Annotated in this window: 48 protein-coding genes, 1 tRNA gene and 2 pseudogenes (2 of these 51 running past the window's edge); 20 read left to right on the forward strand and 31 right to left on the reverse strand. The window is 70.3% G+C overall.

What is annotated here, in order from left to right; translation table 11 throughout:
* Positions 1–323, forward strand: the 3' portion of a protein-coding gene (locus tag IPK81_04585) for an MFS transporter (protein QQS13523.1). The gene continues 958 nt to the left of window position 1, outside the view; only the last 323 of its 1,281 coding nucleotides appear in the window; the start codon falls outside the window, past its left edge; its stop codon occupies positions 321–323.
* Between the two features lie 6 nt (positions 324–329).
* On the opposite strand, the pseudogene IPK81_04590 reads toward IPK81_04585, so the two are convergent.
* Together IPK81_04590 and IPK81_04595 are read right to left on the reverse strand one after the other, a co-directional pair.
* Positions 330–1,202, reverse strand: a pseudogene (locus IPK81_04590) (DMT family transporter).
* A gap of 38 nt (positions 1,203–1,240) precedes the next feature.
* Positions 1,241–2,478, reverse strand: a pseudogene (locus IPK81_04595) (NAD(P)-binding domain-containing protein).
* A 243-nt stretch (positions 2,479–2,721) separates the two neighbouring features.
* Here IPK81_04595 and IPK81_04600 point away from each other — a divergent pair.
* The 4 genes from IPK81_04600 to IPK81_04615 all read left to right on the forward strand — a co-directional run bounded on the left by IPK81_04600 (position 2,722) and on the right by IPK81_04615 (position 7,415).
* On the forward strand, positions 2,722–4,143 hold the full coding sequence (locus IPK81_04600) for a carotenoid oxygenase family protein (protein ID QQS13524.1): 1,422 nt from the start codon (positions 2,722–2,724) through the stop codon (positions 4,141–4,143).
* Between the two features lie 556 nt (positions 4,144–4,699).
* The gene (locus IPK81_04605) at positions 4,700–5,701 is read left to right on the forward strand and encodes a nitronate monooxygenase (GenBank protein QQS13525.1); all 1,002 of its coding nucleotides are present in this window, start codon (positions 4,700–4,702) and stop codon (positions 5,699–5,701) included.
* Between the two features lie 178 nt (positions 5,702–5,879).
* Positions 5,880–6,443 (forward strand): HNH endonuclease, encoded by a 564-nt coding sequence (locus IPK81_04610; protein QQS13526.1) that lies wholly within the window; start codon positions 5,880–5,882, stop codon positions 6,441–6,443.
* A 195-nt stretch (positions 6,444–6,638) separates the two neighbouring features.
* A complete protein-coding gene (locus tag IPK81_04615; protein QQS13527.1) occupies positions 6,639–7,415 on the forward strand; it encodes a glucose 1-dehydrogenase in 777 nt (258 codons plus the stop codon).
* 9 nt (positions 7,416–7,424) lie between these two features.
* Here the strand turns inward: IPK81_04615 and IPK81_04620 are convergent, their stop codons facing one another.
* From IPK81_04620 to IPK81_04630, 3 genes are read right to left on the reverse strand one after another with little or no spacing between them, the layout of a single operon-like run.
* A complete protein-coding gene (locus tag IPK81_04620; protein ID QQS13528.1) occupies positions 7,425–8,021 on the reverse strand; it encodes a demethoxyubiquinone hydroxylase family protein in 597 nt (198 codons plus the stop codon).
* Positions 8,022–8,031: 10 nt separating this feature from the next.
* Entirely contained in the window at positions 8,032–8,535 is a 504-nt protein-coding gene (locus IPK81_04625) for a disulfide bond formation protein B (GenBank protein ID QQS13529.1), read from the reverse strand.
* Between the two features lie 57 nt (positions 8,536–8,592).
* Positions 8,593–9,174 (reverse strand): DedA family protein, encoded by a 582-nt coding sequence (locus tag IPK81_04630; GenBank protein ID QQS13530.1) that lies wholly within the window; start codon positions 9,172–9,174, stop codon positions 8,593–8,595.
* A 260-nt stretch (positions 9,175–9,434) separates the two neighbouring features.
* Between IPK81_04630 and IPK81_04635 the strand changes: the two genes are divergently transcribed.
* From IPK81_04635 to IPK81_04650, 4 genes are all read left to right on the forward strand, one after another.
* Complete coding sequence (locus IPK81_04635; protein ID QQS13531.1) at positions 9,435–10,667, forward strand: efflux RND transporter periplasmic adaptor subunit; 1,233 nt, start codon at positions 9,435–9,437, stop codon at positions 10,665–10,667.
* An 18-nt stretch (positions 10,668–10,685) separates the two neighbouring features.
* A complete protein-coding gene (locus IPK81_04640) occupies positions 10,686–13,796 on the forward strand; it encodes an efflux RND transporter permease subunit (protein ID QQS13532.1) in 3,111 nt (1,036 codons plus the stop codon).
* A gap of 10 nt (positions 13,797–13,806) precedes the next feature.
* Positions 13,807–14,409 carry a 2-hydroxychromene-2-carboxylate isomerase gene (locus IPK81_04645; GenBank protein ID QQS13533.1) on the forward strand — a complete coding sequence of 201 codons (603 nt, stop codon included), beginning with the start codon at positions 13,807–13,809 and terminating at the stop codon, positions 14,407–14,409.
* Between the two features lie 63 nt (positions 14,410–14,472).
* Positions 14,473–15,600 carry a beta-lactamase family protein gene (locus tag IPK81_04650; GenBank protein ID QQS13534.1) on the forward strand — a complete coding sequence of 376 codons (1,128 nt, stop codon included), beginning with the start codon at positions 14,473–14,475 and terminating at the stop codon, positions 15,598–15,600.
* Here the strand turns inward: IPK81_04650 and IPK81_04655 are convergent.
* Entirely contained in the window at positions 15,597–16,823 is a 1,227-nt protein-coding gene (locus tag IPK81_04655) for an MFS transporter (GenBank protein ID QQS13535.1), read from the reverse strand. The two genes, IPK81_04650 and IPK81_04655, sit on opposite strands and share 4 nt — an antisense overlap.
* A 116-nt stretch (positions 16,824–16,939) precedes the next feature.
* Here IPK81_04655 and IPK81_04660 point away from each other — a divergent pair, with 116 nt between their 5' ends.
* Together IPK81_04660 and IPK81_04665 are read left to right on the forward strand one after the other, a co-directional pair.
* Positions 16,940–17,665, forward strand: a complete 726-nt coding sequence (locus tag IPK81_04660) for a hypothetical protein (GenBank protein QQS13536.1) — start codon at positions 16,940–16,942, stop codon at positions 17,663–17,665.
* Between the two features lie 95 nt (positions 17,666–17,760).
* Positions 17,761–18,387 carry an NYN domain-containing protein gene (locus IPK81_04665; protein ID QQS13537.1) on the forward strand — a complete coding sequence of 209 codons (627 nt, stop codon included), beginning with the start codon at positions 17,761–17,763 and terminating at the stop codon, positions 18,385–18,387.
* 5 nt (positions 18,388–18,392) lie between these two features.
* Here the strand turns inward: IPK81_04665 and IPK81_04670 are convergent, their stop codons facing one another.
* The 10 genes from IPK81_04670 to IPK81_04715 form a co-directional block, all read right to left on the reverse strand.
* Positions 18,393–19,628, reverse strand: coding sequence for an ABC transporter permease (locus IPK81_04670; protein ID QQS13538.1), 1,236 nt, complete (start codon positions 19,626–19,628; stop codon positions 18,393–18,395).
* A complete protein-coding gene (locus tag IPK81_04675) occupies positions 19,625–20,380 on the reverse strand; it encodes an ABC transporter ATP-binding protein (protein QQS13539.1) in 756 nt (251 codons plus the stop codon). Before IPK81_04675 ends, IPK81_04670 begins: the two co-directional genes overlap by 4 nt.
* A complete protein-coding gene (locus IPK81_04680) occupies positions 20,359–22,005 on the reverse strand; it encodes an HlyD family secretion protein (GenBank protein QQS13540.1) in 1,647 nt (548 codons plus the stop codon). Before IPK81_04680 ends, IPK81_04675 begins: the two co-directional genes overlap by 22 nt.
* Positions 22,006–22,098: 93 nt before the next feature.
* Positions 22,099–23,319 carry an ABC transporter substrate-binding protein gene (locus tag IPK81_04685; protein QQS13541.1) on the reverse strand — a complete coding sequence of 407 codons (1,221 nt, stop codon included), beginning with the start codon at positions 23,317–23,319 and terminating at the stop codon, positions 22,099–22,101.
* Positions 23,320–23,486: 167 nt separating this feature from the next.
* Entirely contained in the window at positions 23,487–24,707 is a 1,221-nt protein-coding gene (locus tag IPK81_04690; GenBank protein ID QQS13542.1) for an ABC transporter substrate-binding protein, read from the reverse strand.
* A 180-nt stretch (positions 24,708–24,887) separates the two neighbouring features.
* Positions 24,888–26,105: an ABC transporter substrate-binding protein gene (locus IPK81_04695; protein QQS13543.1), complete on the reverse strand. Its 1,218-nt coding sequence runs from the start codon at positions 26,103–26,105 to the stop codon at positions 24,888–24,890.
* A gap of 84 nt (positions 26,106–26,189) precedes the next feature.
* Positions 26,190–27,248, reverse strand: coding sequence for a branched-chain amino acid ABC transporter permease (locus IPK81_04700; GenBank protein QQS13544.1), 1,059 nt, complete (start codon positions 27,246–27,248; stop codon positions 26,190–26,192).
* 2 nt (positions 27,249–27,250) lie between these two features.
* Positions 27,251–28,156, reverse strand: a complete 906-nt coding sequence (locus IPK81_04705; protein ID QQS13545.1) for a branched-chain amino acid ABC transporter permease — start codon at positions 28,154–28,156, stop codon at positions 27,251–27,253.
* Positions 28,157–28,166: 10 nt separating this feature from the next.
* The gene (locus IPK81_04710) at positions 28,167–28,880 is read right to left on the reverse strand and encodes an ABC transporter ATP-binding protein (GenBank protein QQS13546.1); all 714 of its coding nucleotides are present in this window, start codon (positions 28,878–28,880) and stop codon (positions 28,167–28,169) included.
* Position 28,881: 1 nt separating this feature from the next.
* Positions 28,882–29,664: an ABC transporter ATP-binding protein gene (locus IPK81_04715; GenBank protein QQS13547.1), complete on the reverse strand. Its 783-nt coding sequence runs from the start codon at positions 29,662–29,664 to the stop codon at positions 28,882–28,884.
* A 387-nt stretch (positions 29,665–30,051) separates the two neighbouring features.
* On the opposite strand from IPK81_04715, the gene IPK81_04720 reads away from it, so the two are divergent.
* Together IPK81_04720 and IPK81_04725 are read left to right on the forward strand one after the other, a co-directional pair.
* Positions 30,052–31,149, forward strand: coding sequence for a hypothetical protein (locus tag IPK81_04720; protein QQS13548.1), 1,098 nt, complete (start codon positions 30,052–30,054; stop codon positions 31,147–31,149).
* Positions 31,150–31,222: 73 nt separating this feature from the next.
* Positions 31,223–32,254, forward strand: a complete 1,032-nt coding sequence (locus IPK81_04725; GenBank protein QQS13549.1) for an EF-hand domain-containing protein — start codon at positions 31,223–31,225, stop codon at positions 32,252–32,254.
* Between the two features lie 10 nt (positions 32,255–32,264).
* Here the strand turns inward: IPK81_04725 and glmS are convergent, their stop codons facing one another.
* Together glmS and glmU are read right to left on the reverse strand one after the other, a co-directional pair.
* Positions 32,265–34,085, reverse strand: a complete 1,821-nt coding sequence (gene glmS, locus IPK81_04730; GenBank protein ID QQS13550.1) for a glutamine--fructose-6-phosphate transaminase (isomerizing) — start codon at positions 34,083–34,085, stop codon at positions 32,265–32,267.
* Positions 34,086–34,105: 20 nt separating this feature from the next.
* Positions 34,106–35,491 carry a bifunctional UDP-N-acetylglucosamine diphosphorylase/glucosamine-1-phosphate N-acetyltransferase GlmU gene (gene glmU / locus IPK81_04735; protein ID QQS13551.1) on the reverse strand — a complete coding sequence of 462 codons (1,386 nt, stop codon included), beginning with the start codon at positions 35,489–35,491 and terminating at the stop codon, positions 34,106–34,108.
* A 135-nt stretch (positions 35,492–35,626) separates the two neighbouring features.
* On the opposite strand from glmU, the gene IPK81_04740 reads away from it, so the two are divergent.
* A complete protein-coding gene (locus IPK81_04740) occupies positions 35,627–36,331 on the forward strand; it encodes an HAD-IIIA family hydrolase (GenBank protein ID QQS13552.1) in 705 nt (234 codons plus the stop codon).
* 71 nt (positions 36,332–36,402) lie between these two features.
* A tRNA-Val gene (locus tag IPK81_04745) sits at positions 36,403–36,477 on the forward strand.
* 60 nt (positions 36,478–36,537) lie between these two features.
* On the opposite strand, the gene IPK81_04750 is transcribed toward IPK81_04745, so the two are convergent.
* From IPK81_04750 to IPK81_04795, 10 genes are all read right to left on the reverse strand, one after another.
* Positions 36,538–37,158: a 2-hydroxychromene-2-carboxylate isomerase gene (locus IPK81_04750; GenBank protein QQS13553.1), complete on the reverse strand. Its 621-nt coding sequence runs from the start codon at positions 37,156–37,158 to the stop codon at positions 36,538–36,540.
* 16 nt (positions 37,159–37,174) lie between these two features.
* Complete coding sequence (locus IPK81_04755; protein QQS13554.1) at positions 37,175–38,674, reverse strand: M81 family metallopeptidase; 1,500 nt, start codon at positions 38,672–38,674, stop codon at positions 37,175–37,177.
* A gap of 29 nt (positions 38,675–38,703) precedes the next feature.
* On the reverse strand, positions 38,704–39,243 hold the full coding sequence (locus IPK81_04760; GenBank protein ID QQS13555.1) for a carboxymuconolactone decarboxylase family protein: 540 nt from the start codon (positions 39,241–39,243) through the stop codon (positions 38,704–38,706).
* Positions 39,244–39,357: 114 nt separating this feature from the next.
* Entirely contained in the window at positions 39,358–40,764 is a 1,407-nt protein-coding gene (locus IPK81_04765; protein ID QQS13556.1) for a M20 family metallopeptidase, read from the reverse strand.
* Between the two features lie 61 nt (positions 40,765–40,825).
* Positions 40,826–42,007 (reverse strand): FAD-binding oxidoreductase, encoded by a 1,182-nt coding sequence (locus IPK81_04770; protein ID QQS13557.1) that lies wholly within the window; start codon positions 42,005–42,007, stop codon positions 40,826–40,828.
* Positions 42,008–42,017: 10 nt separating this feature from the next.
* Positions 42,018–43,334, reverse strand: coding sequence for a TRAP transporter large permease subunit (locus IPK81_04775; GenBank protein QQS13558.1), 1,317 nt, complete (start codon positions 43,332–43,334; stop codon positions 42,018–42,020).
* 4 nt (positions 43,335–43,338) lie between these two features.
* Positions 43,339–43,914 (reverse strand): TRAP transporter small permease, encoded by a 576-nt coding sequence (locus IPK81_04780; GenBank protein ID QQS13559.1) that lies wholly within the window; start codon positions 43,912–43,914, stop codon positions 43,339–43,341.
* Positions 43,915–43,995: 81 nt separating this feature from the next.
* Positions 43,996–44,985: a TRAP transporter substrate-binding protein gene (locus tag IPK81_04785; GenBank protein ID QQS14955.1), complete on the reverse strand. Its 990-nt coding sequence runs from the start codon at positions 44,983–44,985 to the stop codon at positions 43,996–43,998.
* A gap of 81 nt (positions 44,986–45,066) precedes the next feature.
* Positions 45,067–46,737, reverse strand: coding sequence for a hydantoinase B/oxoprolinase family protein (locus tag IPK81_04790; protein QQS13560.1), 1,671 nt, complete (start codon positions 46,735–46,737; stop codon positions 45,067–45,069).
* A gap of 71 nt (positions 46,738–46,808) precedes the next feature.
* Positions 46,809–48,923: a hydantoinase/oxoprolinase family protein gene (locus IPK81_04795; protein ID QQS13561.1), complete on the reverse strand. Its 2,115-nt coding sequence runs from the start codon at positions 48,921–48,923 to the stop codon at positions 46,809–46,811.
* 184 nt (positions 48,924–49,107) lie between these two features.
* Between IPK81_04795 and IPK81_04800 the strand changes: the two genes are divergently transcribed.
* Positions 49,108–49,473, forward strand: a complete 366-nt coding sequence (locus IPK81_04800; GenBank protein ID QQS13562.1) for a hypothetical protein — start codon at positions 49,108–49,110, stop codon at positions 49,471–49,473.
* A gap of 25 nt (positions 49,474–49,498) precedes the next feature.
* Here the strand turns inward: IPK81_04800 and IPK81_04805 are convergent, their stop codons facing one another.
* Entirely contained in the window at positions 49,499–50,659 is a 1,161-nt protein-coding gene (locus IPK81_04805; protein QQS13563.1) for a hypothetical protein, read from the reverse strand.
* Positions 50,660–50,925: 266 nt separating this feature from the next.
* Between IPK81_04805 and IPK81_04810 the strand changes: the two genes are divergently transcribed.
* Positions 50,926–51,627 (forward strand): FecR domain-containing protein, encoded by a 702-nt coding sequence (locus tag IPK81_04810; GenBank protein QQS13564.1) that lies wholly within the window; start codon positions 50,926–50,928, stop codon positions 51,625–51,627.
* Positions 51,628–51,647: 20 nt separating this feature from the next.
* Here IPK81_04810 and IPK81_04815 read toward each other — a convergent pair whose 3' ends face one another.
* Both IPK81_04815 and IPK81_04820 read right to left on the reverse strand, forming a co-directional pair.
* Positions 51,648–52,553 carry a hypothetical protein gene (locus tag IPK81_04815; protein ID QQS13565.1) on the reverse strand — a complete coding sequence of 302 codons (906 nt, stop codon included), beginning with the start codon at positions 52,551–52,553 and terminating at the stop codon, positions 51,648–51,650.
* A 63-nt stretch (positions 52,554–52,616) separates the two neighbouring features.
* A complete protein-coding gene (locus IPK81_04820; protein ID QQS13566.1) occupies positions 52,617–53,087 on the reverse strand; it encodes a hypothetical protein in 471 nt (156 codons plus the stop codon).
* 214 nt (positions 53,088–53,301) lie between these two features.
* On the opposite strand from IPK81_04820, the gene IPK81_04825 reads away from it, so the two are divergent.
* The 3 genes in view from IPK81_04825 to IPK81_04835 are tightly spaced (at most 39 nt apart) and all read left to right on the forward strand, a layout consistent with a single transcriptional unit that may run on beyond the window.
* Positions 53,302–55,650, forward strand: coding sequence for a xanthine dehydrogenase family protein molybdopterin-binding subunit (locus IPK81_04825; protein QQS13567.1), 2,349 nt, complete (start codon positions 53,302–53,304; stop codon positions 55,648–55,650).
* Positions 55,651–55,682: 32 nt separating this feature from the next.
* Positions 55,683–56,474: an alpha/beta fold hydrolase gene (locus IPK81_04830; protein ID QQS13568.1), complete on the forward strand. Its 792-nt coding sequence runs from the start codon at positions 55,683–55,685 to the stop codon at positions 56,472–56,474.
* A gap of 39 nt (positions 56,475–56,513) precedes the next feature.
* Positions 56,514–57,252 carry the 5' portion of a hydroxyacid dehydrogenase gene (locus tag IPK81_04835; protein QQS13569.1) on the forward strand. 242 nt of this gene lie beyond the right edge of the window, so 739 of the gene's 981 nt are visible here — the first part of the coding sequence; the start codon lies at positions 56,514–56,516; its stop codon lies beyond the right edge, outside the window.

Here is a 57,252-nt window from a genome sequence, read left to right on the forward strand (position 1 = left end):
TGCCGCCGGCGGCGATGCTGCCGGCGATGATGCTTGCGGCCGCCATCGCCGGCTTCGGCGGGCCGTTCTTCTTCATCCCCATGGTCACGCGCATGCAGACCGCCTACCGCGGCGCCGAGATCGCCCGGGTGTTCCGGCTGCGGCTGGTGGTGATGGCCGGCTCGATGCTGTTCTTCAATCTGTCGGCGACGTGGTTCTTCGAGTGGTTCGGCGCCACGACGACCGAGCTGATGTGCGGCCTGCTGATCCTCGCGGTCGGCATCGGCGGCTATTTCTACTGCCGCCGCCTCGACGCCGCGCCGTCGGAGCAGACTTCGGCCTAAACGCCGTCAGCGCGCGGCGCGCTGTCCCAGGACGAGCGCGATGCCGGCGAGCATCGCGGCCGACGCGACCAGCAGCCTGAGGGTGAGCGGCTCCGACAGGAACACGAGGCCGCCCGCGGCGACCAGCACGGGCATCGAGAGCTGCACGGTCGCCGCGCGCGCGGCCGACAAGCCGCGCAGCGCGCGGTACCACGCGACGTAGCCGAAGCCGGTGGCCACGGCGCCCGACGCCGCGGCGAGCCAGAGACCGGTCGGCGTGACCTTGAAAACCGGCGCGCCGAGCAGGTTCACCGCGGCGGCGGGCAGCAGGCATCACAGGAAGATGCCGGCGTTCGCCTCGACGGGATGGTCGACACCGCGCGCGAGCAGCGAGAACCACCCGAACGCCGCGCCCGATGCCGCCATCAGGACGGCGCCGACCGGGTCCGGCGCGCTGGCGCCGGGCAACACCATGTACACGAAGCCCGACACCGCCATGACCAGCCCGATCCACTGCGCCGGCTTGAACCGTTCGCCTTCGTGGAACGCGACGCTGAGCATGGTGAACTGCGTGGCGGCGATGACGATGAGGGCGCCCGGGCCCGCCTCCAACCGGACGTAGGCGAAGGAGAAGCACACCAGATAGATCAGCAGCGCGACCACCGACAGCGGCTTGACGCACGCCAGTCGCGGCAGGCGGCGGTGTTCGATCCACACCACCAGGCCGAGCGTCAACGCGGCCGCGACGACCCGCAGCGTGGTGAAGGTCGCCGCGTCGATCCGGTCCTGCGCCAAAGCCAGCCGGCACAGCAGCGAGTTGGCTGCGAAGCACGTCATCGCCGTCGCCGTCCAGACGATCGTCCGCACCGTCGTCCGGCCCGTCTCTGGCGTCCGCGGCATGGTCGACGTTCAACTTTTCGCCGCGGCGGGCGCCGTCGTCACGACGGTCGGCCGGCGGCGCGGATGTGGTCGGCGAGCCGCGCGGCGTCGTCGCCGACGCCCGACAGGAACGAAGAGCTCATCGTCGACAGCCACGGCAGGCCGAGGAAGTAGAGGCCGGGCACGGCCGCGACGCCATCGACATGCGCGGGCTCGCCGCCTGGGCGCCGAACGCCGGCAGGTCGATCCAGCTGAAATCGACGGTGTAGCCCGTCGCCCAGACCACGGCGCCGAGCCCGGCCGCGCGGACGTCGAGACGGTCGATCGGCTCGATGACGCAGGACGGATCGGCCGGTCAGTCGCGGGCCTCGGGTTCCGCAGGGAGGTCCATCCCCGCGCGCTCGATGAATTCGTCCACCCGCAGCAGAAAGGCGTCGTACGCCGCGTCGCCATAGGCGAGGCTGTCGCGGAGATCGCTGGCGAAGCGCAGGACGCCATCCTCCACGCCGCGCAAGCGGCCGAGCAGCGTGATCCCGCGCGCCGCGAACTCCCGCAGATCGATGGTGTGGCCGCCATAGGCGCCGGTGATCAGCGGCAGGGTCGCGTCCGGCCCGCGCTGCGCCACCGGCGTCCGGTCGATCCCCATATCGCCGAGCCAGCGGAACAGGTCGCGGCCGCGATAGCGCCGCGGCATGCGCTTGTGCCGCCCGGCCGATAGATAGACGCGGCGGCCGGCACGGAGCAACTCGTCGGCGATCTGCGCGCCGGAAGCACCGGAGCCGACCACGAGGGCCGCGCCGGCCGGGAGCTGGTCGGGACCCCTGTAGGCGTTAGCGTGGACCTCGAAGAGGTCGATTGCCTTCGCCACCGGCCCGGGAACGACCGGCCGCTGATACGGGCCGGTCGCGACCACGACGTTCGTGGCGGTGACGCCGCCGGCGGAGGTCTCGGCGACGAAACGCCCGCCGGCGCCATCGCGTCGCAGACGGTTCACGGCGACGCCGCACTGGATCGGCGGCTTCACGGCGGCGGCGTAGGCGTCGAGATACGCGACGATCGCCGCGCTCGTCGCGAAACCGTCGGGATCGAGGTAGGGGAACGGGAACTCCGGAAGCCTCACCGCCCAGTTGGGAAACTGGAACATGAGCCCGTTCCAGCGTTCGCTGCGCCAACGTTCGAACATCCGGCGGCGTTCGAGCACGAGATGCGGAAGGCCGCGCCGCGTCAGCATGTGGCTCATCGCGACGCCCGCCTGGCCGCCGCCGATGATCAACGTCTCCACGCGCTCCGGGAGCATCGCGGTGAATCTCCGTCCGGTCCGTCCTGGCCGACCGATCAAGCCAGATTCCCAATGGCGCAGCTAAGCGCGCTTTCAGCGGTGGTGCCAGCGGCCGGCCCGGCGCGTTCCGGCACGCGGTGGACGGCACCGTCGACCGATCTGTGGAAATCCGCCGCACGGGCGCTTGATTTTATAAATTCACACTGTTACCGTTAACGATATCGGCGCACTGGCGCCACGTTCCCATGACGGGAGGACGACATGGCCAAGGCGTTCCCGACCGACGATCCGTTCCTGCGCGGCTACTACGCGCCGCTGCACATGGAATGCGACGCCGCCGACCTGCCGGTGACGGGCGAGATTCCGAAGGACCTCCTCGGCACGCTCTACCGCAACGGCCCCAACCCGCAATTCGCGCCGCGCGGCTTCCACCATTGGTTCGCCGGCGACGGCATGCTGCACGCCTTCCACGTCGAGGACGGCCGCGTTTCCTACAAGAACCGCTGGGTCCGGACGCCGAAATGGGAACTGGAGCACGCCGCCGGAGAGGCGCTGATCGGCGCCTTCGGCAATCCCCGCTGGACCGACCAGAAGCACTGGGGCTTCGACTCGACCATCGCCAACACCAACGTCGTCTGGCACGGCGACCGGCTGCTGGCGCTGGAGGAGGCGCACGCGCCGTTCGAGGTCGATCCGGCGACGCTGATGGCGAAGGGCTACCGCGACTGGGACGGCGGCGTCGGCCGCTTCACCGCGCATCCCAAGATGGATCCGGCCAACGGCGAGATGGTGGCTTTCGCCTATTCGGCGGCGGGACGCTTCACGCCGGAGATCGACTACATCGTGGTCGGCGCCGACGGCGCGCTGAAACGCCGCGAGCGCTTCGCCGGCCCCTACCCGTCGATGATCCACGATTTCGTCGTCACCGCGAACCACGTGATCTTCCCGGTGTTCCCGCTGACGGGGTCGATCGAGCGGGCGATGAAAGGCGCGCCGGCCTTCGCGTGGGAGCCCGACAAGGGCGCGCATATCGGCATCATGCGCCGCGACGGATCGGTCGCCGACATCCGCTGGTTCACCGGCGAGGCCTGCTACGTGTTCCACCCGATGAACGCGTTCGAGACGGCCGACGGGCGGATCGTCTGCGACATGATGAAATATCCCGTGGCGCCGTTGTTCCCGCGGCCGGACGGCACGCCGTCCTCCGCGACCCAGCCGGTGGCGACGCTGGTGCGCTGGACATTCGACCTCGCCGGCAACACCGATACCTACCGCGAGGAGGCGCTCGATGACCGTCCGGGTGAGTTCCCCAGGCTGGACGAGCGCTTCGCGATGAACGACTACCGCCACGGTTACATGGCGCTGGGCCGCGTCACCGAGGCGGGCCGCGACCGGGGCGCCGGCGAGGGCCTCGGCCATGTCGATCTGCGCACCGGTCGCACGGCGCAGTGGCTGCCAGCGCTGGGCGACGCGGCCGGCGAGCCGGTCTTCGTGCCGCGCTCGGAGTCGGCGGCCGAGGGCGACGGCTGGGTGCTGAGCGTCGTCTACCGCGCGGCCGAGAACCGCAGCGACCTCGCGGTGTTCGACGCGACCGACGTCGGCGCCGGCCCGGTGGCGCTGGCCCATCTCTCGCACCGCGTCCCCGCCGGCTTCCACGGCAACTGGCGCCCCGGGCCGCTGTGACGGGCGGCTCTGGCGATCCAAATCCCTCGCCGCCACGAAGTGGGGGAGAGGGTCGAGCCCATGCGAAGCATGGGAGGGCGAGGTGGTCGCGGTACAGTAGAACATGTCGCAGGAGCGACGCCGAGCGCCGATGTCACGCGTCGTCGATTCCACCGCCACCGCCGCACCCTTCCCGCGCTGCGCGCGGGCCCCTTCCCTCTCCCCCGCTGGCGCGGCGGAGAGGGCCGAAGGCAAAACGCGGACCATCGAAGTGCGCCGCGCGCGAAAATCAGCTGCGGTTTTCGCGACGAAGACGGGGATGGCTTCCCATAGGACGCCGGCGCGGTCCGGGCGGGACCGTGTACGCCGCTTATCCGGACCGACCCGCCGTCCAGCTATTCGTGGTCGCGCCGCCGTCCCGCAAGACGCTCTACCACGCTTGCAAGGGTGGCACGCCGGCGGCGACGTGATCCGCACGGCGGAAACTGCCGTCGCCCGCCCCTCGCCGCCGCCGCCGTGAAGCGCTAGGACTCGGCGGCACCGTTCCAGAACCATCCAAGACACCGGAGTTCCCACCATGGCCCTGCCCGCCGCCCTGCAAGGCAAACTGCGCATCCCCGCCGTCGGCGCCCCGCTGTTCATCCAGTCGAACCCCGACCTGGTGATCGCCCAGTGCAAGGCCGGCATCATCGGCTCGTTCCCAGCGCTCAACGCGCGGCCGAAGGAGATGCTCGAGGAGTGGCTGAAGCGGATCACCGGCGAACTCGGCGAGTACCAGGCCAAGCACCCCGAGAAGAAGGTCGCGCCGTTCGCCGTCAACCAGATCGTGCACGGGTCCAACGACCGGCTGCAGCACGACGTCGAGATGTGCGCCAAGTACAAGGTGCCGGTGCAGATCACCTCGCTGCGCGCGCCGGACGACGTCGTGCCGATCGCCCACAGCTACGGCGGGCTGGTGTTCCACGACGTCATCAACGTCAAGCACGCCAAGCGCGCGCTGCAGGCCGGGGTCGACGGGCTGATCCTCGTCTGCGCCGGCGCCGGCGGCCACGCCGGGGCGCTGTCGCCCTTCGCGCTGGTGCCGGAGGTGCGGCAGTTCTACGACGGCTGCGTCCTGCTGTCGGGCTCGATCGCCAACGGCGCGTCGATCCTCGCGGCCCAGGCGGTCGGCGCCGACCTCGCCTACATCGGCACGCGTTTCACCGCCTCGAAGGAGGCCGGCGCCAGCGACGGCAACAAGAACTGCATCATCGAGAGCAGCGGCGAGGAGATCGTCTACACCAACCTCTTCACCGGGGTGCACGGCAACTACCTGAAGCGCAGCGTCGCCGCCGCCGGCCTCGATCCCGACAACCTGCCGAGCGCCGATAAGAGCAAGATGAACTTCGGCTCCGGCGGCAACATGAAGACCAAGGCGTGGCGCGACATCTGGGGCGCCGGCCAGGGCGTCGGCCAGATCTTCGACGCGCCGCCGGCCGGCGAGATCGTCGACCGTCTCGCCGCCGAGTACGAGCAGGCGCGCGCGGCGTTGTTCGCCGGCGAGCCGGTGCCGACCCAACTCAAGGTCGCCGCCGAATAGCGGCCGCGGCGGCGTCCACACCGACGTGACGCGCCGATGACGACCCGCCGCGCGGCGGCCTCGGCCGACCGCGCCGCGGGCGCTTCCAGATGTTGTGCGGCGCCGATCTTTGGGCCACTATCCGGCCCCATGACGAGCGAAACTGCATACACGCGGTTGGTCGCGCAGAGTACCGGCGATGTCTCCGGCGCCTGAATCCTGTCCGGCGCTGGTGCTGAACGCCGACTTCCGGCCGCTCTCGTATTTCCCCTTGTCCTTGTGGTCCTGGCAGGACGCCGTCAAAGCGGTGTTCCTCGACCGCGTCGCCGTGGTCGCCGAGTACGACCGGCGCATCCACAGCCCCAGCATCGAGATGAAGCTGCCCAGCGTCATCGCGCTGAAGGAGTACGTGCCGTCGGAACGCCGGCCGGCCTTCACGCGGTTCAACGTGTTCCTGCGCGACAGCTTCTCGTGCCAGTATTGCGGCGAAGGTTTCCCGGCGCACGACCTGACGTTCGACCATGTCGTGCCGCGCTCAAAGGGCGGCCACACGACGTGGCGCAACGTCGTGACGGCGTGCAGCCCGTGCAACCTCGTGAAGGGCAACCGCCTGCCGCACCAGGCGCACATGCATCCCATCCGCGCGCCCTACGAACCCAACTCGATCGAGCTGCGGGAGAACGGGCGCGCGTTCCCGCCGAACTACCTGCACGAGAGCTGGCGCGACTACCTGTACTGGGACAGCGAGCTCGATCCGGTCTGACGCGGCGCTCGGCGCCATGCGGACGCCCACGCGCGTGCCGATGGGGACAGCGACTGTCAGTCCGAACGCGGCGAGAGATCCAGGCGCCGCCCTTGGATCCGTCGCGACAGCCGCGATGACAGGTATTCCGGATAGACGACGCGCAGCGCTCCGGACGACGCGCGCGCCGGACTGGCGACAAGCGGAGGGAACGAGATGGGCGATCGCGTGGCGGGCAAGGTGGCGCTGGTGACCGGCGCGGCGTCGGGACTGGGCAAGGCGACGGCCGAGCGCCTCGCCGAGGAAGGCGCCGCCGTGGTGGTCGCCGACATCCGCCTCGAGCCGGCCGAGGCGGTCGTCGCGGGCATCACGAAGGCCGGCGGGCGCGCGATGTCGCGCAAGCTCGACGTGACGTCGGAGGAGGATTGGATCGGCGCCGTCGCCGCGGCCGAGGCGGCGTTCGGCGGACTAGACGTCGTCGTCAACAACGCCGGCACCGCCGACGGCGCGTGGATCCACAAGCTCACGCTCGAGCAGTGGCGCCGCGTCCACGCCGTCAACCTCGACGGCGTCTTCCTCGGCGTGAAGCACGGCGCCGACGCGATGCGCCGCCGCGGCGGCGGCTCGATCGTCAACATCTCCTCGGTCGCCGGCCTGGTCGGCATCGCCGAGGGCGCCTCGGCCTACTGCGCCAGCAAGGGCGGCGTGACGCTGCTGACCAAGGCGGCGGCGCTGGAGTTCGCGCTGCTCAAGCGCAACATCCGCGTGAACTCGGTGCATCCCGGCTACATGCAGACGCCGATGCTGGACAGCGTCATCGGCGCGTCGCGCGATCCCGGCGCGGCGCGCCAGGCGATGACCGACGGCGAGCCGCTGGGACGCCTCGGCGATCCGCGCGACATCGCCAACGCCGTGCTCTACCTCGCGAGCGACGAGTCGGCGTTCGTGACCGGCTCGCAGATGGTGGTCGACGGCGGCTACTTCGCGAAGTGAGGCGCCCGCTCAGACCCGCGTCGACAACCAGATCGCCAGGCGCGAGCCGGCCTTGACCGCGCCGGTCAGCAGCTCGTAGCCGGGCGCCCGCTCGGCGCCGCTGGCCAGCGCCTCGTCGCGGTGCTCGACCTCCTCGCGGCGGAAGCGCTCGACGGTGTCGCGCAGTTCGGCCTCGTCGTCGCCGAGCCGGTCGCGCTGCGCGGCGTAGTGCACGTCGATCGTCTCCTCGACGGCGACCGTGCAGGCCATCGCCGCCTCGTCGCCGATCAGCGCGGTCGCGGCGCCCAGCGCGAAGCCGGCGACCGACCACACCGGCGTCAGCGCCGTGGGCCGCACGCGGCGCGCCACCAGCGCGCGGTCGAACTCGGCGCGGTGCAGCTTCTCCTGCGCCAGCATGCGCTCGATCTTGCGCGCCGCCGGCGTGGCGCCGCGGCCGGCCCAGCGCAGCGCCGCGAGCTGGCCCTCGTAGATGCGCACGGCGCCGAACTCGCCGGCCTGGTCTACTCGCACGACGCGCTCGACGAACTGTCGCGGTGTCGGATCGCCGGGCTGCCAGCCCTCGGCCGTGCGGCGGTGGTTGACGGGCGGCGTCGGAGGCGTGTCCATCGCCAGCTCCTCAGGCGCGCGCCGCGCAGCGCCATGCGCCGGTCAGCGCCGCCGCGGCGAGCGCGGCCGAGATCAGCGCGTTCCAACCGGCCATCGACAGGCCGAGCAGCGACCACGGGATCTCGTCGCAACGCACCATCTTCGTGCCCAGCACCATGCGGCGCAACTCCTCCAGCGACTTGCCGACGCCCGACGTGGCGCTGCAACCGGCCGGGCCCTGCCACCACTTCCATTCGACGCCGGCGTGGTAGGCGCCGATGCCCGCCGTGGCCAGCAACGCCACTCCCGCCAACGCCAGCAGCGCCACGCGGGCCGGGGTGGCGACCGGCAGCAGCGCGCCCCACGCGAAGGCCAGCACCGCGAGATGCCCGTAGCGCTGCCAGTAGCACATCTGGCACGGCGGCAGGCCGCCGACATGCTGGAACGCCAGCGCGCCCAGCAGCAGCGCGAAGCTGGCCGCCAGCGTGGCTCCGGCCCAGTGGTCGAGGGTGGTCGGGAAGATCGGTCGGCTCATGACGCCAATATGGCCGGTCGGACTGTGTCGCGGGAGTGGCGCGGCCACGCGGCCGCCTTAGAAAATGTACCGGAACGCCACGAAGCCGCCGACAAGCGCGACCAGAAACGCCCAGGTCAGCAGCGTCAGATGGCGCTCGATGAACCGGCGCACCGGTTCGCCGAACCGCCACAGCAGCGCCGCGATCAGGAAGAAGCGGGCGCCCCGGGTCAGGATCGACGCCCAGACGAAGGTGAAGAGGTCGAAATGCGCCGCCCCGCTCGCGATCGTCACCAGCTTGTAGGGGATGGGGGTCAGCCCTTTGACGAGGATGATCCACATCCCGTGGCGGGCGAACCCCTCCCGGAAGCTCTCCATGCCCGCCTGCAAGCCGTACAGGCGCACCACCCAGGCCCCGACGGTCTCGAACAGCCAGTAGCCGATCGCGTACCCCAGCAGGCCGCCCAGCACCGACGCCACCGTGCAGACGGCGGCGATCCGGAAAGCCTTGCGGCGGTCCGCGAGCACCATCGGCACCAGCATGACGTCGGGCGGAATCGGGAAGAAGGAACTTTCCAGGAAGGCGACGGTACCCATCGCTGGAAGCGCGTGCCGGTGTCCGGCCAAGCGGATCACCCAGTCGTACATCGGGCGTATCATAGGGGCGGTTCAATCCTGTCCAACGGGCCGAGCCGCGCGATCGGCGCGAGCCTACAACATATTGTGGTGCACGCGACGACGCCACGTCCGCCCGCGATGTCGCCGCAGCGCGGTAACCGCCCGGAAACAGCGGCGAATTCCGCGGCCGAGGATCGGATATTTCACTGTATGCGCAGCCATTTCACGCTAGACTGCGACCAACAACGACACCGCAGGGATGACGGTGGCGTGTTGCGCCTCCGTCGGCAGGTTTCCTTCCAATGCGCCACAGCGTGACGCTTGCTTCTCTCGCCCTCCTCGCGGGCGCCCTCGGCGGCGCCTGGTGGTGGTTCAACGCCGGCCCCGGTGCCGGCGGCTTCACAGCCTCGACGGCGGGCGGTGGCAAGACCGGGGGGGCCGTGCCGAAGGCGGCGCCGCCGCCGGTACTGGTCGAGGCGGCGGAGGCGCGTGTCGGCACAAGCCGGCGGACCGTGCTCGCGGTGGGAACGTTCCGCTCGTTTGAATCCGTGATGATCCGGCCGGAACTCGCCAGCCGGGTGAAGGAGTTCAACTTCACCGAAGGGCAGAAAGTCGCAAAGGGCCAGGTGCTGGTGCGGCTCGACGCCGCGATCGACGAGGCGACGCTGGCCCAGGCCGAGGCCGCGCTGGCGCTTTCGCGCGCCAACTACGAGCGCGCCGTGTCGCTGGTCGCCCGCCAGGCCGGAACCGAGAAGGCGGTCGACGAAAGCCGCGCGGCGCTGCGGCGCGACGAGGCCGCCGTCCAGCTCGCGAAGGCCCGCGTCGAGAAATTCTCGCTGACGGCACCGTTCGACGGCGTGGTCGGGCTGCGCAAGGTGTCGATCGGCAGCTACCTCCAGGTCGGCGCGGATATCGTCAACCTCGAGCAGATCGATCCGTTGAAGGTCGATTTCCGCGTCCCCGAGACGTTCCTCGCCGCGGTGAAGGTCGGCCAGGCGATCACTTTGACCGTCGACGCCTTCGCCGGCCGCGCGTTCGATGGGAAGGTCTACGCGATCGATCCGCTGGTCGACGAAGCCGGCCGGTCGGTGGTCATCCGCGCGCAGGTCGACAACGCCGCCGCTGTCCTGCGGCCCGGCGTCTTCGCGCGCGTTGCGCTCACCCTGTCGACCCGCGAGAACGCGCTGTTCGTGCCCGAGCAGGCGATCGTGCCGGTCGGCGACCGTCTGCAGGTCTACCGCGTGATCGACGGCAGGTCGACGCCGACCTTCGTCAGCGCCGGCCAGCGCGACAAGGGCGAGGTCGAGATCGTCGAAGGCCTGAAGCCCGGCGACGTGGTGATTACGGCTGGCCATCTGAAGCTGTCGAATCCCGGCATGCGGGTGACCATCGTGCCGGCCGGGGGGACGCGGCCGCCGGGCGGCGCCCCGCCCGCCGCCGGCTCCAAGGCGGAGAAGCCCGGCGGCGCGGCGGCACCGTCGACCGCCAAGACGCCCGGCCCCGCTCCCGGCGGCGGCCAGGGGCGCGGCGGCTGAGCGGCCGGAGGGTTCGACGTGAGACTTCCCGAGATTTCCATCCGCCGGCCGGTCCTGGCCACCGTCATGAGCCTGGCGCTGACGCTGCTGGGCTTGGTGAGCTACCAGCGTCTGTCGATCCGCGAGTACCCGAACATCGACGAGCCGACGCTGACGGTCGACACGACCTACCGCGGCGCCTCCGCCGAGATCGTCGAGAGCCAGGTCACGCAGCCGCTCGAGGAATCTCTCTACGGCATCGACGGCATCGAGCTGATGACGTCGTTCAGCCGCGCCGAGCGCAGCCAGATCACCGTCAAGTTCCGCCTCAGCCGCAACGTCGATTCCGCCGCCGCCGACGTGCGCGACCGCGTCAGCCGCGTGCGCGCGCGCCTTCCGACCGAGATCGACGAGCCGGTGATCGCCAAGGTCGAGGCCGACGCGACGCCGATCCTGTACATCTCGTTCGTCAGCGACACGATTCCGCAGCTCGAGGTCACGGACTACATCGACCGGTTCGTGAAGGACCAGCTGCAGACCATCGACGGCGTGTCGCAGCTGCGGGTTTTCGGCGAGCGCACCTACGCGATGCGCATCTGGCTCGACCGCGTCCGGATGGCGGCGTACCGGGTGACGGTGCAGGACGTCGAGTCGGCGCTGCGCCGGCAGAACGTCGAGGTGCCGTCCGGGCGGATCGAAAGCGCCGACCGTGAGTTCACGATCCTCGCCGAGACCGACCTCCGCACGCCGCGCCAGTTCGAGGACCTGATCCTCCGCGACAACGATGGATACCTCGTGCGCCTCAGCGACGTCGGGCGCGCCGAGCTGGGCGCGCGCGACCAGCGCGTGATCAGCCGGTTCAACGGCAAGCCGGCGGTGAACGTCGGGATCATCAAGCAGTCCACCGCTAATCCGTTGACCGTGGCCCAAGACGCCAAGAAGCGGCTGCCGCAGATCCTCGCCGACCTCCCCGCCGGCATCAGCGCCGAGATCGCCTACGACAGCACCGTCTTCATCGACCGCTCGATCGCCAACGTGTTCCGGACCATCGGCGAGGCGGCGGTGCTCGTGGCGCTGGTCATCTTCCTGTTCCTGCGGTCCCTGCGCGCGACGATCGTCCCGCTGGTCACGATACCGGTGTCGCTGATCGGCACCTTCACGATGATGCTGGTGCTCGGGTTCTCGGTGAACACGCTGACGCTGCTCGCGATGGTCCTCGCGATCGGACTGGTCGTCGACGACGCCATCGTGATGCTCGAGAACATCGCCCGCTACGTCGAGGAGGGCATGGAGCCTTTCGCCGCGGCGCTCAAGGGCTCCCGAGAGATCGCCTTCGCGATCGTCGCGATGACGATCACACTGGCCGCCGTCTACGCTCCGATCGCGTTCCAGACCGGCCGCACCGGCAGGCTTTTCACCGAGTTCGCGCTCACGCTGGCGGGCTCGGTGATTGTCTCGGGATTCATCGCGTTGTCGTTGACGCCGATGATGTGCTCCAAGCTGCTGAAGCACCAGACGAGCCACGGCTGGTTCTACACCTATGGCGAACGCGTGATCAACGGCATGAACGCCGGCTACCGGCGGCTGCTGGGCTGGACGCTGCTCGTGCGTCCCGCCGTGATCGTCGTGGGCCTCGTCGTGGCCGGCGCCGCCGGAGTCCTGTTCCGCATGATCCCGTCCGAACTCGCGCCGTCCGAGGACCGCGGCAGCGTGTCGAACCTGGGCTTCGCGCCGGAGGGTTCGACGCTCGACTACACGGTCGGATACGCCAAGCGCCTCGAGGACGTCTATCTCAACAGCGCCGCCCAGGGCCGTCCGGAGATCAGCGAGAACGTCGAGCGCCTGCTGGTCATCGTCGGCTTCCCCGACGTCACGCGCATCCTCGCGTTCGCGCGTCTGAAGCCCTGGGAGCAGAGGACCGTCAAGCAGCAGCGGATCACCGAGCTGGCGAGGCCGCTGGCGCAGCGCATTCCCGGCGTGCGGGCGTTCCCGATCAATCCGCCCTCGTTCGGCCTGAAGACGAGCGACAAACCCGTGCAGATGGTGCTGCTCACGACGCAGCCCTACGAGGTACTCGACCAGGCAACGAACCAGTTGATGGCGATCGCGAGCACCAACGCATGCCTGACGGCGCTCGACAGCGACCTCAAGCTCAACAAGCCCGACCTCCGCGTCCGGCCGGACCGCGAGAAGGCCGCGCTCCTCGGCATCGAGGTCGACACGATCGGACGCACGCTCGAGACCATGATGGGCGGGCGGCAGGTCACGCGCTTCAAGCGCGAGGGCAAGCAGTACGACGTGATGGTGCAGGTCGCCGACGCCGACCGCACGCGGCCCAACCAGCTCAACGAGATCTTCGTGCGCTCCCGGTCCGGGCAGATGGTGCCGCTCGCCACGTTGATCTCCTACAACGAGACCGTCGCCCCGAAGGAGCTCAACCACTTCAACAAGATGCGCGCCTCGACCGTTTCCGCCAACCTCGTCGGCGGCTGCGCGCTCGGCGACGCCCTGAAGTTCATGGACCAGGGCGCGCGCGCCCTGCCGGACACGATCCGCATCGACTACAACGGCCCGAGCCGCGAGTTCCGGCTGTCGTCCGCCGGTCTCTACATGACGTTCCTCATGGCGCTCGTCTTCATCTTCCTGGTGCTGGCGGCGCAGTTCGAGAGCTTCCGCGACCCGCTCATCATCATGCTGACGGTGCCCCTGACGATGACCGGGGCGCTGCTGGCGCTGTACCTGACCGGCAACACGCTGAACGTCTACAGCCAGATCGGGCTGGTCACCCTGATCGGCCTGATCACCAAGCACGGCATCCTCATCGTCGAGTTCGCGAACCAGCTCCAGGAGCAGGGGATGGCGAAGCGCGAGGCGGTCGAGAACGCCGCCACGCTGCGCCTGCGGCCGATCCTGATGACCACCGGCGCGATGGTGCTGGGCGCCGTGCCGCTGGCCCTCGCCACCGGCGCCGGTGGTGAGAGCCGCCAAGCCATCGGCTGGGTGATCGTTGGCGGCATGACGCTCGGCACGTTGCTGACGTTGTTCGTGGTGCCGACGGCCTACACCTATCTGGCGCGGCAGCGCGCGGCCCACGGCGGCGGCGCGGCGGAGGCGCCCCCGGCCGGCGCGGCGCCGCATCCGGCGGAGTGACGGCCGCGCGATGACCGCGCCGGTGGTGGATTTCTGGTACGAGTTCGGCAGCACCTACTCCTACCTCGCGGCCGAGCGCGTCGAGGGCGTCGCCCGCGTGATGGGCGTGGCGGTGCGCTGGCGGCCGTTCCTGCTCGGCCCGATCTTCGGCGCGCAGGGCTGGACGACGTCGCCGTTCAACCTCTACCCCGCCAAGGGCGCCAACATGTGGCGCGACATGGAGCGGCAGGCGCGCCGCCACAACCTGCTCTGGCGCAGACCGTCGACCCTGCCGCGCAACGGGCTGCGCGCCGCGCGCGTGGCCCTGATCGGCGCCGACGAGGGCTGGATCGCCAATTTCAGCCGCGCCGTGTTCCGCTCCAACTTCATCGAGGATCTCGACATCGGCGAGGCCGATGTGATCGCCGGCGTGCTGGAGCGGCTGCGGCTGCCGGCCGACATCCTCGCGCGCGCCGAGACGGCGGAGAACAAGCTACGGCTCAAGGCGCAGACCGACGCCGCCATCGCGCTGGGCGTCTACGGCGCGCCGTCGTTCAGCGTCGGCGAAGAGCTGTTCTGGGGCCACGACCGCATGGAGCAGGCGTTCGACTGGGCCAAGGCGCCCTGGCTCTGAGGACAGCCGCCCTGCCCACGCGGTAGTGTGGCGCCCGCCACCCACGAGGGAAGGAAACGCAGAATGGCCTATCCGCTTCCGTCCGCCGACATCGCGACGCTCGGCTTCCGCGTCGAGCAGATCGACCGGCTGTGCGCCTTCATCGACAAGCAGATCGCCGACGGCCACTACCCCGGCTGCCAGATCGCGCTGGCGCGGCACGGCAAGCTGGCGATGACGCGCAGCTTCGGCGACGCCACGCTCGATCCCGCGCGCAAGGCCGCCGACGACACGCTGTGGCTGCTGTACTCGAACACCAAGGTCGTGCTCGGCACGACGATGTGGGCGCTGGCCGAGCGCGGCGCCTTCCGCTTCGCCGACCGCGTGTCGGACCACGTCCCCGAATTCTCGCGCAACGGCAAGAAGGAGATCACGCTGCTGCAGGTGCTGACCCACCAGGGCGGCTTCCCCAACGCGGTCGTGCGCAAGGACGCGTGGGACGACCACGCCAAGCTACGGCAGGTCGTGAGCGACTTCTCGCTGGAGTGGACCCCGGGCTCGCGCGTCCACTACCACGGCCTGTCGGCGCACTGGGTCGCCGCCGTCGTGATCGAGGCCGTCACGGGCAAGGATTTCCGCGACGTGGTGCGCGAGCTGCTGATCCACCCGCTCGGCCTCGGCGACGACCTGTTCATGGGCGTCGGGCCGGCCCAGGCGGCGCGCGTGTCGGACATGCACGCGCCGCCGGCCGGCGGCGGGGCGCCGCGCCTCGAGCCCGACAACAACACGCCGGAGTGGCGCCGGGCCGGCATTCCCGGCGGCGGCGCCTACGGCACGGCACGCGCCATGGCGGCGCTGTACCAGATGATGCTGGCCGGCGGCGAACTGGGCGGCGCGCGCATCGTCTCGCCGCGCACGCTGCAATACGCCATCCGCAACTGGACCGGCGACCGCGTCGACGAGTACATGGGCATGCCGATGCACCGCGGCATCGGTCCGCATCTGCGCGGCCAGACCGAGACCATCCGCGGGATGGGCACGTTCGCCTCGCCGCGCGCCTTCGGCCACGGCGGCGTCGGGACGTCCTATTGCTGGGGCGATCCGGATTCGGGCGTGTCGTTCGCCTACATCACCAACAACCGCGTGCCCGATCCGTGGCATAGCTGGCGGCTGGACCACATCGCCAACTTCGTGCACACGGCGATCCTCTAGCCGGGCCGGGTCCGCGCGCGCGTCTCCCACACAAGGCCGGTGGCGCCCGCGCCCAGGGCGGTGAGCGACAGCGCGAAGACGCCGCCGTAGCCGCCGGTGAGATCGTAGGCGAGCCCGCCCAGCCAGGCGCCGGCGGCGGCGCCGACGCCCATGCCGAAGGTGACGAGGCCGTAGATGCGGCCGAGATGCGGGCCGCGGTAGCGGATGGCGGCGAGCGTGGCGATCATCGGCCCACGCGAGCCCATCGTCGATCCGAACAGGACCACGAAGGCGCCCAGCGCGATCCAGTCCGCCGGTCCGCGCACCCACCACAGGGCGGCGATGCCGACGGCGGTGCAGGCGTACGCCGCGACGGCGCCGAAGACGCGCCCGCCGCGGTCGGCGAGCCAGTTAAAGCCGATCATGCCGACCGGCATCAGCACCGCCATCAGCGCGTAGGCGTCGGCCGCGCCCGCGGGGGTGAAGCCGCGTTGGATCAGGTAGGCGTTGACCTGTGGCGTCAGCACGTAGATCGCCACCGAGGTCAGCGCGAAGGTGACGGTCAGGTTCCAGAACGGCGGATCGCGCAGCGCCTGCGCCACCGTCCGCCCGGCGGCGGCGCCGGTCGCACCCGCCGCGCGCGTCGCCATGATCGCGGGATCGCCGGCGGCGATGCGCCGCCACGGCAGCAGAAGCACGAGCGGCGCCAGCGCGAGCACGCCGAACCCGATCGTCGACAGCGCGAAGCGCCAGTCGCGCGCCTCTATCAGGCGCTGCGCCAGCGGCGCGATCAGCATGACGCCGACGCCGTTGGCCGAATACGCCACCGCCAGCGCGGTGCCGAGACGGTCGGTGAACCAGCGGCCGAGGATGGTCGCCTGGAACACACCGCCGAGCGCCGCCGAGCTGCCGCCGAGGCCGACGCCGATCGCCCCGTAGAGCTGCCACAGGGCGTCGGCTCGCGGCGCCAGCAGCGCCGTCGCGCCCGCGCACAGCACGCCGCCGACCGCGACGCCGCGCGGCCCGAGCCGGTCGACAAGCCAACCGGCCAACGGTCCGCCGAAACCGATACCGAGCATGGACGCGCCGTAGATCCCGGTGATCGAGGCGCGGTCGGCGTCGAAGGCGGCCTGCAGCGGCGGCACGAACACCGAGAACGAGTCGTTGAGGCCGCGCGCCACGACGCCGAGCGCGAAGCACAGCGCCACGAGCCCGACCGGCAGCCATCCCCTCCCGCTCCGCACCGCGGTCCTCCGAACGCCATTCGCGGCGCGCAGGGTAGGTGCGAACGACCCGGCGCGCGAGGACCTTGCCCACCGCGCCGACGCACGGCACGTTCGCGCGCGTGGAGGATACGGCCGTGCGCACCATCGTCATCGACCGGCGTTTCAACGGCCCCAAGGGATCCGGCAACGGCGGCTACGTCGCGGGCATTCTCGCCGGACATATCGATCCCGAGGGCGTCGTCGAGGTGACTCTACGCGCGCCCGTTCCGCTCGACACGCCGATGGACCTGTCGCCGGCGGGCGACGGCTACCGGCTGACCGCCGGCGGCCGGTTGATCTGCGAGGCGCGGCGCGCCGCTCTGACGCTGGACGCCCCCGGCGCCGGCGACTGGGCGGAAATGGAGCGGCTGGCGGAGGGCGGCGGCAGCGCCGCCGGCACGGATTTCCACGATTGCCTGGTGTGCGGCCGGGGACGCGCGCCGGGCGACGGACTGCGCGTCTGGGGCGACCGCGCCGCCGGCGGCGGACGCTCGCTGTCGCGCTACCTGCCGCACCCGGTGCACGCCGGTGACGACGGGCGCATCCGGCCGGAGTTCGTGTGGGGCGCGCTGGATTGCCCCGGAGCATGGGCGGCGCAGGACGCCGATGATCGCCGCCCGGCGCTGACCGGCCGCATGACGGCGCGGATATTCGACCGGCCGCGGCCGGGGCTGCGCTGCATGGTGGTCGGCTGGAAGGCCGGTGGCGCCGGCCGGAAGTTGATCTCCGGGACGGCGCTCTACGGCGAGGACGGGACACTCTATGCGCAGGGCGAGTGCGTATGGATCGTGCTGAAGTCCGGTTGTACGTCCGGGGGATGAATCGCCCCTTGCCACACGACGGCGCGCCGGCCTAAAGGGCGGAATTGCCGGCGGCGTCCCTTTGGCGCGCGCCGGCTGTATCGGACGACATATGGATGCCCGCGACCATGTCCAACATGATGCTCAAGACCGTCGTTCTGCTCGACGGCGGCAACCTCCGGAAGAGCGCCCAGGAACTCGGATTCCAGTACCACAACGACTTCGTGGAGCGTTTCGCGTGGTCGTGCGTCGACCATGATCGAGAGCACGTGCTGCGCATCCTGTACTACGATTGCGCGCCGTTCGCGGGCGAGGTCACACTGCCGATCTCCGGCGAGCGCCGGGTCTTCGAGTCGGGCGACGGCTGGTTGCGCGATCTGGCCCAGCGCGAACGTTTCGCTGTGCGACGCGGCGTGCTGAAATTCCGCGGCTACAGGTTGCGCCGCGGCGTGCAGGCGGCGCCCGGCCAGGCGCTGACCGACGACGATTTCGCGCCGGATTTCGAGCAGAAGGGCGTCGACGTGCGGATCGCGCTCGACGTCGCGTCATACGCCCATCTGCCATCGATCGACCAGATCGTGCTGGCGTCGCAGGACACCGACCTGGTGCCGGCGATGAAGTACGCGCGGCGCCTCGGCAAGCAGATGGTGATCGCGTCGCTGGGAAATCTGCGCCGTCTGCCGGGCGAGCTCTACGAGCATTCGGACGACGCGCGCACGATCCTGCCGGAACGCCTGGCCTGACGCGCCTACTCGTGCCGTAGCGCCTCGATCGGATCGAGGCGCGAGGCGCGCTGGGCGGGATAGAAGCCGAAGAACACGCCGATCAGGGCGCTGAAGCCGACCGCGGCGCCGACCACCTCCCACCGGATCAGTGTCGGCCAGCCCGCCAGATGGGCCGCCAGCGCCGAGCCGGCGACGCCCAGCACGACGCCGATGGCGCCGCCGATCGCCGCCAGGGTCGTCGCCTCGATCAGGAACTGGTTGAGGATGTCGCGGCGCCGAGCGCCGATCGCCAGCCGCAGGCCGATCTCGCGCGTCCGCTCGGTCACCGACACCAGCATGATGTTCATGATGCCGATGCCGCCGACCAGCAACGACACGCCGGCGACGGCCGCGAGCAGCACCGCCAGCGTGCGGGCGGACTCCTCCTGGGTCTGCGCCACCTCGGTCAGGTTGCGGATCCAGAAATCGTTCTCCTGCGCCGGCGTCAGCCGGTGGCGTTGGCGCAGCAGCTCGGCCATCTGCCGCTCGGCCTCGGCCATGTCCTCGCCGTCGCGCACCTTCACCAGCAGGGCGGCCACCGCGCGGGCGTTGGCGCGGCTGGTGCCGAGCACCTTCTGCTTGGCGGTCGCCACGGGCACGATGACGGTGTCGTCCTGGTCCTGGCCCTGGGTGTTCTGGCCCTTGCGTGCCAGCGTGCCGACGACGGTGAACGGCGTGGCGCGGACGCGCACGGTCTGGCCGACCGGATCGACGCCCTCGCCGAACAGGTTCCTGGCCACCGTCTCGCCGATCAGGGCGACCTTTCCGGCGCCGGAATACTCCTGCGCCGTGAAGTCGCGGCCGGCCGCCAGCTCCCATTCGCGCGCCTCGAGGTAACCGGGGCCGACGCCGAGCACGACCGTCGACCAGTTGGCGCCGGCGGCGACGATCTGGGCCGAGCCGCGCACCGTGCCGGTGGCGATCTGGATCGCCGGGATCTCGCGCACCAGCGCCGCGCCGTCCTCCTCGGAGAGCGTCCAGCGCGAGCCGACGCCCATGCGCACGCCGCCCGACGTGACGCTGCCGGACACGACGATGATGAGGTTGGCGCCGAGGCTCTGGATCTGCTGCATCACGCGCGCGCGCGCGCCGGAGCCGACCGCGACCATCACGATCACGGCGGTCACGCCGATGATGATCCCGAGCATGGTGAGCACGCTGCGCAGCACGTTGGCGCGCAGGGCGTCGAGCGCCGAACGCAGCGCCTCGACGACGCTCACGCCGCCTCCTCCGGCGCCGCCGCGCCGAGCGCGGCGAGCTGCGCCACTGCGTCGAGCGGCGCCTGGCGGCGGTCGTCGACGACCTTCCCGTCGCGGAACCGCACGACGCGGCTGGCGAAGGCCGCGACGTCGGGCTCGTGGGTCACGATCACGACCGTCTGCCCGCCGCGGTTCAGCGTCTGGAACAACGCCATGATCTCGAGGCTGGTGCGCGTGTCGAGCGCGCCGGTCGGCTCGTCGGCCAGAAGCAGCGCCGGATCGTTGACCAGCGCGCGCGCGATCGCCACGCGCTGCTGCTGCCCGCCGGAGAGCTGCGACGGCCGGTGGTCGACGCGGCCGCCCAGCCCGACCGTCTCGAGCGCGCGCCGGGCGCGGGCCTCGCGCGTCGCCCGGTCGGCGCCGGCGTAGACCATCGGCAGCGCCACGTTCGCGAGCGCCGTCGACCGCGGCAGCAGGTTGAACGACTGGAACACGAAGCCGATCTTGCGGTTGCGCAGCTCCGCCAGCCGGTCGGGCGACAGGCCGGAGACCGCCTCGCCGTCGATCGCGTAGTCGCCCTTGGTCGGGGTGTCGAGGCAGCCCACGAGGTTCATGAAGGTCGACTTGCCGGAGCCCGACGGCCCCATCACGGCCGCGAAATCTCCGCGCGCGATGTCGATCGACACGCGCCGCAGCGCGCGCACGCGCTGGTCGCCCATGACGTAGGTCTTGGCGAGCTCGCGGGTCTCGATCAGCGGCCGGAGGTCGCCCATGCGCGGCCCCGCCGGATCAGAAGCCGAGCCGCGGGCGGCGGCGCCGCGGCCGCCCGCGGACCGCCGCCGACGATCACCTCCAGCCCGGGTTTGACGTCGGGTCCGGAAACCTCGGTGACGTTGCCGTCGGTCGCGCCGAGGCGCACGCGCAGCGTCCGCGGCAGTCCGTCGGGACCGACCACGTGCAGCTCGCCCGGCGCGCCGCCGGCCTGCGCCGCGCGCATCGCCGCGTATTTCGGCTTCTGCTCCGCCGTCAGCATCGCGTCGATCCGCCTCGTGGCCGCCTCGCGGATCTGCGCGAGTTTCGCGCGCCGTTCCTCGGGCGGGGCGCCGCCGGTGAACAGCGCTCGCGTCTCGGCGCCGCTCTGCGCGAAGATCCGGTCGAGTTCCTCCCGCTGCGCCTGATCGAGCGACAGACCTTCGACAAGGGCCTTCTTGAGCGCTTCGGCGCGCGCGCGCGCGTCGCCCCCGCCCGTCTGACCGCCGCCACCGGCCGCCTGGCCGCCGCCGCCGGCCGCAGGGCCCTCGCCGCCAGCGGCGGGCGCCGCCGACGCCACCGCGGCGCGTCCGGGCGGGCGGTACCGCAGCGCGGCGTTCACCACCTTCAACACGTCGTCGCGCTTGTCGGTCGTGATCGTCACGGTCGCGGTCATGCCCGGCAGCAGCTTGAGCTGGCCGTTGTCGGCCGAGATGACGACCGTGTAGGTGATCACGTTCTGGATGTTGATCGGCGCCAACCGGACCTGCGCGACGCGGCCGGGGAAGCGCTCGTTCGGGTAGGCGTTCACCGTGAACCCCACCTCCATGCCCGGACGCACGCGGCCGATGTCCGCCTCGTCGACCGTGGTGTGGACCTCCATCTTCCGAAGGTCCTGCGCGATCGTGAACAGCACTGGGGACTGCAGGCTGGCGGCCACGGTCTGGCCGACGTCGACGTTGCGCTGCACGACCACGCCGTCGATCGGCGAGCGGATGACGGACCGCTTGATGTCGACCTCGACCTGGACGACGGCGGCCTCGCGCTGCTGGACCGACGCCTCCAGGTTCAGCAGCTGCGCCTTCGCGACCTTCAGGCTGGCCTCCGCGGACCGCAGCGCGGCGCGCGCCGAGATGGCGGCGTTGCGCGCCCGTTCGGACTCCGCGACCGGACCGATGCCGCCGCGCGCCAGCGACTCCTTGCGGACGGCGTCGCTCTCGGCGGTGGAGAGCGCGGCCTGGATGTTCTCGATCTCGGCGGCCGCGCGCTCGATCTGCGCCTTCTGGCTCTCGACCTGCGCCCGCGCGGCGGCGAGGTCGGCGCGGGCGGACAGCAGGCGGGCGTCGATCTGCTCGATGTCGAGCCGCGCCAGCTCCTGGTCGGCTTTGACCTGGGTGTTGAAATCCGCCTTCAGCTCGACGATCTGACCGGACAGCTGCGAACCGACCACCACCGACACGACGGGGTTGACCGTGCCGGTCGCGGTGATCGTGCTGACGATCGGCCCCCGCTCGACCTTGGCGAGGCGGTACTTCGGCGGCGGATCGCCGCGCTGGACATAGAAATAGCCTGCGCCGGCGGCGGCCGCGATGGCCAGGCCGCCTATCCAGATCCAGCGTGCGCGCGCCAAGGCGCTGGCTAGGGCCATCGACAGGGACGATCCGATTCGGGACGAACGACGTCCATTCTATACGCCGTGGCGGCGGCCCGCATCCCCGCGGGCCGCGCCAAGGCGCTCCGATCAGGTGCTCTCGCTGGCGATGACTTCGCCGAACAGCTCCCAGGTCTCGCCTTTGAAGCGCTGCAACCGCACGGCCTGGATCGGGAAGAAGTCCGTCGGGCTGGTGTTGATCTTGATGCCGGGAAGCAGCAACGGCACCTCCAGACCGCGCAGGCTGGACGCCTGCTTCATGAGGTTCGCGCGGGTCAGTTCGTTGCCGCAGCGCCTCAGCACCTCGGCCATCGTCGCCGAGACGGCGTAGGCGTAGGCGTTGAAGGAGTCGGACTGGTTGCCGTTCGGGTAGTACTTCGTCATCCAGGCCTTCCACTCCACGAAGTCCGCCGAGGCCGCCCACTGCTTGTCGGTCGGATCCTTCAGGTACGCCGCCGTGATCACTCCCTGACTGGCGTCGAAGCCCGCCGGTTTGAGCACCGAGTTCACCGACGCGGACACGTTGGCGAGGTACTGCACCGGCTTCCAGCCCAGCTCCGCGGCCTTGCGGATCGCCTGCGCCGCCGCCTTCGGAGCGGCGTCGTTGAAGAAGACGTTGGCGCCGGAATCCTTGAGCTGGATGATCTGCGAGTCGACGGTCGGATCGGTCGGCTCGTAGCTCACCGAGCGCGCGACGATCTTCTCGTTCGCCTTGCCGAGCCCGGCCATGAAGCCGCCGACGTAGTCCTTTCCGGAATCGTCGTTCTGCCAGAGGATCGCGACCTTCGGATCCTTGACCGTCGCGAGGATGTGCTTGGCGTAGATGGCGGCCTCCGTGTGGTAGTCGGGCTGCCATCCCATCGTCCACGGAAAGTCCTTGGGATTGCCCCACTTCGACGCGCCGGTCGCGACGAAGAGCTGCGGCACCTTCTTCTGGTTCAGATACTTGTGCACGGCGGTGTTGGTCGGCGTGCCGAGCAGCTGGTAGATCGCGAAGACGTGGTCCTCCTCGACCAGCTTGCGCACCATCTCGACCGTCTTCGGCGGCGTGTAGCCGTCGTCGTAGGTGAGGAAGTTGATCTTGCGGCCGTTGATGCCGCCCTTCTCGTTGACCATCGTCCAGTAGGCCTTGATCGCCAGGCCGATGGAGCCGTAGGCCGACAGCGGGCCGCTGTACGGGTTGGTATGGCCGAGCTTGATCTCGGTGTCGCTGACGCCGGGGTCGTATTTCTTCTGGGCCGCGGCGGGGGCGGCGATGCCCGCGCCAAGGACCGTGCCGCCGGCGATCGCGGCGCGACGTGTGATCTTCATGAGTTTCGCTCCCTATTGCCGGACGCTGCGGCCGGACGGGGCGAATTCTGCACCCGCGCCCGCGCGACCGTAAAGCGCATACGCCCGCGGTCGGCGGCCTCCCGGGACGACGACGGCCGCCGGAACGCCGTCCGGCGGCCGCGACGTCGTGCCGTTCCCGGCGGCGGCTAGCTGCTCTCGGCCGCGAGGATGTCCCCGAACAGCTCCCAGCTCTCGCCCTTGAAGCGCTGCAGCCGCACCGCCTGGACCGGGTAGAAATCGGTCGGGCTGGTGCTGGCGGTGATGCCCGGCAGAAGCAGCGGAATGCGGAGCTTCTTGTGGTTCGCGGCCTGCTTCATCAGGTTCTCGCGGGTCAGGGTGTCACCGCACTTCAGCAGCGTCTGGTGCATGATGAACGACACCGAGTAGGCGTAGACGTAGTTCACGTCCTGGACGTTGCCGCCGGGATTGTACTTCGCCATCCACTCGCGCCACATCTTCATCTCGGCGTCGGCCTCCCACTGCTTGTCCGTGGGGTCCTTCAACCACGCCGCCGTGATGACGCCCTGGACGTTCTCGAAGCCGGCGGGCTTCATCGTCGTCGACACCTGGGCCGAGACGTTGTTCAGGTACTGCACCGGCTTCCACCCGATCTCCGCCGCCTTCTTCATCGACTGCGCGGCGAATTTGGGGATCGAGATGTTGAAGAAGACGTTGGCGCCCGAATCCTTGAGCTGGATCGTCTGCGAGTCCACCGTCGGATCGGTCACCTCGTAGGTGACGTGCTTGACGACCTTGTTGACGTCCTTGCCGAGGCCTTCCTTGAAGCCCTCCCAGTAATCCTTGCCGTAGTCGTCGTTCTGCATCAGCACCGCAATCTTGGCGTCCTTCACGTTCGCCAGGACGTGCTTGGCGTAGATCACCGCCTCGGTGTGGTAGTCGGGCTGGTAGCCCATCGTCCACGGGAACTCCTTCGGCTTGCCCCACTTGGACGCGCCGGTCGCCAGGAAGAGGTGCGGCACCTTCTTCTGGTTCATGTACTTGTGGATCGCCGTGTTGGTCGGCGTGCCCAGCGTGTTGAACATCGCCAGGACCTTCTCCTGCTCGACCAGCTGGCGGACGACCTCGACCGTCTTGGCCGGGTTGTAGCCGTCGTCGAGGGTCACGAACTTGAGGGTCCGGCCGTTGATGCCGCCCTGCTCGTTGACCATCTTCCAGTACGATTCGATGGCCTTGCCGATGATGCCGTAGGACGAGGCCGGGCCCGAGTACGGGTTCGTGTGGCCGATCTTGATCTCCTTGTCGGTCGCGCCCTCGTCGTACTTCTTCTGCGCCAGCGTCCGGCCGGCCGCCAACGCCACGGCGGACGCCGAGGCGCCGCCCAACAGTCCACGTCTGGTGGTTGCCATGTGTCTTCCTCCCTGTCGCCGGGTCGTTGCCCGGACGAGGAAGCATGCGACAACTTCCCGCGGCCGGGAAGCGAAATTCCGCGATGTGGAATCCGTCCATCGGACGGAACGAGCGCCGGAACGAAATCGGCCGCCGGGATCTCTCCCGGCGGCCGATTGGTCAATGTCGGCGTGGTCCGCCTAGCTGCTCTCGGCGGCCAGAACGTCGCCGAACAGCTCCCAGGTCTCGCCTTTGAACCGGGCCAGACGGATCGCCTGGATCGGATAGAAGTCGGTCGGGCTGGTGCTGGCGGTGATGCCGGGCAGCAGAAGCGGCAGCGTTAGCTTCTTGTGGTTGGCGGCCTGCTTCATCAGGTTCTCGCGGGTCAGATCGTCGCCGCACTGCTTGAGCGTCGCCTCCATCAGCGCCGAGACGGCGTATCCGAAGATATACCCGCCGTCGTCGGTGTTGGCGCCGGGCATGTACTTGGCCATGAACGCCCGCCACGTCTTCATGTCGGCGTGGTCGTTCCACTGCTTGTCGGTCGGGTCCATCAGGTAAAGGCCGGTGATCAGGCCCTGGCTGTTGTCGATGCCGGCCGGCTTGAGCGTGGCCGCGACCGACGAGGACACGTTGTTCAGGTAGTGGACCGGCTTCCAGTTGAGGTCGGCCGCCTTGCGGATGGCCTGGGCGGCGAATTTCGGGATCGCGATGTTGAAGAAGACGTTGGCGCCCGAATCCTTGAGCTGGATCATCTGCGAGTCGACGGTCGGATCGGTCGTCTCGTAGGTGACGTGCTTGACGACCTTGTTGGCGTCCTTGCCGAGGCCCTCCTTGAAGCCCTCCCAGTAGTCTTTTCCATAGTCGTCGTTCTGCATCAGCACCGCGATCTTCGCGTCCTTGATGTTGGCAAGGATGTGCTTGGCGTAGATCACGGCCTCGGTGTGATAGTCGGGCTGGAAGCCCATCGTCCACGGGAATTCCTTCGGCTTGCCCCACTTCGACGCGCCGGTGGCGACGAAGAGCTGCGGCACCTTCTTCTGGTTCATGTACTTGTGGATCGCCGTGTTCGTCGGCGTGCCAAGCGTGTTGAAGGTGCACAGCACCTTCTCCTGCTCGACAAGCTGGCGGACCATCTCGACGGTCTTGGCCGGGTTGTAGCCGTCGTCCAGCGTCACGAACTTGACCATGCGGCCGTTGATGCCGCCGCGCTCGTTGACCATCTTCCAGTAGGCTTCGATGCCCTTGCCGATGATGCCGTAGGACGAGGCCGGCCCCGAGTACGGGTTGGTGTGACCGATCTTGATCTCCTTGTCGGTCGCGCCGTCGCTGTACTTCTTCTGCGCCCGGGCGCCCGTCGCGCCCAGCGCCACGGCGGCCGCGCCGCCGCCCAGAACAATACGCCGTGTCGTCGTCATAGTCGGTCCTCCGAAGCTTGGCCGGTCCAACGCCGGCCGTTCCTTTTCACACCCCACCGGCGCGGCGCCGAGGCGCCGCCGGTCTCACCGCCGCAGCCGCCTCAACGCGATCGCGACGCCGCCGACGATCCCCATCGGCATGAAGTACATCAGGACCAGCAGCATGACGCCGTAGATCGCGTAGGCGGAGACGTCGAACGGCACGCCGAGGCCGTTCTTGAAGAAGGTCGAGATCGACTGCGCCGAGTTCGTCACCAGCACGGTGAAGACGCCGCCGACCAGCGAGCCCGCGAGCGATCCGACGCCGCCGACCACGAGGCCGATCAGGAAGGTGATCGACAGGAAGAAGACGAAGCTGTCGGGCGCGACGAAGGCGATGGCGCTGGCCGACAGCGCGCCGGCGACGCCGGTGTACATCGCGCTCAGCCCGAACACCGTCGTCTTGTAGCGCGCCGTGTCGATGCCCATCGTGTCGGCCGCCATGTGGTGGTCGCGGATCGCCATCATGGCGCGTCCGCTGCGGCTGTTGAGGATGTTGGCGGCGATCCAGTACAGCGCGACCAGCACGACCAGCACGTAGTAGTAGAGCCATTGGTCCTCGCTGAGAGGCAAGCCGAACGGCGCCTCCGGCTTGGACAGAACGATGCCCTGCACGCCGCCGGTCAAACCTTCGAGGTGCTTGTACTTGAGCGCCTGCGGCACCGCGAGCGCCAGCGCGAAGGTCGCCAGCGCGAGGTAGTGGCCCTCGAGCTTCAGCGCCGGCATGCCGAACAGGTAGCCGACGACGAAGCACACGCCGGCCGCGACGATCAAAGCCAGCCAGTACGGCGAGTTGACCTTGTCCATCAGGATCGCCGCCGTGTAGGCGCCGACGGCGTAGAACGCGCCGTGGCCGAGCGAGATCTGGCCGTTGAAACCCGTCAGGAGGTTCAGGCCGAGCACGGCGATGCCCGCGATCATCATCGTGCTGATGACGAACAGCCGGTAGTCGCTGACGAGATCCGGCGCGACCGAGCGCACCAGCGGCAGCGCGAACGCGATGGCGATCACCACCCACAGCCACGTCCGGGGCGCCGGACGCGCGGCGGCCTCCGGCTTCGCCGTGGAACCGGGGAGGTCGGCCCGAGCGGGGACGTCGGCCATGGTCAGACCCTCTTCACGACGACGCGGCCGAACAACCCGGCGGGCTTCACGGTGAGCACGAAGATGACGATGATCAGCGCCACCGTCAGCTTCTCGCCGTTTCCGATGATGTACATGCCGGTCGTCTTCTCGATCTGGTTGCCGAGGAAGGCCACCATGTTCTCGAGCACGCCGACGATGAACCCGCCGGCCACCGCGCCGCCGGGGTTGGAGATGCCGCCGACCAGCGCGCCCGCGAACGCGTAGAGCAGGATGCCGCCCATCATGTTCGGGTCGAGGTAGACGATGTGCGCCACCATGCAGCCGGCGACCGCGCCGACCGCCGCCGCAAGCCCCCAGCCCAGCGCCAGCATCCAGTCGACGCGGACGCCGACCAGCCGCGCCGAGGCCGGGTTCTGCGCGGCGGCCCGCATCGCCAGCCCGAGCGGCGTGTAGCGGAAGAACAGGTACAGCATCGTCAGCACGACCAGCGTCACGATGACGACGCCGAGCTGGTGCGCGCCGATCAGGCCGGTGACGCCGAAATCGCCCTTCGGGAACGGCGAGGGGTATTCCTTGATGAGGTAGCTCCAGATCGTGCCGGCGACGGCGTTGAAGATCGCCAGCAGGCCGATGAAGACCACCACGATCGACAGCAGCGGCGCGTTGTGCAGCGGCCTCAGCACGATCCGCTCGATCAGCACGCCGCCTATGAACGACACGCCGACCGCGATGAAGAACGCGCCCCAGAACGGGATGCCCCACTGCATCAGCTGCCAGGAGATGTACGTGCTGAACATCGCCATCTCGCCCTGGGCGAAATTGATGTGGTCGGTCGAGACGAAGATCATCACCAGCGCGAGCGCCACGCACGCGTAGATCGCGCCGTTGGCGAGGCCGGAGGCGATCTGCTGGATGAACTGTTCCATCGCCGGAGCCTCAGTAGCCGAGATAGGATTTGCGGACGTTCTCGTCGTTCTTGATGACGTCGGCCGGTCCGCTCATGACGACGCGGCCGGTCTCGAGGACGTAGGCGGTGTCGGCGAGGTCGAGCGCCAGCGCGGCGTTCTGCTCCACCAGCAGCATCGACACGCCCTCCTCCTCGTTGATGCGCCTCATGATGCGGAAGATCTCCTGCACGATGAGCGGCGCGAGGCCGAACGACGGCTCGTCGAGCAGCATCAGCCGCGGCCGCAGCATCAGCGCCCGGGCGATCGCCAGCATCTGCTGCTCGCCGCCGGACAGCGTGCCGGCCTGCTGCTGGAGCCGCTCCTTCAGCCGCGGGAAATAGCCGAACACCAGATCGAGGTCGCGCTGCGTCTCGGCCTTGTCGCGGCGGATGAACGCCGCGACGCGCAGGTTCTCCTCGACGGTCAGCGTCGTGAAGGTGCCGCGGCCCTCGGGCACGTGCGCGATGCGGCGGCGCACGATGTCCTCGGTGGCGCGGCCGGTGATGTCGTCGCCGGCGAAGCGGACGCGGCCCTCGGTGCGGACCATGTTGCAGATCGCCCGCAGCGTGGTGGTCTTGCCGGCGCCGTTGGCGCCGAGCAGCGTCGTGATGCCGCCGTCCTCGAGCGCGAACGTGATGTCGTAGATCGCCTGGGTCTGGCCGTAGTAGGCGCGCAGCCCCTCGACGTCGAGCAGAGCCGCCATCCTAAGCCCCCGTGCCGAGATAGGCCCGGATCACCTCCGGGTCGCGTTGCACCTCGGCCGGCGTGCCGTCGGCGATCTTCTTGCCGAAGTCGATCGCCACGACCTTGTCGGACACCGACATCACCAGGCTCATGTGGTGCTCGACCAGCAGGATGGTGACGTTCTGGGTGTCGCGGACGCGGCGGATCTGCGCCTTGAGGGTCTCGATCTCGTCGTGGTTGAGACCGGCGGCGGGCTCGTCGAGCAGCAGCAGCTTCGGGCTCGACGCCAACGCGCGGGCGAGCTCGACGCGCTTGCGGATCGGAAACGGCAGCGGACCCGCCGGGAGCGCCGCGAACGGCTCCAGATCCATGAACGCGATCAGCTCCTCGGCGCGTCGCGCGATCCGCGCCTCGTCGTCCTTGACCTTCGCCAGACGCAGCGCGTTCTCGAGGAAGCTGGTGGAGCTGCGGCTGTGGTAGCCGACCTTGACGTTATCGAGGACCGACATCCGGTCGAACAGGGCGACGTTCTGAAACGTCCGGCCGATGCCGATGGTCGGGATGTCGTGGCGCGGCCGGCCGAGGATCGACTTGCCCTCGAACAGGATGTCGCCGTCGTTCGGCTGGTATAGCCGGCTCAGGCAGTTGAACAGCGTCGTCTTGCCGGCGCCGTTGGGGCCGATCAATCCGGCGATCTGGCCCGGATGGACGTCGAAAGTGATGCCGTCGAGCGCCACGATCCCGCCGAAACGCACGGACACGGCGCGCACGCTCAACAATGGATCCGCGCCCGCCTGGCGCATCGACGCTTTCGGCTCAGACGCGGACGTAGCCGTGGCCACCGATGAAACCCTCCCTCGCACATCCGGCGGCGGCCGCGCGCGGCGCCGCGCCTGAGGGGCGCGACGACGACTCCGCATGCCGAAACTGCGATCCCGCCATCAATTCCACGGGCTTCTCGGTCCCGCGCGGCCGCACCTTGGCCGATTCACCGCCGCCTTTCAACCGCTTCCGCGCGCCCGCGCCGGACGGTCCGGACGCGCCGCGTTTTCGCCGCGTTCCGGGCGCACAGGGTTGACATGGCGCCGCGCCGGGGCCGATACCGCTGGCGCTTGGCGCAGTCGGAGTTCCGCTCGCTTTGCGTGCCACGCCGCTTCCCCCCTCGAACGGCGCGCCGGAGACGATCGTCAATGAAAAAAGCCGTCCTCGCCGCTTTTACCGCCGCCCTGACCACGGCCGGCGTCCAGGCGCAGCAGCCGCCCGCCGCCACCCCGCCGGCGCCGACCGCCCCGGCGTCCACCGCCCCGGCGCCCACAGCGCCCCCGCAGATCGCGCCGCCGCAGCCGGGCGCGCCGGTGCCTTTGCCGGACTGGTTCGGTGAGATGGACGTGAACAAGGACGGCACCGTGACGCGCGAGGAGTTCATCGCCGCGCGCATGAAGCTGTTCGACCAGCTCGACACCGACAAGAACAGTGCGGTGTCACGCGAGGAATTCGTCAAGCTGGCCGAGCCGCCGCTGAGTCAGGACGGTCCCGGCGTGCCGCCCTTGGAGCAGCGCCGCCGGTTCTACACCGCGCAGTTCGACCAGATCGACTCGGACCGCGACGGCAAGCTGTCCCGCCCCGAGGTCCAGGCCTATGTCGCGCTGAACTTCAACGAGTTCGACATCGACCGCGACGGGCGGATATCCGAGGCCGAGCTGCGTCTCGTGCTGAACCAGGCGCGCCTCCGCGCCGAGCAGCGCCAGGCGGCGATGCGCGCGCAGCAGGGCCAGCCCGGCGGCCCGGACCGCAACAACGACGGTTTCGTCGACTTCGAGGAGTTCGTGGCGTTCGAGATGGCGCAGATTCAGCAGCTCGACGCCAACAAGGACGGCAAGGTCAGCCTCCAGGAGTATCTTGTGCTGGCCGGACCACCGGACGCGCAGGCGCCGGCCGGGACGCCGCCGCTCGCTGAGCGACGCGCGTTCGTCACCAAGAAGTTCCAGGAGATCGACTCGAACAAGGACGGCGCCCTCGACGCGGCGGAGATGCGCGTGTTGCTGGCGGCGACGTTCAAGCGGATCGACCTCAACGGCGACGGAAAGGTCACACCCGACGAATGGGACGCGGCGCGCCGTCAGCAGGCGCCCGGAGCCCCCGCGCCTGCGCCCGCGCCCGCCGCGGCGGCGCCCGCGGCGAAGGGTCCAGCGCCGAAGCCGGCGCCGCGCCCAGCGCCTGCGCCGGCACCCGCACAGGGCGGCCTGCCGCAAGGGGGCTTGCTCCCCGGCACCGGTCCGTCACGATAGCCGCCGGGCCAGATTCCGGCCTCCCAGCGGGACCAACCGCATGCAATCTCCGCGTCGCGAACCGCCCCCGACGATGGCAACCGCCGGCGCGGCGTTCCTCGTCGTCCTGGCCGCGCTCGTGTTCGGTCCGGCAACTTCCGCCCGCGCCCAGGGTCCGTCTGAAGCGCCACCGCCATGGTTTGCCGACATGGACGCAGACAAGGACGGCAGCATCGCCCGCGCCGAGTACATCACGCACCGCATGAAGCTGTTCGACCAGCTCGACGCCGACAAGGACGGCGTCCTGACGCTGGACGAGTTCCTCAAGCTGGCCGAGCCGCCGCACTCGCAGGACGGCCCGAACGTGCCCTCTCTCGACCAGCGTCGGAAGGCGCTCCAGGGGCAGTACCAGCAGATCGATCTTGATCGCGACGCCAAGCTCACTCGGCCCGAGGTGCAGGCGTTTGTCGCCCTCGCCTTCAATCAGATCGATTGCGACGGCGACGGCGCGCTGTCGGCCGTCGAGGTCGTCCAAGGTTGCCGCCGCGCGGGGCCGGCCGGGCCCGCCGGACCCGCCGCGCCCGTCGCGCGACCCGCCGGACCCGACCGCAACGGCGACGGCTTCGTCGATCTGGAGGAGTTCCTCGAGTTCGAGTCGGCGAACGCCCTGCAGCTCGACACCAACAAGGATGGCAAGATCTCGCTCGAGGAATATCTCGCGATCGCCGGATCCGCGACGCAGAATCCGCCCGGCGCCCCGCCCTACGCCGAGCGCCGCCGGATCGCGCAGCAGCGCTTCCGCGACATCGACAAGAACAAGGACGGGACGATCGACGTCGGCGAGCTACGGCTGGCGCTGACGCCGGGCTTCAAGCGGGTCGACAGGAACGGCGACGGCAAGGTCGACCCCAAGGAGTGGGCCGAGGCGTACAACCCGCCGTCACCGCCGCCGCCTCCGCCGGCGCCGAAGGCCGCGCCACCGCCCCAGGCGCGGCCGGCCGCGCCTCCCGCCGGTGCGCCGCCGCAAGCGAAGCCGGGCCAGCCGCCGGCGGGCAAGCCAGGCGGCGGCGCCCCCAGCGGCCTGCCGCAAGGCACCTTGCTTCCCGGCACCGGCCCGTCGCGCTGAGGCGCGACGGCTACTCCACCACGACGCTTTTGGCGAGGTTGCGCGGCTGGTCGATGTCCGTGCCCTTGGCCAGCGCCGCGTAGTAGGCCAGCAGCTGCACCGGAACGGCGTAGAGGATCGGCGCCACGAACGGATCCACCGCCGGCATCTCGATCGACGCGAAGGCCTTGGCGCCGTGCCGGGCGATCCCGGCGGCGTCCGACAGCAGGATCGGCCGTCCGCCGCGCGCGTGCGCCTGCTCGAGGTTCGAGGCGATCTTGTCGGAAAGCTCGTCGGTCGGCGCCACGAACACCACCGGCACGCGCTCGTCGATCAGCGCGATCGGTCCGTGCTTCATCTCGCCGGCGGCGTAGCCCTCGGCGTGGATGTAGCTGATCTCCTTGAGCTTGAGCGCGCCTTCCATGGCGATCGGATACGACGTGCCGCGGCCGAGGTAGAGCACGTCGCGCGCGTCGGCGATCTGCTGCGCGACGGTCTCGATGAGCGCGTCGCGGTTCAGCACCTCCGCCACGCGCGACGGCACCTCGATCAGCGCCGCGACCAGCTCGCGCTCGCGCTCGCGGCTCAGCACGCCGCGCGCCCGGCCGGCGGCTATCGCCAGGGTCGCGAGCACGACGAGCTGCGCGGTGGTGGCCTTGGTCGAGGCGACGCTGATCTCCGGGCCCGCGAGCGTCGGCACCGACACGTCGGCCTCCCGCGCGATGGCGCTCTCCGGCACGTTGACGATCGCCAGGATCGACTGCCCCTGGCTCTTGGCGTAGCGGATCGCGGCCAGCGTGTCGGCCGTCTCGCCGGACTGCGAGATCGCGATGCACACGCCACCCTCGGGCATCGGCGCCTCGCGGTAGCGCAGCTCCGACGCGACGTCGACCTCGACCGGCAGCCGCGCGACCTTCTCGAACCAGTACTTCGCCACGCAGCCGGCGTAGTAGGCCGTGCCGCACGCCGTGATCGTCAGCCGCGGGACCTTCGCCCAGTCGAACGGCAGCGCGGGCGGCGTCGCCCGGCGCTCGATCGGATCGATGTAGGACCGCAGCGTCGCGCCGATCGCCTCGGGCTGCTCGTTGATCTCCTTGAGCATGAAGTGGCGGTGGTTGCCCTTGCCGATCAGCGCGCCGCTCAGCGCCGTCGTCTTCACGTCGCGCACGACCGGCTGGCCGTGGTTGAACACCTGCGCCCCGTCCTGGCGCACGACCACCCAGTCGTCCTCCTCCAGATAGGCGATGCGCCGCGTCAGCGGCGCCAGCGCCAGCCCGTCGGATCCGAGATACATCTCGCCGTCGCCGTAACCGACCGCGAGCGGGCAGTTGCGCCGGGCGCCGATCAGCAGGTCGTGCCGGCCGGCGAACAGGCACACAAGCGCGAACGCGCCTTTCAGCCGGTCCATCGCGAGGGCCATCGCCTGCTCGGGCGTCATCTGCCGCTCGAGGTAGGACGTGAGGAGCTGGGCCACCGTCTCCGTGTCGGTTTCGCTCTCGAACCGGCGGCCCTCGGCCAGCAGCTCGTCCTTCAACTGCTGGAAGTTCTCGATGATGCCGTTGTGGACGATGGCGACGCGGTCGGTGGCGTGCGGATGGGCGTTGCGCTCGCTGACCCCGCCATGGGTCGCCCAGCGCGTGTGGCCGATGCCGGTCGTGCCGGCCAGCGGATCGGCCGCGATGCGCGCCTCGAGATTGGCGATCTTGCCCTCGGCGCGGCGGCGGTCGATGTGTCCGTTGACGAGCGTGGCGACGCCCGCCGAATCGTAGCCGCGGTACTCCAGCCGCTTCAGGCCGTCGACCAGACGCGGCGCCGCGGGCGCCTTGCCGATGATGCCGATGATTCCGCACATGCCCTGTCTCTCCCGCGGCGTCAGGTCTTCGGTCTCGGCGAGGCGGCCTTCGCCGCCGCCGCGCGCGCCTTGAGCTTCGCGCGCAGCGCCGGCGCCCGGCCGGGCTTGCTCTCCTGCCGGGCGCGCCCGAACGCGACGGCGTCGGCCGGCACGTCCGCCGTGACGACGCTGCCGGCGGTCACGTTGGCGCCCCGGCCCACCGACAGCGGCGCCACCAGCGACGCGTTCGAGCCGACGAAGGCGCCGGCGCCGACGCGCGTGCGCCACTTGCCGAAGCCGTCGTAGTTCACGAACACGGCGCCGGCGCCGATGTTGGCGCCCGCGCCGACGTCGCCGTCGCCGAGATAGGCGAGATGGTTCGCCTTCACGCCGGGACCGAGGACCGCGTTCTTCACCTCGACGAAGTTCCCGATATGCGCGCCGGCGCCGATCCGCGTGCCGGGACGCAGGCGCGCGAACGGACCGACGACGGCGCCGGCGCCGACCACCACGCCGCCGCCGGCGCCGTCGAAATGGCAGAAGCCCTTGATGTCGACCCCGTCGCCGATCCTCACGCCGGGCGCGAAGAACGTGTTCGGGCCGACCGTCACGTCGCGGCCGAACCGCGTGTCCGCCGACAGCCACACCGTCGACGGATCGACCAGCGTGACGCCCGCGTCCATCGCGGCGCGGCGCAGACGCGCCTGCATCGCCGCCTCTGCGGCCGCCAGATCGGCGCGCGAGTTGACGCCCTGGAATTCGGCCTCGTCGCCGGCGACGACGACGCAGCGCGATCGGGCGGCCCGCGCGATCCCGACAAGGTCGGTGAGGTAGAACTCCCGCTTGGCGTTGTCGTCGCGCAGCCGCCGCGCCAGCGCCGCCAGGCGGGCGCCGTCGATGGCCATCACGCCGGAGTTGACGAAGTCCAGCTTGCGTTCGTCGACCGTGGCGTCGCGGCCCTCGACGATGCGCTCGAGCTCGCCGGCGGGATTGAGGATGAACCGGCCGTAGGGAGTTGGATCGGCGGCCTTGAAGCCGAGGACGGCGAGCGCGATTCCGCTTCCGCGCCGGCGCGCCGCGACGACCCGTCGCAACGAGGCGGTCGTCAACAGCGGCGAGTCGCCATAGACGACGAGGACGTCGCCGGCGAAGCGCCCGAGCGCCGGCAGCGCCGCCCTCACGGCGTGGCCGGTGCCGAGCGGACGGTCCTGGACCGCCGTCGGATGCGGCGCCACGGCCCGCGCGATCGCGTCCTGGCCCGGTCCGACGACCACGACGATCCTCGCCGGCTTGAGCGCGGCCACCGCCGCGAGCACGTGCTGGATCATCGGCAGGCCGCCGACGCGGTGCAGGACCTTGGGCACGTCGGACTTCATCCGCGTGCCGGCACCGGCGGCCAACACGACGACGGCGAGGGGTTTTGCCATTGATCGCGTGTCTCTTTGATTGTTGGCGAAGTGCGCCCCCAAATATGGCGAAAAGGCGGCGCGGCGCCAACGGCGGCGGTGGGAGGGCCGACCCCGGCTTGCGTCGACGCGGGGGATGCCCCATCACCTAAGGCCATGACCTCCGAGACGTCCCCGTTCCCGTTCCGCACGGTCGTGTTCGACCTCGACGGCACGCTCATCGATAGCGCCGGCGACGTCGGCCGCGCGGTCAACCGGGTGCTGGCCGCCCACGATCTGGCGCCGATCGAGGATGGCGAGACCCTTCGGGCGCTGATGGGCGAAGGCGGACGGGTGCGCACGCGCAAGGCGTTCGCCATGCGCGGCGTCGAACTGGGCGAGGGCGCGCTCAGCGCCCGGGTCAAGGAGTTCGTGCGCTACTACGCAGAGGATCCGGTGGCGACGACCGTGGCCTATCCAGGGGTCGCCGACACGCTGCGTCGGCTGGCCGGGGCCGGCGTGCGGCTGGCGGTCTGCACCAACAAATTCGAGGATTCGGCGCGCGACATCCTCGGCCGGCTGGGTCTGATGCCGCCCATCGAGGATGCCGCCGGCGCCGATTCCTTCGACGTCCGCAAGCCGCATCCCGGCCACATCCTGAAGCTGCTCGACCGGATGGGCGCCGATCCCGCGTCGGCCCTCATGGTCGGCGATTCGATCCACGACATCGAGGCCGCGCACGCCGCCGGCCTGCCCGTCATCGCGGTGTCGTGGGGCTACACGACGGTCCCCGCCCGCTCACTCGGCGCCGACGCGGTGATCGACGCGTTTCCAGAGGTGATCGAGGCGGCGCGGCGCCTGCCGAGGGCGGCGCGAGTCTAGGCGCCGGGCCGCGATCCGGTTCCTTGACAGGCCTCCGCCAGCCCTCCTATACCGCGCACGCCGTCGTTTGCGGGCGCTTAGCTCAGCGGGAGAGCACACCCTTCACACGGGTGGGGTCGTAGGTTCAATCCCTACAGCGCCCACCATTTTCCGCCCGACGGCCGAACGCGCGATCCCCCGGGGATCGCGCGTTTTTCGTGGGCCGGCTACGGCGTGGCGGCGAACGGCCGCTCGAGATGGCGTTCGACCATCATGAGCCGGTCCTGGCCGTAGAACATCTCGCCGTCGACGATGTAGGTCGGCGATCCCGGCACGCCCAGAGCGATGGCCCGCGCCGTGCACGCCTCGAACGCCGCCTGCATGTCCTCGGCGCGCGCGGCCGCCAGCAGCGCCGCGGCGTCGGCGATCCCGACGCCGCGCGCCAGATCGAAGAGCACGTCGGCGTCGGCGACATCGCGGTCGTACCGCCAGAGCGCCTCGAGGATGGCGTGGTGCAGCGCGTCGGCATCGACGCCGACGGCCTGCGCCGCCAGCACCAGGCCCGACGACAACGCGCGGTCGCCGTAGTGGTGGACCGGATCGACCAGCGCGGGGATGCCGAGATACTCGCTCCAGCGCTCGATCTCGCGGCCGAAGAAGTAGGCTTGATGGACCTTCGGCCGCTCCTGGAACGGCACGCCACCGAACGCCGGCACGACCTTCGACAGGTCGACCGGCCGGTGCACGAGCCTTCTGCCGTGCCGGCGCGCGAGGTCGATGATGCGCGTCGCGCCGAGATAGGCGTAAATCGACCGCGTCGAATAGAAATACTCGATCTCGCCCGGCATCGGCGCGCCTCCAGCGTCAGTTCGGGAACGGGCTGGCGACGTCGTCCAGCGGCCAGACGGGCCGGCGCAGCTTGGTGTAGGCGAATCGCCGGACGTCCGGCGAGCACAGCGCGCCGGAGTCGACCACGACGATGTCGCCGGCGATCGGGGCGTAGGCGGCGCGGAAATGCTGCACGCTCTTGACGACCAGCACCTTGCGCCGCGCCGGATCGATGCCCTGGCTCAGGAACACCTGCAGGTCGATGGTCTGGATCCGGTTGGAGATCACGACGACCTCGATGCCGCCGATCCGGAGCACGGCGGTCGGCCCCATCGAGGTTGCGACGCCCTTCTGCATCGGGCCGTCGTTGACGAACTCGCCGTCGGACAGGAGCTGCACGCGCGCGGTCACGCGCAGCGGCTCGCCGAAAGCCGGATCGTGGTGCCCGCCGAGATCGACCGTCACCTCGCCACCGGCACCGGCCCTCATCGCCGCCTGGACCGCCGCCGGGTCGAAGATCGTGCCGACCGCCGCGCCGTCGACCTTGGCGTCGATCAGGGCCTTGAGCACGCGCGTGGCGTCGCCGCAGGCGCCGCCGCCGGGGTTGTCGGTGCCGTCGGCGATGACCAGCGGACCCTTGCGGTCCGGCGCGTCGATGCGCGCCATGGCGTCCTCGACGGCGGCCATGCGCATCGTCTTCTCGGCCTTGCGGTCCCAGATCTCGACGCAGAGCTGGCGCGCGATCTCGCGGGCGCGGGCCTCGGCGCCGGGCTCGTAGCTGACCGCGATCGACGGGCCGACGTTGGAGATATCGGACGGCTTGAAGCCGGCCTGGACGCTGACGACGTTGATCCCGGGTTCCTTCTCGAACGCGTCCGCCTTCGCCAGCAGGTCGGTCATCGGACCGGTCTGGGTCGTGCGGCCGTCATCGGCGCCCTGCAAGGTCGCCGGCTGCAGCGCCAGGCAGCGCGGCTTGCGCCGCCCCTCCATCGCGGCCTGCACCAGCGCCGCGCCCTGGCGCGCGCGCTCGTACTGGTCGATGTGCGGATAGGTTCGGTAGCTGATCAGGGCGCTCGACAGCCGCGCCATGCGGTCGGTGACGTTGGCGTGCAGGTCGAGCGTCATCGTGATCGGCACGTCGGGTCCGACGATCTCCCGCAGCGCCTCGAGCAGCTCGCCCTCGGGATCGTCCGACGTCTCCGTGACGGCGGCGCCATGGCACGCGAGGCAGACGCCGTCGATCCGGCCCGCCGCGCGCGCGGCGCCGACGATGCCGTCGCGGATGTAGGCCCACGTCTCGGCCGTCAGCTTCCCCGACGGTGTCGCGTTGGCGGCGAGCGACGACACCAGATCCCAGCCGTACTCCTTGGCGGCGTCGAGCAGACCGCCGATCTCGGTCTTCGTGCCCTTGAACCGCGCGCCGAACTCCGCGCCTGGCGCCAGCCAGCGGCGCCGATAGTCGTCGAGCGTGGTCGGCAGCTTCGAGAAGGTGTTGGTCTCGTGCATGAACTGCGCGATCAGAACGCGGTACGCCATCGATCCACTCCCGTCCGCCACGAGGGCGCTCAGATCTTCCCGGTCTTCGTCCACTCGGCCTGGCCGGCCTCGCCGTCGACACCCATCGTCTCTAGGAAGCGCGACACCATCATGTAGTAGCCGATGGCGATGACGAGCTCGACGGTCGCCTCGTGGCCGATCGCCGCATTGACGGCCGCGAACGTCGCGTCGGACGCCTTCACATCCTTCACGATCTCGTCCGTGAACCGGATGACCAGCCTCTGCGTGGCGTCGAACGGCTCCTCGCCACCCTCGCGCAAGGCGGCGACCATGGCCGGCGTCATCCCCGCCTTGAGACCGATGCGCTCGTGCTGGAAGACCTCATAGGCCGCCCGCGAATGGCGCCCGACCCGGATGATCGCGATCTCTCGCAGCACGGGATCGAGGATGCCCTTGTAGAGGAGCGCGTTGCCGAGCCGCACGAAGCCGCGCGCGGTGCGCTCGGAATGCGCGAGCATCCTGAAGATGTTGAGGCCGCCGACCTTGCCGACGAACTCGTTGAAGTCGGCGTCCTTGGTCGCGGGATCGTAGTATGGAATTCTCGCCATCGCGCGCGTCCCCCGGAATTTTTCGGCGGCGCGAGGATGGCCCGCGCTCCGCGCGGCCGTCAACGCGGCGCCGGCGCGGGGGCGATATGCGCCCGTCGGATCGAGCGCGCTCCGCTACGCGCGCTTCGCCGGCACACCGGCCTCGCCGAGGTCCCAGAACAGCCCGGTCATGAGCCGCAGCCCCTCGCGTGCCACCGGCGCCAGCAGATGTTCGTCCGGCGCATGCTGGCTGCACGAGGCGTAGGAGTGCGGCACCCAGACCGTGGGCATGCCGAGGATGTCGGTGAACACCTCGTTCGGCAACGAGCCGCCGAGGTTGGGCACGACATCCGGGCGCACGCCGGTCGTCTTCCGGATCGACGCCACCGCCCATTTGGCCCACGGATCGTCTGGATCGAGCCGCGTGGCGCCCATCAGCACGTCGCGCGCCTGCGCGATCTTGACCGCGCCGAACCCGTGGCGGTCGAGATGGCGGCGCAGCGCCGGCAGGATGTCGCCCGGATCGGTGCCGACGACGAAGCGGAGCTGGCAGTGCGCCACCGCGCTGGGAGGGATGGCGTTGACCGGCCGGTCGGGATTGCCTGTCTTGTAGGCCAGCACCTCGAAGCTGTTCCAGCCGAACACGCGTTCGGCCGGCGTCAGGGATTCCTCGCCCCAGTCGGGATCGATGCTGGGTCCATCCGGCCCGCCGTCGATCGGGCTGAGATCGCCGATCGCCGCGCGGACGGAGTTGGTCAGGGTCTTCGGCCGCCACTCCGGCACCTTGATCTGGCCGCGCGCGTCGGCGATCGACGAGATCGCGTGCGCCAGCATCAGGCCGGGATTCGCCAGCAGGCCGCCCCAATTGCCGGAGTGATGGCCGCCCTCGCGAAGCTCGAGCGTCAGGGTGAAGTTCAGCGTGCCCCGGGTACCACCGAAGATCGCCGGCCGTTTGGGGTCGAGGCGCGGACCGTCGGAGCCCAGCAGCGCGTCGGCCTTGAGCAGCGCCTTGTGGGCGCGGCAGAAATCGGCGAGGCCGGGAGAGCCGGTCTCCTCGCCGGTCTCGATCAGGATCGTCGAGTTGAAGCCGAGCCGGCCGCGCTCGCGCAGCACGGCGTCGATGGCGGCGATGTTGATCGAGTGCTGGCCCTTGTTGTCGGCCGTGCCGCGGCCGTAGATGCGGTCGCCCTCGACCACGATCTTCCACGGCGACAGGCCCGCGCGCCACTGGTCGTCCTGGCCGCGGATGACGTCGCCGTGGCCGTAGGTCAGCACCGTCGGCCGCGCCGGATCCTCGACGCGGCGGCCGATCAGGAACGGTCCGTACTCCGGCCGCGGATTGTCGATCACGACGCATTCGTAGCCGAGCTTGCCGAGCGACGGCGTCATCTCGTCGACGAGGTAGGAGCGCAGCGCGGGCATGCTGTCGCTCTCCTGGCTCGTCGTGGGGATCGCCACGCGCCGCTGGAGGTCGACCAGGAAGCCGCCGTCGTCGAAATAGGTCTCGATGCGCCCGATGGCGCCGTCCCGCGTTCCGCTCATTGTCCGCTCCTCGCGCTACGCCGCCATTGTGGCGGATCGCGACGGGAAATGGGAGGCCGCGTCACACCACGTTGCGCTCGACGACGGGGCGGCCGGCGGCGATGCGATCGAAGCCGAACGCGGCGAGGTCCAGCGTCAGGTAGCGGCCGTTCACCAGCCATTCCGCGACCGCGCGGCCGGTGGCCGGCGATTGCTGGATGCCGTGTCCGCTGAAACCGGTGGCGAAGACGAGGTTGGCGAGCGCCGGATGCGGGCCGACGATCCCGTTCTGGTCGAACGTGTTGTACTCGTAGTAGCCGGCCCAGCTGTTGACGACCTTGACCGACTCGAACGCCGGCACCCGGGCGGCGATGCTCGGCCACACGATCTCGTCCCACTCCCAGTGCTGCACCTCCAGCGGCGCGCCCGGCGGATCGCGGTCGGCCGGAGGCGACACGCCGGCGAGGAAGTAGCGGCCCTCCGGCCGGACCCAGACGCCGTTGCTGTCGATCGTCAGCGGCATCCGCTCCAGCGTGGCACGGCAGTCGAACACGAAGACGCTGCGCCGCCTGGGCTCGACCGGCAGCGCGATCCCGGCCGTGGCGGCGAGCGCGCCCGACCAGCAGCCGGCGGCGATCACGACCTTGTCCGCCGATAGCGAGCCGCCGGAGGCCAGCCGCAGCGACCCGACACGGTCCGACGAGGCGTCGAAGCCGACGACCTCGTCCTTGATGTAGCGGGCGCCCTGCGCGATCGCCTTGCGCCGGAAGGCCTGCATCAGCGCCGGCCCGTCAAACCAGCCCTCGTCGGCGACGCCGTGCGATCCCAGTGCGACGCCGTCGGTCGCGATCCACCGGAAGCGCGCGCGCAGGGCGGCGGGATCAAGCAGGTCGACCGACGCGCCCTCCGCGGTCTGCGCCGCGTGGTTCTCGCGCAGGATCGCCTCGCCCCCGGGCGACGCCAGGAACAGGTAGCCGGGCTCGCGAAGGCCGAGATCGACCGGCGGCTCGCCGTCGATCGAGAGATGCTCCGCGGCGCGGCGTAGGAAATCGATTCCGAAACGCGACAGCCGCATGTTGAGCGGAGTCGAGAATTGCTGGCGGATCGACGACGCGCTCAACGCCGAGGATGCGCGCGCGTAGGTCGGGTCGCGCTCGACTACCGCGACGCGCCCCGCCATCGCCGGATCGCGCGTCAACCAGTACGCGATCGAGCTGCCGACGGCGCCGCCGCCGACGATGGCGATGTCGAAATCGCGCGCCATCGCCTTCCCCTCACTTCCCCAGCAGCTTCGGCAGGATGTCGGGCAGGAAGGTCACGAAGCCGGGGAACACCGTGATGAACGCGGTGAAGCCGATCATGATCAGGAAGAACGGCACCACCTTCCAGGCCACGTAGGTCTGCGAATCGCCGGTGATCCCCTGGATCACGAACAGGTTGAAGGCGACGGGCGGACTGATCTGCGCCATCTCGATCGTGAGGATCAGGAAGATTCCGAACCACACCTTGTCGAAGCCAGCGGCCATGACCACCGGCAGGACGATCGGCAGCGTCAGCACGATCATCGAGAAGCCCTCGAGCACCGTGCCCAGCAGGACGTAGAACACCACCAGCATGGCGATCAGCGCGAAGGGCGGGAGGTTCCACGACGAGATCGCGCCGGACACGTATTGCGGCACGCGCAGGTTGGCCAGCACGGTGCCCACGACGAAGGCGCCGAGCACGATGAAACCGATCATGCAGGTCGTCTGGACCGAGCCGAGCAGCGCGTCGCGCAGGTTCGGCACGGTCAGCGTCCGCTGCCACGCCGCCACGACCAGCGCGCCGACCACGCCGATCGCGGCGGCCTCCGACGGGCTGGCGTAGCCGAGATACATCGTGCCGAGCACGGTGAAGATCAGGAACGCCACCGGTCCCAGCTCGACCAGGCTGCGGGCGCGGTCGCCCCACGTCCAGCGCGACGCGCGCCGCTCCTCCTCCGGCACGACGCCGGGATTCATGATCGCGCGGATCGCGATGTAGGCCATGAAGCAGCCCGCCAGCGCGAAGCCCGGGATGAATCCGGCGGTGAACAGCCGCAGCAGCGACTCCTCGGCCAGCACGGCGTAGATGATCATCGGGATCGAGGGCGGAATCAGGAACCCCAGCGTGCCTGCGCCGCCGAGGCTGCCGACCGCGATGCCCTTGTCGTAGCCGCGCCGCAGCAGCTCGGTCAGCGTGATGCGGCCGACGACCTGGGTGGTGGCGGCCGAGGAACCGGAGATCGCCGCGAACATCGAACAGCCGATCACCGTGGTGTGCAGCAGGCGGCCCGGCAGGAAGCCCATCCACGGCGCGATGCCGGAGAACAGCGACTGCGACAGCCGCGTTCGGAACAGCAGCTCGCCCATCAGGATGAACAGCGGCAGCGAGACGATGTCGGTGGACGTCAGCACGTTGAACGCCCAGGTGCCGATCAACCGCACGGTCGGCCGGTCGGTGAACGCCTCCAGCAGGACGACGCCGGTGGCGATCAGCGCCGGCCCGATCCAGATGCCGACGCACAGCGTCACCGTCATCAGGACCAGCAGAGCGAGGAGGATGGCGCCCATGACGCTACTCGATGTCCTGGCCGATGCGCAGCGCCGGATCGTCCCCCGGCTCGCCTCGCAGCAGGCGCGCCAGACGGGCCGCCGTCTGGAGCAGGAAGACCGCCGCGCCGACCGCCAGCGCGATCTTCGGAATCCACAGCGGCAGCTCGCTTTTCTCGGGCGAGCGGGAATCGCGGACCCACGACAGCCAGGTGGCCTCGGCGAACGACCACGCGAGGAACGCCGCGATGACGACGCAGGCGACGGTCGACAGCAGGTCGAAAAACCGCGCCACGGGGGCAGGGACGTTCTCGAGCAGCACGTTGACGCGGATCTGGGTACCGGCGCGCAGCGCGTAGCCGGCGCCGAGCATGAAGGCCGCGCCCATCAGGTAGGCGCTGAACTCCCACGCGAAATAGAGGCTGGCGCCGAGGAAATTGCGCGCGGAAACCTCCGCCACGATCAGGCCGAGGATCGCGACGATGCACGCAGCCGAGGCCCAAGCCCCCCACATCGATATCCGGTCGACCGCCGCGAGGACGTCCCCCACCGCGTCGCCGGTCCGCCGCGGCTGGCGCGCCGGACCAGTCCCCACCGTCATGTCCCTGCACCTCTCCGCCGGCGGAACGGCCGGCGCCTGTCGCGGGGCGACGGCGGGCGCGCCGCCCCGACGCGGGCCGCGTCAGGCGCGGCCGACATCCTTCTTGTACTTGGCGATGACGTCGGCGGCGACCGCGCCGGCGCGGCCGATGAAGGCCTTCTCGAGATCCACGGTCTTCTCGCGCATCTCCTTCATCATCGCGGGCGGCACCTCGACCAGCTCCATGCCGCCCTCGACCAGCCGCTTGCTGCTGGCCGCGTCCGCCTCGACCGACACCTTCCAGAAGTCGGGCTCGAGCTTGGCCGCGAGCTCGCGGATCGCCTTCTGGTGGTCGGCCGGGATCTTCTTCCAGGCGTCGTTGTTGATCGTGACGACCTGCGAGCTCCACACGTGGTTGGTCCGGTAGAAGACCTTGAGGAACTCCCAGAACTTGCCGTCCACGCCCGAGACCGACGACGTCGTCACGCCGACAACGGCGCCGGAGGCCAGCGCCGGCACCGTCTCGCCCCAGGGGATCTGCACGCCGACCATGCCCAGGGCGTTGACCATGTCGCCGGCCTGGCGGTCCGGCACGCGGATCTTCAGCCCCTTGAGTCCGTCGAGCTTGTCGACCTTGACCTTGGCGTGCAGGTACTGCGTCGGCCACGGCACGGTGTAGAGGATGGTCTGGTTGTACTTGGTCGCGATCTTGTCGAACTCGGGCCGGGCGTATTTCTGCAGCGCCTTGAGCTCGTCGGCGTTGCCCACCAGGAACGGCACGCCCTCGATCCCCATCAGCGGCGCCTCGCCGACCTGCTGGATGTTCAGGATGTCGGCCATCGGCACGAGGCCGTCGCGCACCGCGTTGAGGTGTTCCGGCCCCTTGTAGCCCAGCGATCCGCCGGAATGGACGACGATCTCGACCGCGCCACCGGTCGCCTTGCCGACCTGCTCGGCGAACAGCCGGCAGTTCTTGGTGTGGAAATTGCCGTCGGGCCAGATCGTCGACAGATCCATCTTGATCTTGCCCTGGGCGCGCGCCACCAGCGGCGCCCCCAACGCCGACGCCGCCAGTCCGGCGCCGATCCGCATCGTCTGTCTGCGTGAGTACGTCATCGTCCCCTCCTCCGTGCGCGGCCGTTCAGCGGCCGCCCCCGCGACGCGTTGCGCCGCTCATTCCGCCGCCTTCAGGGGCGCGGCGCCATAGTCGCGCGACGCCGACTCCGCCGACACGAGCCCCTCCGACACGTCGAGCGCCAGCGTCGCCCGATCACGCCCCTTCGGGTCGCCGATGCCGGCGCCACCCGGCGTCATCACCACCAACCGGTCGCCCGGCGGGATCGACTGGAAGCCCTTGCCCTTGAGTTTCACGCCGGATTTGAGACCGACATAACCGGCCGCGCCGTCGGCGCCGCCGTCGCGGCCGCGCGGCGGAAAGTCGATGCGGTCGTAGGCGGCGAGCAGGTCGAACGGCAGATCGACGCCCGACGCGACCTCGATGATCTGGCCGAGCCCGCCGCGGCGCGCGCCGGCGCCGCCGCTGTCGGGCCGCAGCTCCTTCTTCCAGAAGATCAGCGGCGTGATCGACTCGGCGATCTCGACCGGCGTGCCCTTAACGCCCGACGGATACGCCGTCGCCGACAACCCGTCGGACATCGGCCGCGCGCCGGTGCCGCCGTTGCTGGTGACGGCCATCGTGAACCCGTAGTTGCCGCCACCGCCGCCGACCACCATGCCGCGCACGTTGAGGTTCCACAGGCACGACGTGCCTTCGGCCGGCACGCGGTCGGGGATCGCCTGCCGCAGGCAGCCGAACGCCATGTCCGGCAGCATCTGCCCGATGATGTGGCGCGACAGCACCGGCGCCGGCTTCAGGGCGTTGAGGATCGAGCCCGGCGGCGCCGACACGGTCAGCGGCGCCAGCGAGCCGGCATTGTTGGGAATGCGGGCCGAGACGACGCAGCCCAGACCGAACACGGTGTAGGCCGTGGTGTAGGCGTGGGGCACGTTGATGCCGCGGCGCGCCTGCGGATCGGTGCCGGTGTAGTCGACATGGATGCCGTCCTCGCCGACGGTCGTCGTTGCGACGAGCCGGATCGGCTGATCGTAGCCGTCGACCATCATCTCGTTGCGCCACGAGCCCTTGGGCAGCTTGCGGATCTCCGCCATCACCGCGTCGTAGCTGCGGCTGACGATGAACTCCGCCAGCTCGTCGAGGTCGGCGAGGCCGAACTCCGTCATCATCTCGACCAGGCGCTTGCAGCCGATGTCGTTGCACCCGGCCAGCGAGTAGACGTCGCCCTCGGTGTCGACCGGCAGCCGGGTGTTGGCGCGGATCATCGACATCAGGGTCTCGTTCATCCGGCCCTGGTCGGCCAGCTTGAGCATCGGGATGTAGAGGCCTTCCATGAACACGTCGGTCGCGTCCGGCCCGAATCCGATGCCGCCGATGTCCGTGAGATGGCTGGTGCAGGAGAACAGCGCCACCAGCCGCCCGTCCTTGAAGCACGGCGTGGTCAGGACGAAGTCGTTGGTGTGACCGGTGCCCATCCACGGGTCGTTGGTGATGTAGATGTCGCCCGCCTTCATCGTCTCGACGGGGAAGTGGCGGATGAAGTGCTTCACCGACTCGGCCATCGAGTTCACATGGCCCGGCGTGCCGGTGACGGCCTGGGCCAGCATGCGGCCCTGGAGGTCGAAGACGCCGGCCGACAGGTCGCCCGCCTCGCGCACGATCGGGCTGAACGCGGTGCGCATCAGGGTCTGCGCCTGCTCCTCGACGACCGCGATCAGGCGGTTCCACATGATCTGGAGGTCGATCTGGCCGAGGCTGTTGGACGACATGTCGATGTCCTTGTGCGATCCACCGCCGGACGCCGGTCCGGCACCACGCAAACCCTGTGCCGCCGGCGATCCTACGTCGGCGCCGCCGCCCCGGTCGAGGCCTTGCGTTCCAGGACGATGCCGCCGGCCGCGTCCAGCCAGGCGTCGAAGGTCGACGACACGAAGGTCGACGTCTCGTCCTCGGCGATGATCGCCGGACCCGGCACCGCGGCGCCGGGCGTCAAATCGCCGCGCCAGTACACCGGCACGTCGACGTGGCGCGACACGCGGGCATCGAAGAAGCGCCTGGCGCCCACCGCCGCCGGTGGCGGCCGCCGCGCCGGGGAGGCGACCACGGCGGGACGCCGCGCCTCGGTCGACACCGTGACCGACCAGCTCAACGCCTCGATGGCGGCGCCGGGGATGTGTCGGGCGAACAACGCCGCGTACTCGCGCTCGAACGTCGCGCGGAGCGTCTCCGCGTCGGCCTCGACCAGCGGGCGTCCGGGCAACGGCGCCACGATCTCGTGGCCCTGGCCGACGTATCGCATGTAGGCGACGCGCGATTCGACGACCTTGCGGCCCTGCGCACCGGGGGCCACCAGCGCGTGCGCCTCGCGCGCCATGCCGTCGAGCAGCGCGTTGGCCGCCGCCGCGTCGAAGCCGTCCAGCCTCATGTAGCGGCTGTGCACCAGCTCGTAGGCGACCGGCGCCTGCAGGAACCCGACCGCCGAGCCGACGCCGGCGTTGGCGGGAATCACGACGCGCGCCAGACCCAGCTTCTCCGCCAGCCGCGAAGCGTGCAGCGGCGCGGCGCCGCCGAACGCGATCATGGTGTGCTCGCCGATCGCCGCGCCGCGCTCGACCGCGTGCACCCGGGCGGCGTTGGCCATGTTCTCGTCGACGATCTCGCCCACGCCGTAGGCGGCCATCTCGGTGGTCAAAGCCAGCGGCGCGCCGATGGCGGCGTCGAGCGCGCGGCGCGCGGCGTCGACGTCGAGATGGATGGTGCCGCCGGCGAAACGCGTCGGGTCGATCTTTCCGAGCGCCACGTCGGCGTCGGTGACCGCCGGCTCGACGCCGCCACGGCCGTAGCTCGCCGGCCCGGGCTCGGCGCCGGCGCTGTCGGGGCCGACGACGATGCGCTTCAGCGCATCGACGCGGGCGATCGAGCCGCCGCCGGCGCCGATCTCGACCATCTCGATCACCGGGATGCGCACGGGCAGGCCCGAGCCCTTGAGGAAGCGCGCGGCGCGGTCGACCTCGAAGCTGCGCGACTTGAACGGCGTGAAATCCTGGATCAGGCAGATCTTGGCCGTCGTGCCGCCCATGTCGAACGACAGCACCTTGGCCTCGCCACGCTCGGCCGCGACATTGGCCGCGAGGATCGCGCCGCCGGCCGGGCCCGACTCGACGAGACGGATCGGGAAGCGGCGCGCCGTCTCCAGCGCCGTCAGGCCGCCGCCCGACGTCATGAGGTAGATCGTGCCCGTGAAGCCTCCGGCGGCGAAGCCGTCGCGCAACCGCGCGAGATAGCCGGCCATCAGCGGCTGGATGTAGGCGTTGGCGACCGCGGTCGACGTGCGCTCGTACTCGCGCACCTCCGGGCAGACCTCGCACGACAGCGTCACCGACAGATCCGGCATCGCCTCGAGCAGGATCTCCCGCGTCCGACGCTCGTGCGCGTCGTTGGCGTACGAGTGCAGGTAGGCGACGGCGACGGCGCCGATCCCCTCCGACCTCAGCGCCGGCACCAGCGCGCGCACCGCCGCCTCGTCGAGCGGCAGCCGGACGGCGCCGTGCACGTCCATGCGCTCCGGCACGGTGAAGCGCCGGGAGCGCGCCACGAGCTGCCGCGGCTTCTCGATGAACACGTCGTACTGGTCGTAGCGGCTCTCGTAGGCGATCTCGAGCGTGTCGCGGAAACCGTCGGTGGCGATCAGCGCCGTGGCCGCGCCCTTCCGCTCGATGATGGCGTTGGTCGCCAGCGTCGTGCCGTGCACGAACACCGCGATGTCGGCCAGCGCCAGCCCCGCGTCGGCGAGGATCGCGCGGGTGCCGTCCATGACGGCCGCCTCGGGCGCCCGCGGCGTCGTCAGCACCTTGCGCGTAAGCCGCCGGCCGCCGCCGGCGGGATCGCCGACCTCGAGCACCACATCCGTGAAGGTGCCGCCGATATCGACGGCAAGCCGCGTCGTCTTGTCCAAGCTCGAACCACTCCAACGTCCCGCCCGCCGGGACGCAGGACACTAGAGACGTGGAACCGCCGACGCAAACGGCGTGCCGTGAAGAATCCGCAATTCGTCCCGAATCCCGACACCGCGACCGGATTGAGTGCGCGCGCCGTCAGAGCGCTCCCTTCCGGGACCGCCGGCCCCTACGGGGGACATCATGGCCCGCCTCGCTCCCTTCGCGTTCGCGTCGATCATGCTGCTCGCAGGCTGCGTCACCAATCCCTCGCCGTACGACACCGGCGGGTACTACGGGGCGCCCTACGGCGGCTACTCCGGATACGGCTACGCGCCGGCGCCGGTCTACGTGACGCCGCGGCCGGTCTACGTCGTGCCGCCGGCGCACACGCACCCCGTCCCACCGCGTCATCCGCCGCCGCGCTTCGTCGACCGCGACGGTGACGGCCGCCCCGACCGTCCCCCGCCTCGATTCGTCGACCGCGACGGCGATGGCCGCCCGGATCGCCCGCCGCCACGCTATCGGGATCGGGACGACGACCGCCCGCGCGCCGTCCCCTGGCGTTGAGCGTCCGCCGCCTGCGCGGACGCTCCTAGCCGCCGGCCGCGGCCCTGGCGGCCGCCGTCCGGACTTTCGACTCGCTCTCGGACACGGACGGCCGTTCCAACGCCTCGGCGAGGCCTCGGCATTCCCGAGCCCATCCATCGTCGTCCACGGCGGCGCGTAGCGCCTCGGCGAACGCCACGGCGCCGCGCGTCCGACGGCCGGCGCCCAGCCGCTCAAGCACCGCCGTGTTCCACGCCCATTCGAAGTGGCCTTCGGTCGGCACGATCTGCGGCACGCCCCCGGCCAAAGCCGCCTCCGACACGCCGAGGCTGCCATGGTGCACGATCGCCGACACGCCCTCCGCGATCCGCCCGATCTCCGGCAGCCGCTCGAGATAGGTGAGCGCATGGCCGCCCGGTCGTGTCGCGAGCTTCTCGGGCATCTTGAGATAGACGGCGGCGGGGATGCCGCTTCCAGCCAACCCCGCCAGACACGCGCCGGCTTCAGGCTCCTCGCCCGACAGATAGGCATAGACGAGGGGGCGCGCCGGCGGTGGCCGCGGTTCAGGCAGCGTGGCGAAATGAACGCGGTCGGCCGGGTCGCGCACATGGGCGAACGGGTCGAACGGCGCGAGGCAGGCCGCGAACGCAGCCACCAGCCCGCGCTCCAGATCGTCCAGCGCCGCGAGTGGCGGAAGCCCGCGCCGGCGCCGCGCCGCCGCCAGCGATTCCAGAATCCGTGCGTCTAGCGCCGGATCGATCTCGTCCGGATCGAGGACCGCCGGCGCGCGCGTCGGCGCCGGTACCGTCATGCCGTTGCCGATCCGGATCGCAGGCACGCGGTCGAGCGCGGCGAGCTGGAGATGGATGGCGCTGTCGAGCACGACGAACGCCGGATCGACCTCGTCCAGCACGGCGTCCCAGGCGGCGCCCGCGCGGGCGGCGATCGCGGGATCGTCCATGCCCGCGGCGGCAAGTCGTTGCGCCGGCGTCGCCCACATGTCGCGGGCCGGCGGATCGATGGTCGGCGCTTGGCGCGCCTCGAATCCGCGGCCGACGACGTGGGCGCCGCTCTCCGCCAACCGGCGGACGTAGATGACGCAGTCGAACCCATCGGCCGTCAGCGACGCCGCGACGCGGCACATGCGCAGGGCGTGCCCGAGCCCGCCGCCGAACTCGTTGCCGAACAGGACGCGGCGACGGTTCATGCCGCGGCCGCGAGCCCGCGCGGTCCGTCGAATCCAGTCCCGCGATCACGCAAACGCACCTCCTTCCGGCGGCCTCCGCCGCGTCCCAGTCCACGCGGCATCCTCGCACATCCGCGGCCAGATCGATGAATCGCTCGATTTTCACCTCGCTCAGGCGTAGGATTTCAACAATCTTTCCCGCCCCAGACGCCGTCCTCGAGCGACGATAGACACGGATCGCCATGCGTCCGACGCTTCGCCCGTTGTTTCCTCTGACGATGGCCGTGATGCTCGCGTGCCCGGCGATGGTCCGCGCCCAGGGTCCGTCCGATATCGGCGCGGCGGCCGCCGCGGTCAACGCGGTCAAAGGCACGGTCGACAGCCGCGACCGCGCGCTGAAGGCCGGCGACCGGGTTTTCCAGCGCGAGGTCATCGCCACGGCCGCCGACGCCAGGGCGCAGCTCGTGTTCCGCGACGAGACAAGCCTCACGGTCGGCCCCGGCTCGTCCGTCACGCTCGACAATTTCGTCTACGACCCCGGCCGCGGCGCCAGCACCTCGACCTTGAACGCCGCGCGCGGCGTGTTCCGCTTCGTCAGCGGCAACATGCCCAGCCAGAGCTACCAGGTCCGCACGCCGGCGGGATCGATCGGCGTGCGCGGCACGACCTTCGAGCTGTTCGTCGGCGTCGACGGCGCCCTCACCTTGTACTGCACGGAGGGCTCCATCGTGTTCACGATGCGCAACGGGCAGGTGGTGGCCGTTCCCGCCGGATCGGTGCTGGAGATCGCGCCGGACGGGACCACCAAGCTCACGACGTCGTTGAGCTCCGAACAGTACCGGCGGCTGGCGCCGCTGCGGGCGTTCGTGCAGCGGCGGGACGGCGTCGACTACCTTCTCGACGACGCCGATCTGTTCCGCGACATCCGCCGGCGGCGCATCCGGCCGGGTCCGGGCGGCGGTTACGGCGGCGGCGGCAGCTACATCTGACGCCGGGCGCGTGGCCGCGCTCAGGCCAGCGACGCCCAGGTCAGCTCGTGCTTGTTGTGGTGCAGATGGAGCAGCCGGGCACCCGGTATGCGCGCGAAGGCGTCGGCGGCGTCGTGGTCCGTGCCGCCCTGGAACTTCACGGTGCAGACGAAGTTGCGCACGCGACCCGACGCGCGCCATCGTTCGACCAGCCGCAGCAGCCGCGCCGGATAGCAAATAATGTCCGAGAACAGCCAGTCGACGCGCTCGAACGCCTCGGGATCGAGACCGAACGCGCTCTCGCCGCGCCATTCGACGCCGGGCATCGCCGCCACGCCGGGATCGAGGGGCGCCTTGTCGACCGCGATCACGCGCGCGCCGAGCCCGGCCAGCACCCACGTCCAGCCGCCGGGCGTCGCGCCGAGGTCGACGCACAGCTCGCCCGGCCGCGGACGCGCGCCCAGTCGGGTCAGCGCCTCCCATAGCTTCAGGTAGGCGCGGCTCGGCGGCCCCAGGCGGTCCTCGACGAAATCGACCTCGCCGTTCGGCCACGGCGACGCGCAGTGCGCCGCGTAGAGCATCCGGTCCGGCGCCAGCAAGGTCCACGAACCGAGCGGCGCGGCCGGCGGATCGGCCGGAAACACCATCGGCTTGGCCGAGACATACGGCAGGCGCGCCGCGATCAACGCCGCGCGGCGGTGGTGCAGCGGGGCGTACATCGCCCAGTTGCGCTGCGTGTCGCGCAGACGCGCCGCCGCGTCGGCGATCGATACGATGCCGGCGTCGCGCACGTCATGCCAGACATTGGCGGCCCACGCCGCCGGGGTGGCCGGCGCGTCGGTCACGAACAGCCGTTCGTGCCGCGCGACCAAGCGGATGCCGGCGCGCCGGAGTTCCTCGGCGAGCTGCGCCTCGAGCCCTTCGGCGGCGAGATAGGCTGTCGTCATGTCCGGTGGCACGCTCCGCCGCCGGTCTCGCACGCGCGACGGCGGGCGGCAATCTCGACGCGATCAGGGGCCGACGAGGCGTATCTCCGCCCGCCGGCAGGTCTCGCCGCCGGCGACACGGATCTCGATCTCCGCGTAAGGGCGGCCGACGCAGTGCCAACCCCGGCCGGGCGACCCGGCCGCCGCCTCGTCGGCGCGGCAACCGGCGGTGAGCGACGCGTACGCGGCGCGTAGCGCCTCCGGACCGAGGCGCGTGCCGAACCTCATGATCGCCGTCTGCGGCCGCGGCCCCGAGGCGCCGCGGTAGAAGTACAGCGGCGGGGCGCACGATTCGGCGACCGGCAGCGCCTTCAGGTGGCTCGGCAACGCGAAGCGCCAGATCAGCGAGCCGCGCGGCGTGCCCTCGACGTCGAACAGCAGCCACCAGACGATGAACAGCACCGGCGCGATCGCGGAAATCGCGGCGAGCGTGATCAACGCGACCATGGTGCGGCGCCTGGCGAACATGGCGCCGGAAACGCTCGACGACGTCATAGGTCCCCGATCCGTTGACCTGAAGGCGGCGGACGATAAGTGGCGAGCGCTCACTGCACACCATTAAACTTTATCCAGCCACACCCGTCGAACGTGGCTGGAGCGTCGAGCTATGCGTGCGCGCGACAGCCATTCGTCGGGCGCTTTGCAAGCTGCGTCGTCGACCTCTAGTCTGCCCGCCAAGACATCGGCGAAGACCCTAGGAGACAGCGTCATGGCCAAGTTCGGCATCGGTCAATCGGTCCGCAGGGTCGAGGATCCGCGTCTGTTGACGGGCGGCGGGCGCTACACCGACGACACCAAAGCCGGCGCCGGCGCCGCGCGCGCCTACGTGCTGCGCAGCCCGCATGCCCACGCCCGCATCCGCGGCGTCGATACCACGGCCGCCAAGGCGGCGCCGGGCGTGCTCACGGTCCTGACCGGCGCCGACGTCAAGGCGGCCGGATTCGGCGACCTGCCCTGCCTGATCCCCGTCCAGAACCGCGACGGTACCATGCGGCCGGACACGCCGAGGCCGATGCTGGCGCTCGACCGGGTCCGGCACGTCGGCGACCCGGTGGCCTTGGTGGTGGCCGACACGCTCGACCAGGCCAAGGACGCCGCCGAACTGATCGAGGTCGACTACGAGCCCCTGCCCTGCGCCGTCGACACCTACGGCGCGGCCCAGCCGGGCGCGCCGCTGGTGCACGACCATATCGCGGGGAACCTGATCTTCGACTGGGAGATGGGAAACGCGGCGGCCACCGACGCGGCCTTCGCCAAGGCCAAGCGCGTCGTGAAGCTCCGCATCGTCAACAACCGCGTCGTCGTCAACTCGATGGAGCCGCGCGGCGCGATCTGCGAGCACGATTCGGCGACCGATCGCTCGACGCTGTGGGTGTCGTCGCAGGGCGTCAGCGTCATCCGCCCCGTGGTCGCCGACGATATCCTGAAGATCGGCGAGGATAAGCTGCGGGTGCGCACCGGCGACGTCGGCGGCGGCTTCGGCATGAAGATCTTCGTCCACCCCGAGTACCCGATGGTCGTATGGGCGTCGCGGCTGCTCAAGCGCACGGTGAAGTGGATTCCCGAGCGGCAGGAGGCCTTCCAGTCCGACGTCCAGGGCCGAGACCACGTCTCCTTCGCCGAGATGGCGCTCGACGCGGACTGCAAATTCCTCGGCCTGCGGGTCACGACCTACGCCGCGCTGGGCGCCTACCTCTCGCACTACGGCGCCTTCATCCCGACCATGGCCGGCACCGGCATGCTGGCGGGCCTCTACCAGACGCCGGCGATCTACGTGAACGTCAAAGGCGTGATGACGAACACCGTGCCGACCGACGCCTACCGCGGCGCCGGCCGTCCCGAAGCCGCCTACCTGCTGGAGCGTTTCGTCGACCATATCGCGCGCGAGACCGGGCTGACCCCCGACGAGATCCGCGCCCGCAACCATATCCGCGCCGACCAGCTGCCGTGGAACACCGCGCTCGGCGACACCTACGATTCCGGCGCGTTCACGGAGACCATGCGCAAGTCGATGGCCAAGGCCGACTGGACGGGCTTCGCCGCGCGGCGCGCCGAGTCGAAGGCGCGCGGCAGATGGCGCGGCATCGGCCTGGCGACCTACGTCGAGAAATGCTCGGGCGGCGCGCCGGAAAGCGCGATCGCGAAATTCGAGGGCGACGACATGGTCACCGTCTACGTCGGCGTGCAGACCAACGGCCAGGGCCACGAGACGGCGTTCACGCAGATCATGTCGGCGCGGCTCGGCGTCGACGCGGAGCGCATCCGCATCGTGCAGGGCGATTCCGACGTCACGCCGCCGGGCATGACCGGCGGCTCGCGTTCGATTCCGGTCGCCGGCGCGGCCGTGCTCGGCGTGTCGGACAAGATCATCGCCAAGGGCAAGCTCGTCGCGGCGAGCGCGATGGAGGCGGCGGCGGGCGACATCGAGTACGCCGACGCCACATTCCGCATCGTCGGCACCGACCGCCGGATGAGCCTGTTCGAGGTGGCGCGCGCGGCGCGGGACCCGAAGCACGTGCCGCCGGGCGAGACGCCGGGCCTCGACGCGGACTTCACCCGGACGCCCGACGCCGCCACCTTCCCCAACGGCTGCCACATCTGCGAGCTCGAGGTCGATCCCGACACCGGCACGCTGGAGATCCTGCGCTACACCGTGGTCGACGATTTCGGCGACGCCGTGAACCCGCTGCTGCTGCAGGGGCAGGTCCATGGCGGCATCGGCCAGGGCCTCGGCCAGGCGTTGACGGAGCGCACGGTGTACGACAACGACAACGGCCAGCTGCTGAGCGGCTCGTACATGGACTACGCCATGCCGCGCGCCGACGACGTGCCGCACGTGCATTTCGACATGAACAACGTGCGCTGCACCACCAATCCCCTGGGCATCAAGGGCGCGGGCGAGGCCGGCGCCATCGGCGCGCCGCCCGCGGTCATCAACGCCATCGTCGACGCGCTGCGTCCCGAGACCGGTATCGCGCATATCGACATGCCCGCGACGCCGCACTCGATCTGGAGCGCGATCCAGACGGCGCGGGCCCGGAAGGTGGCGGCCGAGTAGCGGCGCGGCGGGTCCGGCGGACGCGAGGCGGCATGCCGCACACCACCCTGCGCGACGGCGCGCGTCTGTACTACGAGACGCACGGCGCCGGACCGCCGCTGATGCTGGTCACCGGCCTCGGCGGCGTGGCGACGTTCTGGGCCCCGCATGTGGCGGCGCTGGCGGAACGGTACACGGTCGTGCTCCACGACCACCGCGGCTGCGGGCGCAGCGAGTTGTCGCGCATCGACTATTCCGTCGACCAGATGGCCGACGACGCGCTCCAGCTCATGGACGCGCTGGGGATCGAGACGGCCCGCTACGTCGGCCATTCCACCGGCGGGGCGATGGGGCAGGTCATCGCCATCGACCATCCGGCGCGGATCTCGAAGCTCGTCCTGAGCGCGACCTGGGCGAAGACGGACGCGTTCTTCCGCCGCCTGTTCGAGGTGCGCTCGCTGCTCCTGCGGCATCTCGGGCCGGAGGCCTACGTCAAGGCCAGCGGCCTGGCGCTCAACGCCGCCGCGTGGATCCGCGACCACGACGCCGAGCTCGCCGCCAACGAGGCGCTGGCGGCCGAGACGATCCCGGTGCCGGAGATCGTGCTGTCGCGCATCGCCGCTATCGTGGCGCACGACCGTCGCGAGGCGCTGCGCGGCATCCGTTGCCCGACGCTGGCGATCGGCGCCCGCGACGACCAGGTCACGCCGGCCTATTTCACCGAGGAGCTCGGCCGTCTGGTGCCGGACTGCCGCACGGTGGTCCTGCCGTATGGCGGACACCTGTTCCCCAACGTTGTGCCGGAGACGTACCAGCGTATCCTGCTCGAATTCTTCGCGGACTGACCCGGTCGGCCGCCCATCATCCCCAGGAGAGGAACCGAGATGGCCAAGAACACCAAACGCATCCTGATGCCGATGGGCATGCATCCCGCCGGTATGGCGCTCGTCGACGCGCGCGACGACGTCGAGGCGGTGCCGATGCACAACTTCACGACCGCCGAGTTCCACGCCGCGCTCAAGGACGCCCACGGCGTCACGCTGGGCCTGACGCCCCTGGGCGATCCCGAGCTCGACGCGGCGCCGAACCTCGTGGTCGCCGCCCGAATCGGCGTCGGCTACGACACCGTGGACGTGCCGGCGCTGACGCGGCGTGGACTGCCGCTGATGATCGCCGGAGTCGCGAACTCGGTGTCGGTCGCCGAACACGCGATGTTCCTGATGCTCACGCTCGCCAAGCGCGGCTTCGACTACGACAGGATGGTGCGCGAGCACCGCTGGGACGACCGGCGCAAGGAGCTGCCGGTCGACCTCTACCTGAAAACGTTGCTCGTCATCGGCTTCGGCCGCATCGGAACGCGCATCGCCCGCCGCTGCGCGGCCATGGAGATGAACGTCCTGGTGTTCGACCCCTACGTCCCGGCCGAGACGATCCGCGCCGCCGGCCACGAGCCGGTCGCCGATCTCAAGGCCGGCCTGGCGCGCGCCGACTTCGTCACCGTGCACTGCCCGAAGAACAAGGAGACGATCGACCTGATCGGCCGCGACGAGCTGGCGGCGATGAAGAGGACGGCCTACATCGTCAACACCGCGCGCGGCGGCATCATCAACGAGGACGCCCTCT

The organism is Rhodospirillales bacterium (assembly GCA_016699855.1).
GTDB lineage: Bacteria > Pseudomonadota > Alphaproteobacteria > Reyranellales > Reyranellaceae.

What these genes read in the sequence shown, in the direction of transcription:
- IPK81_04725 (QQS13549.1), top strand. Translation starts at nt 31,223, where the DNA reads ATGGCAACCGCCGGCGCGGCGTTCCTCGTCGTCCTGGCCGCGCTCGTG.
- IPK81_04710 (QQS13546.1), bottom strand. Translation starts at nt 28,880, where the DNA reads ATGGCGGCTCTGCTCGACGTCGAGGGGCTGCGCGCCTACTACGGCCAG.
- IPK81_04650 (QQS13534.1), top strand. Translation starts at nt 14,473, where the DNA reads ATGGCCTATCCGCTTCCGTCCGCCGACATCGCGACGCTCGGCTTCCGC.
- IPK81_04705 (QQS13545.1), bottom strand. Translation starts at nt 28,156, where the DNA reads ATGGAACAGTTCATCCAGCAGATCGCCTCCGGCCTCGCCAACGGCGCG.
- glmU (QQS13551.1), bottom strand. Translation starts at nt 35,491, where the DNA reads ATGGCAAAACCCCTCGCCGTCGTCGTGTTGGCCGCCGGTGCCGGCACG.
- IPK81_04665 (QQS13537.1), top strand. Translation starts at nt 17,761, where the DNA reads ATGCCCGCGACCATGTCCAACATGATGCTCAAGACCGTCGTTCTGCTC.
- IPK81_04770 (QQS13557.1), bottom strand. Translation starts at nt 42,007, where the DNA reads ATGGCGCGCGATTTCGACATCGCCATCGTCGGCGGCGGCGCCGTCGGC.
- IPK81_04685 (QQS13541.1), bottom strand. Translation starts at nt 23,319, where the DNA reads ATGAAGATCACACGTCGCGCCGCGATCGCCGGCGGCACGGTCCTTGGC.
- IPK81_04810 (QQS13564.1), top strand. Translation starts at nt 50,926, where the DNA reads ATGCTCGCGTGCCCGGCGATGGTCCGCGCCCAGGGTCCGTCCGATATC.
- IPK81_04610 (QQS13526.1), top strand. Translation starts at nt 5,880, where the DNA reads ATGTCTCCGGCGCCTGAATCCTGTCCGGCGCTGGTGCTGAACGCCGAC.
- IPK81_04820 (QQS13566.1), bottom strand. Translation starts at nt 53,087, where the DNA reads ATGACGTCGTCGAGCGTTTCCGGCGCCATGTTCGCCAGGCGCCGCACC.
- IPK81_04765 (QQS13556.1), bottom strand. Translation starts at nt 40,764, where the DNA reads ATGAGCGGAACGCGGGACGGCGCCATCGGGCGCATCGAGACCTATTTC.
- IPK81_04675 (QQS13539.1), bottom strand. Translation starts at nt 20,380, where the DNA reads ATGGGCGACCTCCGGCCGCTGATCGAGACCCGCGAGCTCGCCAAGACC.
- IPK81_04825 (QQS13567.1), top strand. Translation starts at nt 53,302, where the DNA reads ATGGCCAAGTTCGGCATCGGTCAATCGGTCCGCAGGGTCGAGGATCCG.
- IPK81_04625 (QQS13529.1), bottom strand. Translation starts at nt 8,535, where the DNA reads ATGAGCCGACCGATCTTCCCGACCACCCTCGACCACTGGGCCGGAGCC.
- IPK81_04830 (QQS13568.1), top strand. Translation starts at nt 55,683, where the DNA reads ATGCCGCACACCACCCTGCGCGACGGCGCGCGTCTGTACTACGAGACG.
- IPK81_04635 (QQS13531.1), top strand. Translation starts at nt 9,435, where the DNA reads ATGCGCCACAGCGTGACGCTTGCTTCTCTCGCCCTCCTCGCGGGCGCC.
- IPK81_04695 (QQS13543.1), bottom strand. Translation starts at nt 26,105, where the DNA reads ATGACGACGACACGGCGTATTGTTCTGGGCGGCGGCGCGGCCGCCGTG.
- IPK81_04600 (QQS13524.1), top strand. Translation starts at nt 2,722, where the DNA reads ATGGCCAAGGCGTTCCCGACCGACGATCCGTTCCTGCGCGGCTACTAC.
- IPK81_04680 (QQS13540.1), bottom strand. Translation starts at nt 22,005, where the DNA reads ATGGCCCTAGCCAGCGCCTTGGCGCGCGCACGCTGGATCTGGATAGGC.
- IPK81_04775 (QQS13558.1), bottom strand. Translation starts at nt 43,334, where the DNA reads ATGGGCGCCATCCTCCTCGCTCTGCTGGTCCTGATGACGGTGACGCTG.
- IPK81_04715 (QQS13547.1), bottom strand. Translation starts at nt 29,664, where the DNA reads ATGCGCCAGGCGGGCGCGGATCCATTGTTGAGCGTGCGCGCCGTGTCC.
- IPK81_04740 (QQS13552.1), top strand. Translation starts at nt 35,627, where the DNA reads ATGACCTCCGAGACGTCCCCGTTCCCGTTCCGCACGGTCGTGTTCGAC.
- IPK81_04605 (QQS13525.1), top strand. Translation starts at nt 4,700, where the DNA reads ATGGCCCTGCCCGCCGCCCTGCAAGGCAAACTGCGCATCCCCGCCGTC.
- IPK81_04620 (QQS13528.1), bottom strand. Translation starts at nt 8,021, where the DNA reads ATGGACACGCCTCCGACGCCGCCCGTCAACCACCGCCGCACGGCCGAG.
- glmS (QQS13550.1), bottom strand. Translation starts at nt 34,085, where the DNA reads ATGTGCGGAATCATCGGCATCATCGGCAAGGCGCCCGCGGCGCCGCGT.
- IPK81_04780 (QQS13559.1), bottom strand. Translation starts at nt 43,914, where the DNA reads ATGACGGTGGGGACTGGTCCGGCGCGCCAGCCGCGGCGGACCGGCGAC.
- IPK81_04690 (QQS13542.1), bottom strand. Translation starts at nt 24,707, where the DNA reads ATGGCAACCACCAGACGTGGACTGTTGGGCGGCGCCTCGGCGTCCGCC.
- IPK81_04720 (QQS13548.1), top strand. Translation starts at nt 30,052, where the DNA reads ATGAAAAAAGCCGTCCTCGCCGCTTTTACCGCCGCCCTGACCACGGCC.
- IPK81_04805 (QQS13563.1), bottom strand. Translation starts at nt 50,659, where the DNA reads ATGAACCGTCGCCGCGTCCTGTTCGGCAACGAGTTCGGCGGCGGGCTC.
- IPK81_04700 (QQS13544.1), bottom strand. Translation starts at nt 27,248, where the DNA reads ATGGCCGACGTCCCCGCTCGGGCCGACCTCCCCGGTTCCACGGCGAAG.
- IPK81_04615 (QQS13527.1), top strand. Translation starts at nt 6,639, where the DNA reads ATGGGCGATCGCGTGGCGGGCAAGGTGGCGCTGGTGACCGGCGCGGCG.
- IPK81_04750 (QQS13553.1), bottom strand. Translation starts at nt 37,158, where the DNA reads ATGCCGGGCGAGATCGAGTATTTCTATTCGACGCGGTCGATTTACGCC.
- IPK81_04630 (QQS13530.1), bottom strand. Translation starts at nt 9,174, where the DNA reads ATGATACGCCCGATGTACGACTGGGTGATCCGCTTGGCCGGACACCGG.
- IPK81_04760 (QQS13555.1), bottom strand. Translation starts at nt 39,243, where the DNA reads ATGGCGAGAATTCCATACTACGATCCCGCGACCAAGGACGCCGACTTC.
- IPK81_04785 (QQS14955.1), bottom strand. Translation starts at nt 44,985, where the DNA reads ATGCGGATCGGCGCCGGACTGGCGGCGTCGGCGTTGGGGGCGCCGCTG.
- IPK81_04790 (QQS13560.1), bottom strand. Translation starts at nt 46,737, where the DNA reads ATGTCGTCCAACAGCCTCGGCCAGATCGACCTCCAGATCATGTGGAAC.
- IPK81_04645 (QQS13533.1), top strand. Translation starts at nt 13,807, where the DNA reads ATGACCGCGCCGGTGGTGGATTTCTGGTACGAGTTCGGCAGCACCTAC.
- IPK81_04800 (QQS13562.1), top strand. Translation starts at nt 49,108, where the DNA reads ATGGCCCGCCTCGCTCCCTTCGCGTTCGCGTCGATCATGCTGCTCGCA.
- IPK81_04815 (QQS13565.1), bottom strand. Translation starts at nt 52,553, where the DNA reads ATGACGACAGCCTATCTCGCCGCCGAAGGGCTCGAGGCGCAGCTCGCC.
- IPK81_04755 (QQS13554.1), bottom strand. Translation starts at nt 38,674, where the DNA reads ATGGCGTACCGCGTTCTGATCGCGCAGTTCATGCACGAGACCAACACC.